Raw genomic sequence first — 57,671 nt, forward strand, 5'->3', positions numbered from 1 at the left:
CCTATTTAGGGGCGTAGTTCAATTGGTAGAGCACCGGTCTCCAAAACCGGGTGTTGGGGGTTCGAGTCCCTCCGCCCCTGCCAGAAAACAATCCTTTGCTTCGGCAAAGGATTTTTTTTGCCTGAAATTCAGGCTCCCTCTGCATCCATGCAAAAAATAAAGAGTCTGCGCCTGCTTTAATCGCTTCAGACCCTTCTCTGTCTTTTATCTCAATGCGCCAGAACCGGAAATTTAAGCAGCTGACGAATATGCGTTTGCTGATCGCTGTTCTGCAGCCAGACGGCATACAGCGGGCGCACCGCTACCGGTGTGTCAGGGATCAGTACAATATCGTCATATATTGCCTGCCAGGAATCGGGTAAAAAAGCACAGGCCCCGGTCGTATGTAACAGTTCTCGTGTGAGATGTGCTGATGTTGTTGTTAATACCGGAACGTCATCGCTGGACAAATAGCTTTCATGCTGATGAAAATCTGCCCCCCATTCCAGTTTTATATAATCATATTTCTCGCGCTTTTCTGTTTTACGCGCCCGGAACAGAGCAAGCGATATATGACCAATTTGCTGGCTGGTCAGCTCATCCATTTTTGGTGCTTCTGTCGTGATTAACAGATCAAGCTGCCGCTCGTGCAGCTGTTTAACCAGCAAATGACGCTGGGCAATACGGGCTTCCATATGCAGGCTCTCACGGTTCTCATAGAGCGTCTGGAGCCATGGCGTAAGATAAGCCTCCCACAGGGAAGCACTGGCCCCGATAGAGAGCTCATGGTGCTGCTGCGTATGCGAAACCTCTTTTTTTGCCATCAGCCAGGTACTCATCAGGCTTTCCGCATAAGGTAATAGTCGTTCACCTGCTGAAGTCAGGCGGATATTATTACGATGGCGGGTAAAAAGATTCACGCCCAGCTGGTTTTCCAATTGACGGATGCGAAAACTGACAGCAGATTGCGTAAGGTACAGCGCCTCCGCAGCGCGTCCAAAATGACGCGTTCTGCTCACCTCCAGAAAAGTTTTCAGTAATTCCGTATCCACACTATTCTCCCAAAATTTGTTTGTCGTACTGATTTAAATGTTTTGTTTTACACTCTGTCAAGCCTATCTAATACTCCGCGCCATAAATAGCACGGCCATATGAGAATCAGGAGCGTGTAAAATGGCGGAAAGCTTCGCAACAACAAATCGTTTCTTCGATAACAAACATTATCCACGTGGATTTTCACGTCATGGTGATTTCACCATTAAAGAGGCCCAGCTTCTGGAACGCCATGGATATGCCTTTAATGAGCTTGATCTGGCAAAACGCGAACCCGTAACAGAGGAAGAGCGCTCATTCCTTGAAGTGTGCCGCGGACAACGTGAGCCGCTGACCGAAGCAGAGCGCGTCTGGTCTAAGTATACCGCCCGCATCAAGCGTCCCAAACGCTTTCACACCCTCTCAGGTGGCAAGCCGCAGATGGATACGGTTGAAGATTTCAGCGACAGTGATGACTGATAAAACGGGGCTCTGAATGGCCCCGTTTTTATTCCAGCGTTTTATGCAGATAAATCATCAGACGATCGATGCTGCGATAGCTTACCGCTTCCTGCAGATGCGACCGTAATATCTGGGTTTCTCCGGCAAGATCGGTGATGGTTCTGGCCACTTTCAGGATGCGCTGCCACGCACGTACTGACAATCCCAGCGTATTCAGTATTTCTTCCAGCCACTCTGCATCAGCCTGGTTCAACACACAGTCTCGCGTAATCTCGGCATTAGTAAGATGGGCATTAATCTTGCCGGCGCGGGCCTGCTGACGTGCTCTGGCCGCCAGTACCCGTTCCCTGACCTGCGCAGTGCTCTCACCGGTAACAGTCTGCTGACTCAGCGTTCCGCCCGGCAGCAGCGGGATCTCAAGCGACAAATCAAAGCGATCCAGAAAAGGCCCTGATAACCGGCTGAGATAACGCAGTACCTGCTGTGGTGAACAGCGGTTGTGATTGCCCTGATAATGCCCGGTGGGGCTGGGGTTCATTGCGCCAATCAGCTGGAAGCGGGCAGGATAGGTCACTTTAGCCCGCGTACGGGAGAGGGCAATTTCACCTGACTCGATAGGTTCGCGCAGCGCATCAAGAACACGACGATCAAATTCCGGTAACTCATCCAGAAACAGTACGCCATTGTGCGCCAGGGAGATTTCACCCGGACGGGGTATTGAGCCTCCGCCAACCAGCGCGTAGAGAGAGGCGCTGTGATGAGGCGCCCTGAAAGGGCGCTTACGCCACTGAGCGCGCTGCCCGCCCGTAGTGACCAGGCTGGCAATGGCCGCACACTCCAGCGCTTCACTGTCGTCCAGCGGTGGCATAATGCCCGGCAGACGCGTCGCCAGCATTGTTTTACCTGTACCGGGCGGCCCGAGCAGCAGGAGATTATGTCCGCCTGCGGCGGCAATCTCCAGCGCACGCCGTCCCTGCTGCTGACCAATAACGTCACGCAGATCCTGCAGAGGCTCCGTGGCGTCTTCAGTAGCGGCCTGTGCCACCCTGAGCATGGTCTGATTATGCAGAAAAGCGCATATTTCACTCAGGTGCACGCCGGTCAGCGTTTCCCCCTGCTGAATTAACCCCACATCCTGTTGATTTTGCTCGGCAACAATCATCTGACGGCCGGCCCTGAGCGCTGCCATCGCGGCCGGAATCGCAGCCTGCACGCCACAGAGCGCGCCGTTAAGGGCAAGCTCACCCAGGAACTCATAACGCGCAAGTTTATCTCCTGGCAGCTGCTCTGAGGCTGCGAGAAGCGCAATAGCAATCGGCAGATCGTAGCGGCCTCCCTCTTTGGGCAGGTCGGCAGGTGCAAGATTAATAGTGATACGTTTAGCCGGAAAGCTGAACCCACTATTAATGATGGCGCTGCGTACCCGTTCGCGTGCCTCCTTAACCGTGGTTTCAGGCAGGCCGACCAGCGTCAGCGCGGGCAATCCGTTACTGATATGGACCTCAACAGTGACCAGCGGCGCTTCAATACCCAGTGCCGCACGGGTCAGAACTTTAGATAAAGACATCACTCCTCCTTGTTGCCTCTATCTTTGCCCGTTAGCACGCTATCTGCGATGCCTGGTATACCTTTTTGCCTGCTTTATTCCGCATTTTCCTGCGTTTTTCCACTGGTTTCACTAACAATGAGCGCTCGCTTCCGCTAAACGGCGTGCAGTTACGTGCCGGGCGTAATGAATATTTATCACAAATCTGAATAACCTAGTTTTTACAAGGTGATAACGATAATTACATCCCGACCACGGAAAATTGGCTGATGAAAATTATTGTAAATGACCTGCTAACTATGATAACTCTGTAGGCATTACTTCGAACAAGCGAATAAAAGACAACGTATGAAAGCCCTTCTATCCGTGATTAGCCTAGTCGTGATTAGCGTGGTGGTGATTATTAACCCACCGTGCGGGGCTGCGTCTGGAGAAAGAAAGGCTTAAAAATCAAGTCTGAAATCTCAAAAACCCCCGCACCGAAAGGTCCGGGGGTTTTTTTTTGACCAGACAAACTATCAGCTGATTAGCGAGGAGCAGATTATGAGCAGTAGCATAAAATTCTGTTGTTCTCACAGGATTACAGGAGAATAACCATGACAGGTGCACAATGGGTAGTTCAGGCATTACGCGCGCAGGGCGTTGATACCGTGTTCGGTTATCCTGGCGGCGCTATCATGCCCGTGTACGATGCGCTATATGATGGCGGCGTAGAACATCTGTTGTGCCGTCATGAGCAGGGTGCGGTGATAGCCGCTATCGGCTATGCCCGAGCCACGGGTAAAACCGGCGTCTGCATCGCAACCTCCGGTCCGGGCGCCACTAACCTGATCACCGGCCTGGCGGATGCGATGATGGATTCTGTGCCCGTAGTAGCCATTACCGGACAAGTCTCATCCGCTGTCATGGGCACCGACGCTTTTCAGGAGATTGACGTCCTCGGGCTGTCGCTGGCCTGCACCAAACACAGTTTTCTGGTGGAGTCGCTTGACGATCTGCCTTCAGTAATGGCCGAAGCCTTTGCTATCGCGCAGTCGGGACGTCCGGGGCCGGTGCTGGTTGATATTCCAAAAGATATCCAGATTGCCAGCGCGGAACTGACGCCCCATCTGCTGCCGGTTGAGGAGACGCTTTCCCATTCACCGCAACACATTGATGACGCTCGCGCCTTAATGGCACGTGCAGCAAAACCCGTGTTGTACGTTGGGGGCGGCGTGGGCATGGCGCAGGCGGTTCCGGCGCTGCGTGCCCTGGCTGCAGAAAGCGGGATCCCGGTGGTCTCGACCCTGAAAGGACTCGGCTGCGCAGAGAGCAGCAGCGAGCTCTATCTCGGTATGCTCGGCATGCACGGCACTAAAGCGGCTAACCTTGCCGTACAGTCGTGCGATTTACTGATTGCAGTAGGTGCCCGCTTTGATGACCGCGTGACCGGCAAGCTGGATACCTTTGCGCCGCATGCCAGCGTCATTCATATCGATATCGATCCGGCGGAGCTGAACAAACTGCGCCGTGCCCACGTTTCGCTGCCGGGCGATCTCCGGCAGATATTGCCCGCGCTGAGCATGCCACTGCAGATTGATGCATGGCGTAATGAAGTCCGTGCGATGAAAGCGGAATTTAGCTGGCGCTACGATCACCCAGGCGACGCGATTTATGCGCCGTTGCTGCTGAAGCAGGTTTCCGATCGCAAGCCGGACAGTACCATCGTGACCACCGATGTGGGTCAGCATCAGATGTGGACGGCGCAGCATATGGCGTTCAGCGCGCCGGAAAATTTCATCACCTCCAGCGGTCTCGGCACCATGGGGTTTGGCCTGCCAGCGGCCGTGGGTGCGCAGATTGCCCGTCCTGATGACACGGTGATCTGCGTTTCCGGTGACGGTTCCATCATGATGAACATTCAGGAGCTGGGTACCATTAAACGCAAACAGCTGCCGGTAAAAATTCTGCTGCTGGATAACCAGCGGCTGGGCATGGTGCGCCAGTGGCAGCAGCTGTTTTTCGATGGCCGCTATAGCGAGACCACCCTGACTGATAACCCCGATTTTCTGATGCTGGCCCGCGCATTTGATATTCCAGGCCAGCGTATCAGCCGTAAAGATGAAGTTGACGCCGCGATTGATGCTCTGCTGAACAGCGAAGGACCTTATTTCCTGCATGTTTCGATTGATGAGCATGAAAACGTCTGGCCACTGGTCCCGCCGGGTGCCAGCAACGCAAACATGATGGAGAAAACCGTATGAATCAGCATCAGTTATCAATTGAAGCCCGTTTTCGCCCGGAAGTGCTGGAGCGCATTTTGCGCGTTGTTCGCCACCGTGGCTTTCAGGTCTGCGCAATGAATATGGGCTCCGCCAGCAATGCAGACAACATTAATATCGAAATGACCGTTGCCAGCCAGCGCTCAGTCGATTTACTGTCTTCTCAGTTACGCAAACTTTTGGATGTCGCCTGTGTCGAGATCCAGCAGCAGACAACACAACAAATCCGCGCTTAGTCGCCAAAGGACATAACGATGAGTACGAAGAAAGCAGACTTTATTTGGTTCAACGGAGAAATGGTTAAGTGGGAAGACGCAAAAGTCAGCGTTATGTCTCACGCACTGCATTACGGTACTTCGGTGTTTGAAGGCGTACGCTGCTACGACTCGCACAAAGGCCCGGTAGTGTTCCGTCACCGTGAACATATGCAGCGTCTGCACGACTCCGCGAAAATTTATCGTTTTCCGATCAAGGCCAGCGTCGATGAGCTGATGGAAGCCTGCCGCGAAGTGATCCGCGTTAACAATCTGAAGAGCGCCTATATCCGTCCGCTGGCGTTTGTCGGCGATGTGGGCCTGGGTGTTAACCCGCCGGACGGTTTTACCACTGACGTTATCATTGCGGCTTTCCCGTGGGGAGCCTACCTCGGTCCGGAAGCGCTGGAGCAGGGTATCAATGCCATGGTCTCCTCGTGGAATCGCGTGGCCCCTAATACGCTGCCTACTGCGGCCAAAGCAGGCGGTAACTATCTCTCCTCTCTGCTGGTGGGCAGCGAAGCGCGCCGCCACGGCTATCAGGAAGGGATCGCGCTGGATACGCAGGGCTACATCTCCGAAGGCGCGGGCGAAAACCTGTTTGAAGTTAAAGATGGCATTCTGTTTACGCCGCCGTTTACCTCTTCCGCTCTGCCGGGCATCACCCGCGATGCAATCATCAAACTGGCACACGATCTCGGTATCGAAGTGCGCGAACAGGTACTGTCACGCGAGTCGCTCTATCTGGCCGATGAGATCTTCATGTCAGGCACCGCTGCGGAAATCACCCCGGTGCGCAGCGTTGACGGCATTCAGGTCGGTGAAGGCAAGCGTGGTCCGGTGACCACCCGAATTCAGAAAGCGTTCTTTGGCCTGTTTACCGGCGAAACCGAAGATAAGTATGGCTGGCTGGATCAGGTTAATCCGTAACAAGACAGCAACGCGGGGGCAGCAGCGCCCGCGTCATTTTTCAGACTGGAGTAAATAGAGCATGCCTAAGTACCGTTCAGCCACCACCACCCACGGCCGTAATATGGCGGGTGCCCGTGCCCTGTGGCGCGCCACCGGAATGACCGATGATGATTTCGGCAAGCCGATTATTGCGGTAGTGAACTCATTCACACAGTTTGTACCGGGGCACGTGCACCTGCGCGACCTCGGCAAGCTGGTTGCAGAGCAGATTGAAGCAGCGGGCGGCGTGGCAAAAGAGTTCAACACCATTGCGGTAGATGATGGTATCGCCATGGGGCATGGCGGCATGCTGTATTCACTTCCGTCACGTGAGCTGATCGCCGACTCCGTAGAGTACATGGTCAACGCCCATTGCGCGGATGCGATGGTCTGTATCTCCAACTGCGACAAAATCACCCCGGGAATGCTGATGGCGGCACTGCGCCTCAACATTCCAGTGATCTTTGTCTCCGGCGGCCCGATGGAAGCAGGCAAAACCAAACTCTCCGACCAGATCATCAAGCTGGACCTGGTGGATGCCATGATTCAGGGTGCGAACCCAAACGTCAGCGATGCCGACAGTGAACAGATTGAGCGCTCAGCCTGCCCAACCTGCGGCTCCTGTTCCGGAATGTTCACCGCTAACTCCATGAACTGTCTGACTGAAGCGCTGGGCCTGTCGCAGCCGGGCAACGGCTCGCTGCTGGCCACACACGCCGATCGTAAAGCGCTGTTCATCAATGCGGGTAAACGCATTGTGAGCCTGACCAAACGCTACTACGAGCAGGATGACGTTAACATGCTGCCGCGTAATATCGCGACCAAAGCAGCGTTTGAGAACGCCATGACGCTGGATATTGCCATGGGCGGCTCCACCAATACCGTACTGCATCTGCTGGCAGCGGCGCAGGAGGGCGAGATCGACTTCAATATCTCCGATATTGACCGCCTGTCACGTAAAGTCCCGCAGCTGTGTAAAGTGGCACCCAGCACCCCGAAATACCATATGGAAGATGTGCACCGCGCCGGCGGCGTAATCGGTATTCTTGGCGAACTGGATCGGGCTGGCCTGATCGACACCAGCGCGCGCAATATTCTGCAGCAGACAATGCGTGAGACGCTGGATCAGTACGACATCATGCTGACGCAGGACCAGGCCGTAAAAGATATGTTCCGCGCCGGCCCGGCGGGCATCCGCACCACGCAGGCGTTCTCGCAAAGCTGTCGCTGGGACACGCTGGATGACGATCGTGCTGAGGGCTGTATCCGTACGCGCGAACACGCCTACTCACAGGATGGCGGCCTGGCGGTGCTGTACGGCAACCTGGCAGAAGATGGCTGCATTGTTAAAACGGCGGGCGTCGATAAAGAGATCCTGACCTTTAAAGGGCCGGCGAAAGTCTACGAAAGCCAGGATGATGCCGTTGAAGCGATCCTGGGCGGTAAAGTGGTGGCAGGCGATGTCGTCGTCATTCGCTATGAAGGGCCAAAAGGCGGTCCGGGTATGCAGGAGATGCTCTATCCCACCACCTACCTGAAATCGATGGGCCTTGGCAAAAGCTGCGCGCTGATCACCGACGGACGCTTCTCTGGCGGCACATCCGGCCTCTCAATCGGCCATGCCTCGCCGGAAGCGGCGAGCGGCGGCACCATTGCGCTGGTGAAAGATGGTGACCTGATTGAGATCGATATCCCGAATCGCGGCATTAAATTAGCGGTACCGGATAACGAGCTGCACGCCCGCCGTGAAGAAGAAGCTGCGCGCGGGGAAGCTGCGTGGACGCCGCACAACCGCGAACGTCAGGTCTCTTTTGCGCTGCGTGCTTACGCCTCACTGGCGACCAGCGCAGATAAAGGCGCGGTACGCGACAAGTCGAAGCTGGGAGGCTGAGGGTATGGCTGAGTCTCAACCCCTTTCCGCGTCGCCCGACGGCGCGGAGTACCTGCGCGCCATTCTGCGTGCGCCGGTTTATGAAATTGCGCAGGTGACGCCCCTGCAGAAGATGGAGAAGCTCTCATCAAGGCTGGGCAATACTATTCTGGTGAAGCGTGAAGATCGGCAGCCGGTGCACAGCTTCAAGCTGCGCGGTGCCTATGCGATGATCGCCGGATTAAACGAAGAGCAGAAAGCGCGCGGCGTGGTGACTGCCTCTGCCGGTAACCATGCGCAGGGGGTTGCGCTCTCAGCCAGCACGCTGGGACTTAAATCGCTGATTGTCATGCCGGTCACGACGGCTGACATCAAAGTCGATGCAGTACGGGCGTTCGGTGGCGAAGCGTATCTGTTTGGTGCCAGTTTTGATGAAGCCAAAGCGAAGGCGATTGAGCTGGCGGAGCAGCAGGGTTACACCTTTGTGCCGCCGTTTGATCACCCGGCGGTGATTGCCGGACAGGGCACGCTGGCGATGGAGCTGCTGCAGCAGGATGCGCATCTCGATCGCGTCTTTGTCCCGGTTGGCGGAGGCGGGCTGGCAGCCGGAGTCGCGGTACTGATCAAGCAGCTGATGCCGCAGATCAAAGTCATTGCGGTTGAGTCTGAGGATTCTGCCTGCCTGAAAGCTGCGCTGACGGCAGGTGAGCCGGTGGATCTGCCGCGCGTCGGGCTGTTTGCCGAGGGCGTGGCGGTGAAACGCATCGGCAGCGAAACCTTCCGGCTCTGCCAGGCGTATCTCGACGACATCATCACCGTCGACAGCGATGCCATCTGTGCGGCGATGAAAGATCTGTTTGAGGATGTGCGCGCAGTGGCGGAGCCCTCAGGTGCGCTGGCGCTGGCGGGCATGAAAAAGTATATCCAGCAGCACGACATCAAAGGTGAGCGTCTGGCACACGTGCTGTCGGGCGCTAACGTCAACTTCCACGGTCTGCGCTATGTCTCTGAACGCTGCGAGCTGGGAGAGCAGCGGGAAGCGCTGCTGGCGGTGACCATTCCTGAACAGCAGGGCAGCTTTCTGACATTCTGCCAGACGCTGGGCGGCCGATCGGTTACGGAGTTCAACTACCGTTATGCGGATGCGGACAGCGCCTGCATCTTTGTCGGCGTGCGCCTGACGCGCGGTCTTGAGGAGCGCAGCGAGATCATCAGCCAGCTTACGGAAGGGGGCTACCAGGTGGTGGATCTCTCTGATGATGAGATGGCCAAACTGCACGTGCGTTATATGGTTGGCGGGCGTCCGTCAAAATCGCTGCGCGAGCGGCTTTTCAGTTTTGAGTTCCCGGAAGCGCCGGGCGCACTGCTGAAGTTTCTGCAGACGCTGGGTGCGCACTGGAATATCTCACTGTTTCACTACCGCAGTCACGGCACCGATTTTGGTCGCGTGCTGGCGGCCTTTGAAGTGAATGACAAAGAACCCGATTTCGAAACCCACCTTACGGCACTGGGTTACGAGTGGCACGATGAGGCGAATAACCCGGCTTTTCGTTTCTTCCTCGCCGGGCAGTAATCAGAGCAGGTGCCAGAACGCGTGAATCAGCGGCTCCCCGAGCCGCTTTTTTTGTACGCAAACGCCCAGCTTCAGCGGCGCTACTGACTCCACGCCCTCCAGCGTCATCACCCGGTTTCGCACCGGCTCAGGGCTGTTCTCCAGTACCACATCCGGCACCAGCGCAATTCCGCAGCCCAGCGCCACCATCGAGATAATCGCCTCATGACCCGCCACCGTGGCGTAGATCTGCGGATTAGCGAGACGATAGCGCCGGAACCAGAGATCGATACCGCGCCGCGCCGGCCCCTGATCCGGGATAATAAACGGGATCTGTGACCAGTCGGGCTGCGTCTGCGTGGCCTGACTGCGTACCGGGCAGGGCAGCGCCGGCGCAATCAGCACCAGCGGGATCAGTCCCAGCGGCGTAAAGCCGATGCTGGCGGGCAGCGATTCCGGCCGGCCGGCGATGGCCAGATCGGCCTCACCCGACTGCACCATCTCAATGGCGTCTGCTGCGTCGCCGGTCGTAAGCTTGATCTCCACCTGCGGATGTTCAGCACGAAAGCGATCGAGAATCGGCGGCAGATGGCTGTACGCGGCGGTCACCGAGCAGAACAGACGCAGCTCACCGCTTAGTGAGGGGCCGTTGAGATCCATGACGTGACGCAGCTGCTGATACTGCAGCAGCGTCTGCTGGGCAAACTGGCGCAGACGTTCACCCGCTTCCGTCAGCGTCACGGTGCGGTTATCCCGCAGAAACAACGCATGACCGACATCCTCTTCCAGCCGCTGGATCTGGCGCGACAGCGTAGAGGGGCTGACGTGCATGGCGCGTGCCGTGCGGCCAAAATGGCAGCTTTCCGCCAGATGCAGAAAGAGTTTTAAATCGCGTAAATCCATCCGGGATCTCCTGACATTCTGTATTGCAAAAATTGCAATGTAACGTTGTTAATATATCAATTTAAGCAATGGATTTCCTGTCATATGATGGGGTCATTCGCGGCGCTGAAGCAGGCGCCGTTACCAGACAATAATGCAAACACAACATCGATGCGGAGTACCCCATGGCTAACTACTTCAACACATTAAACCTGCGCAATCAGTTAGCGCAGCTGGGCAAATGTCGCTTTATGGCGCGCGATGAGTTCGCCGATGGCGCCAGCTTCCTGAAAGGTAAAAAAGTAGTGATAGTGGGTTGTGGCGCACAGGGCCTGAACCAGGGTCTGAATATGCGTGACTCCGGACTGGACGTGGCTTATGCGCTGCGTGCAGAAGCGATTGCGGAAAAGCGCGCCTCGTTCCGCAAAGCAACAGAAAACGGCTTTAAAGTGGGCACCTATGAAGAGCTGATCCCGCAGGCAGATCTGGTGGTTAACCTGACGCCAGACAAACAGCACTCCTCTGTTGTGAAAGCGGTTCAGCCCCTGATGAAAGATGGCGCTGCGCTGGGCTACTCGCACGGCTTTAATATTGTTGAAGTGGGCGAAACCATTCGCAAAGATATCACCGTGGTGATGGTGGCACCGAAGTGCCCGGGTACTGAAGTACGCGAAGAGTATAAGCGTGGCTTTGGCGTTCCGACGCTTATCGCTGTGCATCCGGAAAACGATCCGAAAGGTGAAGGTATGGCCATCGCGAAAGCCTGGGCAGCGGCTACCGGCGGTGACCGTGCGGGCGTGCTGGAATCCTCCTTTGTGGCGGAAGTAAAATCGGACCTGATGGGTGAGCAGACTATTCTGTGCGGCATGCTTCAGGCGGGTTCGCTGCTCTGCTTCGACAAGCTGGTGGCTGAAGGGCACGATGTCGCCTACACCGAAAAACTGATTCAGTTCGGCTGGGAAACCATCACCGAATCGCTGAAGTTTGGCGGCATTACTCTGATGATGGATCGTCTCTCTAACCCGGCAAAAATCCGTGCGTATGCGCTTTCTGAGCAGCTGAAAACCATTATGGCGCCGCTGTTCCAGAAGCATATGGATGACATCATCTCGGGTGAATTCTCGTCCGGCATGATGGCTGACTGGGCAAACGACGACAAAAACCTGCTGACCTGGCGCGAAGAGACCGGCAAAACGGCGTTTGAAAACGCGCCGCAGTTTGAAGGCAAAATCGAAGAGCAGGAGTACTACGATAAAGGTGTCGTCATGGTCGCAATGGTAAAAGCGGGCGTTGAGCTGGCGTTTGAAACCATGGTAGATGCCGGCATCATTGAAGAGTCTGCATACTATGAGTCGCTGCATGAGCTGCCGCTGATTGCCAATACCATCGCGCGTAAGCGCCTGTATGAGATGAACGTGGTGATCTCCGATACCGCCGAGTATGGCAACTATCTGTTCTCATTCGCGGCCGTGCCGCTGCTGCAGGAGTTCATGACCACGCTGCAGCCAGGCGATCTGGGTAAAGCGACGGAAGGCACTCAGGTTGATAACGCGCAGCTGCGTGACGTTAATGAAGCGATTCGTCAGCATCCGATTGAAACCGTTGGCCGCAAACTGCGTGGCTATATGACCGATATGAAACGTATCGCGGTAGCTGGTTAAATCTTCCGCCCGACAATTTTCAGCCTCATCAAACCCCGGCCTGCCGGGGTTTTTTATTGCGCAGAACAGCGCCCGGGCACAACGAGCCGCATAAATGCGGCCCCTACCGCGATACATACTGCAGAGGCGCCGCACCACCCGTAGGGGTGCCATTAATGGCGCCCTGGCTCAACGGGCCGCATAAATGCGGCCCCTAACCGCGATACATCCTGCAGAGGCGCTGCACCACCCGTAGGGGCGCCATTAATGGCGCCCTGGCTCAACGGGCCGCATAAATGCGGCCCCTACGCGATACACCCCGCAGGGGCGCCACACCACCCGTAGGGGCGCCATTAATGGCGCCCTGGCTCAACGGGCCGCATAAATGCGGCCCCTACCGCGATACATCCTGCAGAGGCGCCGCACCACCCGTAGGGGCGCCATTAATGGCGCCCTGGCTTAAGGGGCCGCATAAATGCGGCCCCTACGCGATACACCCCGCAGGAGCGCCGCACCATCCCGCCCCCGCGGCCTACGCAATAAAAAACCCGGACTGGCCGGGTTTTTGTACTGCATCAGAACGCGACGTTACGCCGCATCATACAGCGTCTGGTGCCGTGTCTCTTTACAGGCGATCAGGGCAATCAGCGTCAGTACTGCCATAGCGGCAAGGTAGAAACCTACTGCCTGCAGGCCATAATTTGCATTGAGCCAGGTAGCGATATAAGGCGCGACGGAAGCCCCGAGAATCGACGACAAGTTATAAGAGAAAGAAGCACCGGTATAGCGCACTTCGGTCGGGAACAGCTCCGGCAGCAGCGCACCCATCGGACCAAACGTCAGGCCCATAATGCTCAGACCCAGCAGCAGAAAGCCCATCACCAGAATCTGCGAGCCGGAGCCAAGCAGCAGCGGAAACATCAGTGCAAAAGCGATAATCATCAGCGTAATCGTGATCATGGTTCTGCGGCGGCCAAAACGATCGGCCAGCAGACCGGCAATCGGTACCATTACGCCAAATCCGATTACCGCCACCATCAGCATCCACAGAAAACTGTTGCGCGAGTAGCCGAGTCCGACCGGTGCCGGCGCGGTGCCGTAGCTCATTGAGTAGACGGTCATGATGTAGAACAGCGTATAGGTAGCCAGCATGATAAACGTACCGAGAATGGTCGCCGTCATATGCTTGCTCAGCAGCGTGCCGATAGGCATACGCACCTGCTTCTGCTCCTTCTGCACTTTGGCAAAAACCGGACTCTCATGCAGCGAGACGCGCACATAAAGGCCGATCAGCACCAGCACCGCCGAAAGGATAAACGGCACGCGCCAGCCCCACTGCATAAACTGCTCGTCGGTCAGCAGCCAGGAGAGCAGCAGGAACGTGCCGTTAGCAAAGAAAAAGCCAATCGGTGCGCCCAGCTGCGGGAACGAGCCGTAGAGCGCGCGCTTTTTCGCCGGCGCATTCTCCGTTGCCAGCAGCGCGGCACCTCCCCATTCACCGCCCAGCCCCAGTCCCTGGCCGAAGCGTGCCAGCGCCAGCAGCAGCGGCGCAGCAACGCCAATGGTTTCATAACCCGGCAGCAGACCAATCAGCACTGTTGAGACGCCCATTGTCAGCAGCGAAGCGACCAGCGTCGCCTTACGACCGACGCGATCGCCAAAGTGACCAAACACCGCTGAGCCGATTGGCCGCGCGACAAAGGCGATGGCAAAGGTTGCCAGCGACTGCAGGGTAGCAACGGTGGCATCCCCCTGCGGAAAGAAAATATGCGGAAAGACGATAACCGCTGCGGTGGCGTAAATGTAGAAATCGAAGAACTCGATAGCGGTACCGACCAGGGAAGCAACGACAACTTTACCGCGCGAATTGACCGGCGCATCGTCGTGCAGTGCGTCAGGTGTTTCTGTGATGGAGGCTTGCATAAATGTTTCTTAATTGTAAATGTAAACCAGAAATATTACGCACCTGGTATGCGGCATTCAATGAGCAAAAAGCGTGGCAAAACGGCGATTTTCGCCGAAAAAGAGGATAATGTCTGAGTTAACCGGATTGATGGCGGATGGCAGCGGCAGGGAGCATTTTTCTGGCGTGAATCGCTGCCAAACCGCTAAATAAAAGTGTCCTGCCGGGGTTTCCTGCTGGCGGATGCGCTGAAATTCGCCAGCAGGAAACAGATATTACTGTTTAGTCAGTTGCCCTGCACACGCTGTCAGGAGGGCTGACGCGGCTGTGGCATTTCCGTGTCCCCTTTATATTTCGCCGTGGCGATCCACGCGGCGCAGAACAGCGTCAGGCGGGCAAAGAAGTAGAAAAACGCCATCAGGCCAAGTACCGAACCAAAGGCGGCGCCTGAAGGAGAGGTTGCCAGCTTCGGCAGCGTCAGCGTCATGACGAATTTAATCACCTCAAAGCCGATGGCTGCCAGCAGCGTACCGCGCAGCAGCGCTCTTTTACGCGGCTTATGACGCGGCAGGATCCAGAAAATCCACAGAAAGAGCAGATAGTTCGCCAGCACGGAGATTGAGAGAGCAATGACCGTCATGACCGGACGCAGCCAGTCAATGCCGTCCAGCCCCAGCGCACTGACGATAGCCGCCTGAGCAGCACCGGCAATCGAGGTCAGCGAAAGGGTGATCACCAGAGCCAGCATCAGCCCCAGGAGTGAAAAGAGATCGCGCAGATATTTCTTCCAGAACACCTCTTTATCATCCGGCGTTCGTTCCCAGACATCGCGCGACTGCGCGCGGACCGCTTCGCGCAGGTTGCCCATCCAGTTGATACCGGAATAGAGCGCCAGCAGCAGACCGGTCAGACCCACGGTAGCGCGCTGCTGGATCGCGGTGTTCACGGTATTCTTCAGCGTGGTGGCGAGCGTGGGATCGCTGATGCTGCTGACAATTTTGTTAATCAGCTCTGACAGCAAATCCTGATTGGACGCCAGCACGAACCCCACGGCGGCAAACGACACCATCAGGATCGGGATCAGTGATAAAAAAGAGAAATAGGTGATCGCCGCGCCAAACTGGCTGCCCAGCCGGTCATTAAAGCGATCCAGCGCCCGGATAAAGTGGGCCACAGCCGGAATAGACTGAAACCACGTGGCGAAGCGCGACACGCGACGAATTGAGCCATCCACGGTTTTGTTACCGGTGTGGATATCGATCAGCGGCTTTGGATCGGCGGCTGACTCCTGGGTTGTTTTGTCTGTCATAGACGATAGGCATCCTGTTCACTGCGAAACTGAAATTATATACCCTAAATAACGGGCACGGCGGATGCGTCAGGTGACGTACTCCTGCAGCACCTGACTCAGCCACTCCATAAACACCCGCACGCGGCGCGCCACGTTACGGCGGTGCGGATAGAGCAGCGTAATCGGCATCGGTTTTGCCGGAAAGGCGTGCAGCACTTCCACCAGCTGACCCGACTCCAGCAGCGGCTGAACACCCATTGCCGGCACCTGAATAATGCCCAGTCCGGCCAGGCAGGCGGCCCGATAGGTTTCAGTGCTGTTTACCGTGACCACGCCGCCGGTCTGCACATAGTGGCACTGCCGGCCATCAAAATATTCAAATCCCGGCGCGGACTGACCCAGCTGCTGGGTATAGTGCACCATGGCGTGCTGCGACAGCTCCTCCAGCCGTATCGGGCGTCCGAAGCGGGAAAGGTAGTCGGGACTGGCGCAGTTGATCAAGGCATAGGTGCCAATTTTTCGCGCAATCAGCCCGGAATCTTTCAGCTCGCCCACGCGCACCACGCAGTCAAACCCTTCACGGATCACATCCACCTGGCGATCGCTGCTGCTCAGCTCAAGCTCAATACCAGGATAGTGCTGCAGAAATTCCGGCAGACGCGGCAGAATAAAGCGCGTGGCCATCGCCACCGACATATCGACCCGCAGTTTGCCGCTCAGCGTGGCCGGGTCATGCTGAAACAGACTGTCCATATCTTCCATCATCGACAGCAGATCGAGGCAGCGATCGTAATAGACCAGCCCGTCCTGGGTGAGATGCACGCGCCGGGTGGTACGGTGCAGCAGGCGCGTGCCCATCTGATTTTCCAGCGCCTGCAGCTGACGTGACACACTGCCCTTGGGTAAACCCAGACTTTCCGCTGCCCGGGTAAAACTGCCCATCTCCGCGACCCGTACAAAAACCTGCATTGCATGAATTTTATCCATGTTGTTCACCGATTGTTGTTGTTATTGAAACAGTGCTGCGCAGTTATCTGCGTTTATAGATCACTTTGGTTTGAATATCTTTATCAGACGTTCACTTTTGCAGCAGGAGAGAGTTATGAATCACAAAATTGCGCTGATTACCGGCGGAAACCGCGGTCTGGGACGGAATGCAGCCCTGAAACTGGCCGCGCGCGGCACACATATTGTATTTACCTACCGAAGTCACGCCGATGAAGCGCAGAGAGTGGTGGAGGAGATCGAAGCGCTGGGCGTGCAGGCAGCTGCGCTGCCGCTGGACGTGGGTGACAGCCGCCAGTTCGCTGCCTTTGCACAACAGCTCACGCAGACGCTACAGCGCCTCTGGCAGCGCGACCGGTTTGATTTTCTGGTAAATAATGCAGGTCATGGCCACTATCGGCTGCTGACCGAAACCACTGAGGCGGAATTTGATGCGCTGGTCAATGTGCACCTGAAAGGCCCGTTTTTTCTGACCCAGACGCTGCTGCCGCTGCTGAACGACGGCGGTAGCATCCTGAATATCTCCAGCGGCCTGACCCGCATCACGCAGCCCGGTTCCGGGACCTATGCCGCGATGAAAGGTGCCATGGAGGTGCTGACGCGCTATCAGGCGAAAGAGCTGGGCGCGCGGCGCATTCGCGTCAATATCCTGGCACCCGGCGCGATTGAGACTGACTTTGGCGGCGGACGGGTGCGCGATACGCGTGACCTCAATGCGCAGATTGCGTCCGTCACCGCGCTGGGGCGGGTCGGGCTGCCGGACGACATCGGTGACGCTATCTGCATGCTGCTGAGCGAGGAGAGCGGCTGGATCACCGCCCAGCGCATTGAAGCATCGGGCGGTCAGGCGTTGTGACTGCCTGCTGACGTAAGAGCGGCGCGTCAGAGCGTGATGGTACCGTCTATTACCGTTACCGTCTGACCCCCAATCCAGATTGCCTCCTCCGTATAGGTAACGTCAATACGGCCGGTGCGCTGGATCACGCTGCCCTGGCGTGCCCGGTAGCTGCGCGTCTGGCCCTGTGCCGCCAGGTAGCGTGCCAGACAGGCATTAGCGCTGCCGGTGACCGGATCTTCAGTGAGGCTGCCATTCTCCACCAGTAGCGCGCGCACCTCATACTGCTCCGGCTCCCCCGGCGGCAGTGTGCCAAAAATCAGCGTGCCGCTGACGCCAGCGCGCTGCTGCAGCTGCTGCAGATCGGCCGCGGAAGCCGTGACATCGCGTACCGCCTGCGCGCTGCTGAGCGGGATAAGCAGCCAGCGAATTCCCATATCCGCCACGGCAGGCGACTGCGTCAGATCAAAGGCCTCACTGTTAAGCGCGCGGCTTATCAGCGCATCGCTGAACGGCGTCAGGCTCGCCGCCGGGGCCGCGAACGCCAGCGCGCCATCGGCGGCGATACGCACTTCGACCAACCCGACGCCGCACTCCTGAATAATGCAGCCGGCGTTTTTCAGCGGCCAGCCCGCTTCCAGCAGCGCATGTGCCGTACCCAGCGTCGGGTGACCGGCAAACGGCAGCTCCCCTTCCGGGGTAAAAATGCGTACGCGGTAGTCCGCCGCACCGTGCTCTGGCGGCAGAACAAAGGTGGTCTCTGACAGATTGGTCCAGCGCGCAATGGCTGCCATCTGCCCGTCAGCTAACCCCTGTGCATCCATGATCACAGCCAGCGGATTTCCGCGGAATGCCGTTGCGGTAAAAACGTCCACTTGTTTAAACGCCACTCTCATATCGATCCCTTTTCTGTCAGTCAATATGGGGAATGATACCCTGCGCATGGTAAAAGCGTGCTAACAGGACTATGAATAGATTAATAATTCTGCAGGCGGAGTCCGCAATGTTAAAAATTTTAGGTCGTAATACATCCATCAACGTGCGCAAGGTGCTGTGGCTCTGCGCTGAGCTGAATATCACCTATAAACATGAGGCCTGGGGCGACGACGGGCTGTCGCTGCATGCACCGCAGTTTATGGCGCTGAATCCCAACGCGCTGGTGCCGGTCATCATCGACGACGGGCTGGTGATATGGGAATCCAACGCTATTCTGCGCTACCTGGCCAGCAACTACGGTGGCGCATGGCTCTATCCGGACGAACCGCGCGTACGCGCGCCGGTGGATCAGTGGATCGACTGGCAGGCCACTGAGCTGAATACCTCCTGGCGCTACGCCTTTATGTCTCTGGTGCGTAATTCGCCGGCGCATCAGGATCCCCGCCTGCTCGCGGCAGCGGTAAAAGGCTGGACGCACACCATGGGCATTCTCAACCAGCAGCTGGAAAAATCGGGCCGCTACGTGGCCGGACGTCACTTCAGCCTGGCGGATATTCCGGTCGGCCTGGCGGTGAACCGCTGGTTTGAGACGCCGCTGGATCACCCCGATTTTCCGGCGATACAGACTTATTATGAGCGGCTGACGGAGCGTCCCGGCTTTACCACCTGGGGACGCAACGGCACGCCTTAGGGCACAGCAGGGGCGATGCCGGTCATCTCACATGCCAGGGCGCCCGTGCGCGCTAAGGCACTGGTATAACGCGCGTCAAACGGATAGCAGCAGGAGAGGCGCAGCGCATGCCGGTAGCGTTCGCTCAGTGTATAAAGCGCACCTGGCGTGACGCAGATCTGCTCCTGCAGCAGCCGGGTAAACAGCATAACCGTGTCGATCTCACCCGGCAGCTCGACCCAGAAAACAAAACCGCCGCGCGGCAGCGTGGCGCGTGTCCCCTGCGGGAAATGGCGTGCCAGAATGCCCCGAGCCGCATCCAGGTTTGCCGCATAGCGCCGGCGCAGCGAGCGCAGATGATGATCATAGCCTCCGCTGGCGAGGAACTCTGCCAGCGTCTCGCTCAGCAGCCGCGATTCAGTCATTGATGAAACCGCCTTCAGCCGCGCGATGCTGGCGTGAAACCGGCCCGCGGCGGTCCAGCCAATGCGGAAATCAGGGGCCACGGTTTTGGTAAAGCTGGTGCAGTAAATCACCCAGCCATCGCGATCGAACGCCTTAACCGGCGGGGACAGCGGCCAGTCAAACTGCAGTTCATCATAGAGTCCGTCTTCAATCAGCGGGATGCGGTGGTGATTCATCAGCGCGGCCAGCCGTTTTTTGTTCTCCAGCGGCATCACGTACCCCAGCGGATTTTGCGCGCCCGGCATGGCGATCAGCGCCTGAATGCGCTGCTCCTGCAGCAGCATCTCCAGCGCATCCAGTGAGAGGCCGCGATGCGGATCGGTCGGGATCTCCAGCGCTTTCAGCCCCAGCGAGGCGAGCAGCGGAAACAGGAAAAAATAGGTGGGGGATTCCAGTCCGATACAGTCGCCGGGCTGCGTAACCGCACGCAGCGCCAGCTGCAGCGCCTCCATGCAGCCGTGGGTGAGGGTGATCGCCTGAGCGGTAAGGTTCAGTCCGGTATGCACGCTGCGTCGGGCGATCTCCTCGCGCAGCCGCTCGCTGCCGGGCGGCAGCGCATAGCGGCCGATAATGTCGCCCTGGCGCCGGATCAGCGCGGCGGTGATCCGGCCCAGCTTCGCTGAAGGAAAAAGTTCGCTGTCCTGCGGACAGGCCAGTGAAATATTGGTGTAGTCAGGATTATTCTGCGCGGCAAAAACCTGCTCAATCAGCGCCAGCTTCTGTGCATCCGGATCGCTGATTTCTGCAGCGGGCGTCTGCAGCGACGGCGTAACGGCCGGCAGCACACCGCGCACGTAATAACCTGACTGCGGCCGCGCCTCGATCAGTCCGCGATCTTCCAGCAGCTGCCAGGCGCTGAGCACGGTATTCACGCTGAGCTGATGCGACTGCGCCACCCGCCGGATAGCAGGCAGGCGTGCGCCGGGTCGCAGCGATCCCTGATGAATAGCGTCAGCAAATTTTGCTGCCAGCTGCTGATAGCGCGGTTGATCGTCAGAAAAAGCGAGGGACACAATAGCCTCCGGAAATCACAGGTACAAAGCAGGAAAAACGCGACTGTACCCATCACAATACTGAATTGCTGTCTCTGTTGCCATTACGGCTGGCGCATTACGATGGTGTCAGCTTATTCAGTCCGGAGAACGCCTGTGCTCGATCCCACCTTTTTCAGTTACGTCACCATCATGTCTATTACGCCCGGCCCGAACAATCTGCTGCTGGCTACCTCAGGCGTCAACTTCGGCTTTCGCCGCACGCTGCCAATGCTGGCCGGTATACTGCTCGGCTGCGCGCTGCAGATGCTGCTGGCCAGCGTGGCGCTGGAGCTGCTGCTGACGTGGATGGCGACCGTGCGTCTGCCGCTGACGCTGGCCGGCTGTGGCTATCTGCTCTGGCTGTCATGGAAAATATTTCGCGCCGGTGCGCCGCAGGTCAGCGCCCGTCCGCGTCCCATGACGCTGCTGGGCGGCGTGGCTTTTCAGGCCGTTAATCCGAAAGCCTGGCTGATGGTTACAAACGTGGCGCTGCTCTACGCCAGCAGCAGCAGCGTCTGGCTGGTTCTGGCCGCTTTTGCGGCGCTGAATCTGCCCTGTATTCTGCTCTGGGCGGCGCTGGGGGATCGGCTGCGTACGCACCTGCAAACGCACTGGAAACGGCGGCTGTTTAATGCGGTGATGGCATTATCGCTGGTCGCCACTACTGTCTGGATGGGGTATGACGCGCTGAGCGCGATATAGAGCAGGTGCGCCGGGCGGCGCACCTGAAAAGTCAGCTTACTTGCCGACCACGTGAGCGGTAATCCGCGCTTCGTCGTTTGCCGCATGCGAGGTGATCACCGGCTCATATTCCAGCTGCAGTATGCGGCTGGTATCGGCCAGTACTTTCTCGGTCAGCGCCACGTCACCATTAAGCTTGCGGCCCCAGGACGGTATAACAGCACGGATTTTAGTCTGCCACTCCGGTGAGCGCATCTGCTCAGGAAAGGCTTTTGCCATCAACTCCAGCATAATCGGTGGCGCGGTCGATGCGCCAGGCGAGGCGCCCAGCAGCGCAGAAATGGAGCCGTCGGCAGAGGTGACAACTTCAGTGCCGAGGCGCAGTACGCCGCCTTCCTGCTCATCGTTTTTAATAATCTGCACGCGCTGACCCGCCGTTACCAGGCGCCAGTCTTCCTGTTTCGCCTGCGGCACATAGGCACGCAGCGCCTCCATACGATCGGCGTCGCTCTGCAGCACCTGATCGACCAGATATTTCACCAGGTCAAAACTTTTCAGGCCGACCTGCATCATCGGCAGCAGGTTGCTGGTGTTCATCGCACCAAACATATCCAGCAGCGAACCCTGCTTCAGAAACTTGGTGGAGAAGGTGGCGAACGGGCCAAACAGCAGCACCTGTTTGCCATCCAGTACGCGGGTATCAACATGCGGCACTGACATCGGCGGGGCGCCGACGCTGGCTTTGCCATAGACCTTGGCCATATGCTGCGCGACCACGTCCGGATTTTCGGTCACGAGAAAAGAGCCGCCTACCGGGAAACCGGCGTAACCTTTAACTTCAGGAATGCCTGACTTCTGCAGCAGCGGCAGCGCGGCGCCGCCGGCACCGATAAACAGCTGGCGGGTAATCAGGGTACGCTGCTCGCTGGTATCCAGATTCAGCAGCGTGACCTGCCAGCGGCCATCGTTCAGGCGAACCAGATCGCGCACTTCCTGCCGCATACGCAGACGGAAATGCGGTTTTTTCTCCAGTGCGGCGATCAGCTGGCGCGTTACTTCACCAAAGTTGACGTCTGTACCCATATCGGTCCAGGTAGCAGCAACCTTCTGCTGCGGATCGCGTCCTTTCATTACCAGCGGGATCCACTGCGCAATCTGCTCGCGATCTTCGGAATAGTGCATACCGCGGAACAGCGTGCTTTTCTGCAGCGCCTGGAAACGCTTGCGCAGGAAGTCGACGTTAGCGTCACCCCAGACAAAACTCATGTGTGGCGTGGTATGGATAAAGCTTTTGGGATCCTGCAGGTTGCCTTTCTGCACGTGATACGCCCAGAACTGACGCGACATCTGAAAGGATTCGTTGATGGTCACCGCTTTAGCGATATCGATCGAGCCGTCCGCCTTTTGCGGCGTGTAGTTAAGCTCTGCCAGTGCGGCATGACCGGTACCGGCATTATTCCAGCCGTTGGAAGATTCCACTGCGACGTCATTCAGACGCTCAACCATTTCAATGGACCAGTCTGGTTCCAGCTCCTGTAACCAGGTGCCAAGCGTAGCACTCATGACGCCTGCGCCAATCAGCAGGACATCAACTTCTTTCCGTTCCTGACGTTTTGCACCATCCATTGCAGCGCTGCTCAGCGCCAGGTTTACCGCAGTGTTGCTCATGAGGCGACATCTCCTCTTCTGTTGACCTGAAGCTCAACAGGTTGGCAGGCAAAATAGCCGCGCGGCTTGTTCGCGCGCTGCGCTATCTCAAGGGGTTAAGACTCAGGTTAAGCCAATGGGGCGATAACGGTTAACTACACGTTATGCATATGCTTCTGAATATAACATTCTCGTATTGGAATTAAACGTTTGTTTATTTTTTAAATGCCGAAATGATTCAGCATAAGAATTAATCAGAGTAAGCGACGGCTTATAAGATATTTTTATCCGCTAATCAGCAGGTTATGATGATATTAATGTTATGCGATTGTGATGAGTTTCAGGTGAGTAAAAAGCGAACAGTGACAGGCGTCACAAAATAACATTCTGAATAATAAGAAATATTTATCGAGAGAAAGAATCAGGGATTTTTTGTTGCGCGATATGTCGCCCGTTTGTGTAAAAATAGTGTTACATTTCTGTGATTCTGATTTTAACGGGCGTTTCTCCTTAGAGCAGGTTCAGCGCATCTGAAACCAGCGACGCCAGACAAAACGAATAACAAAAAACTCCAGCGTGCCCAGCAGCAGAAACCACAGGCAGAATACCAGCGTATAAAGCTGATTAAGATCCTGCAGGTGTAAGCTTTGCTGCAAACGCTGCGCCCATATCAGACCAAAAGAGGGTGCCGGCAGCAGAAGCGCCGAAAGAAAGCCCAGCAGCAGGATCCCGCCTGGAATAATCAATGTTTCAAAAGGGTTTTTCATCGCGCTTTTCCTGTCAATATTGCGCGGGCATTAGCGCATAAAAGGGGCGGGCAGTGCAATCTGTGAATCAAATGGCGTCAGGAAATTTCTTCGATTCCATTAACTTAGCGGTAAAAATAGCGATCGTTAAGAGTTATAGCCTTTGCTATACTTAAACCCCTGATTTTGTTGTCTTTTTTTTGAGTGTTTTGCATGTTAGACTGCGCGCACTTTTTCATGACTGAATAATGAGCACGAACAAAGCAGAGAATTTCCGCATTTGTTCGTTAACTGGCTAAAAACCCATGACATTCATTGCAACCCTGATCCTGGCTTTTGGCATGTCAATGGACGCCTTTGCCGCTGCACTGGGGAAAGGTGCGTCGTTGCACCGTCCGGGAATAAAAGAAGCCTTACGCACTGGCCTGATTTTTGGTGCAATCGAAATGCTGACGCCGCTTATTGGCTGGGCTATCGGGCTGGCGGCCAGTCACTACATCATGGCGTGGGATCACTGGGTGGCCTTTGGTCTGCTTAGCGTACTGGGCGGCCGGATGATTATGGAAGGTTTCCGGCAGACGGCAGATGAGCCCTGCGAAGCGCCGCAGCAGCACGGTTTTATGGTGCTGGCGCTGACGGCGGTTGCCACCAGCCTCGATGCGCTGGCCGTGGGCGTGGGTCTCGCTTTCCTGCAGGTGAATATTCTGTTTACTGCGCTGACCATCGGTGCAGCCACTACGCTGATGGCGACGACCGGTGTGCTGGTCGGGCGCTTTATCGGCCCGGTTCTGGGAAAATGGGCAGAAGTTCTGGGCGGTGTCGTACTGATCTGTATCGGCAGCACCATTCTGATTGAGCACCTGGGATTGATGAGCTGAACGGCAATTTTGTGATCTGGCTCAAATAAAATTGCATGAAAAACGCGCTGCCGCTATAATTTGCGCGTAATTTTTCAACAATATTTGAGTCAGGTGTGTCATGAAAGCTTTTTTCCGTTATGTGTTTCGTGCCTATGTCGCAACGTTTAAACACGTACCGCCGGGCGCGCTGTCTTAAGCGTCCAGAGTTACCCTCGATAATCGCCTTCAGGGATCGAAGGATGATTATCACCCCCCTCTTTGTGCTTTCCCGTGCACAGACTGACACAAACCTTCACCACTTTCTTTGCAGGTCATACCGCATTTCCGGCTGGCTTTTGATACGCTGCGCGCCATTTCTTATTACAACGAGGCGGTTATGCAGCTTTGCAGTTTTTATATCATTGATTGTGCACGCAAAAGCTATGGCATTGTGCAGAAAGAGGGTGTTGTCGATCTGGGACTGCGCCTGGGTGCTGCCTGTCCCGACCTGAAAACCCTGCTGGCCCGCGGCGGTATCAGCGATCTGGCCGCATTTCAGCATCAGCCAGTGGATCATGCGTTTAGTGCCATTCGTTTTCTGCCGGTGATTGAGCAGCCCGGCAAAGTTTTTTGCGTCGGCATGAACTATGCGGACAAACGTAAAGAATTTGCGGAAACGCTGGATGCGCCCACGCTGTTTGTTCGTTTTGCTGACTCCCTGGCGGCGCATGAGCAGCCGCTGCTGAAGCCCGCGACCACGGCAGAATTTGATTATGAGGGCGAACTCGCCGTTATTATCGGCAAAACCGCCTCGCAGGTAACGGCGGGCGACGCGCTGTCGTATGTGGCGGGCTATAGCTGCTTTATGGATGCCACGGTTCGCGATATGCAGTTTACCTGGTTTACCGCCGGAAAAAACTGGCAGCAGACCGGCGGTTTTGGCCCGTGGATGACCACGGCTGATGAGATCCCCGATCCGCAGCAGCTGGCGATCAAAACCTGGCTCAATCAGCGTGAAGTGCAGAATGACACCACGGCCAGCATGGTGCATCCGGTGGCGAAGATTATTGAGTACATCTCTGCCTTTAGCCCGCTCTCTCCGGGAGACGTTATTATTACCGGCTCGCCGGGCGGCGTCGGCAAAAAGCGTACGCCACCGCTGTTTATGTTCCCGGGCGATGAGATTGAAGTGGAGATTGAAAAAATCGGTCGTCTGCGTCATCGGGTGGCCTGACCGGCACCCGGCACAGCGGTCTGAAGGGTGACCGTTTACCGGCGATAGCGTATTATCTCAGTACGGGTGATGGCGTACCACCTGATCCAACCGCCGCTGTTTTCAGACGGCTGATGACGCCTGACTATACGCTTATTCCTGTGCGGACAGGGCGGCGGGTCAGGCGTTTTTCTTTTCCTGCTGCCTTTACGCACGCTTCACTCCGGAGATCAAATTATGCTGAAGTCGCTGTGTGCTGTGATGGCTGGCGGAGCTGCTGGCTGCACCCTGCGCTGGCTTATCTCGCTGCGTTTTAACGCACTGTTTCCTGATTTGCCACCAGGCACGCTGATCGTCAACCTGGTGGGCGGGTTTATCATCGGTGCCGCCCTGGCGTGGTTTATGCGCTACCCGCAGCTTGATCCGGCATGGAAACTGCTGATCGTTACCGGACTGTGTGGCGGCCTGACCACGTTTTCTACCTTTTCAGCAGAAATTGTCAGCCTGCTACAATCAGGTAAATACCTGTGGGCAATGTCGAGCGTGATGGTGCATGTTGTGGGGTCGCTGCTGATGACTTTTGCAGGCTTTGCAGTGGTTAACCTGCTCGGCTGAGCGCCTGACCGTGGCCCGGCAGGGAGGATTTTATTCAACTGCAAAGGAGCGTAACCATGCCGGGTAATCCACTCTTCCTTAATCTGGTATTGCTGCAGGGCGAGCCTGCAGCAAAGCTGCACGCGGCACAGGATGCAGGTTTTGATCAGGCCGAGATCTGGCGCGAGGATGTGGAAAACATGGAGACGGCGCACTTAGCGCACTCTGCCATCCGTTTTACTAATCTGCAGGTGCTGCGCGATTTTACCGGCGCCCCGGACCATGAGCGCCGGCAAAAACGCGAGGAGCTGCAGCAGTTTATCCGGTTAGCGCACGCGATTGGCTGCGACACCATTCAGGCACCTGCCACCACGCGGCAGGACTGTATCCCGGAACGTATTGATGATGATTTGCGCTGGCTGGCGGCGGAAGCGGCGCGCCATGATATGCGTATCATGTATGAACCCATGGCGTGGAGCAGCGTGGATAATACGCTGCCGCTCGCCTGGCAGCGCCTGCAGCGTCTTGACCTGCCCAACGTCGGGCTGGTGGTGGATCTGTTTCATATCTGTGCGCTGGATGGCGACGCCTCACACCTTGAGGGCATCCCGGTTGATCGCATTTATGAAGTTCAGCTGTGCGATATGGCTGAACAGCCGCCGCAGAATAATCAGGCGCTGAGTGACTATGCGCGTCATCAGCGGCTGCTGCCGGGCGACGGCATTATCGATGTGGCCAGCTTTGTCAGCCGGCTGCAGCGTGCCGGTTATTGCGGTCCGGTCGGTATTGAAGTGTTCAATGACCAGCTGAAAGCGCAGCCAGCGACAGAGAGCGCGCGGCGTGCCTGGCAGGCACTGAATCGCTGCTGGCGCTAATCCTGCAGGCACTGCGCAATATACGTTACCGCCTCTCTTGCGCCCTGCGGCGAGATGGTGTGGCCGGTGGTGGCCTCAAACGCGGCCGTCACGTTAACGCCTGCCGCCTGTAAGCGGCTGATGGCAGATTCTGTTTCGCTGAAAGGGATCACATCATCCGCTTTGCCGTGGATTAGTAGCGCGGAGGCACAGGGCTGCGGGGTCAGCGTCTCATCAAAGGCCAGCCGGCCGGAAAATGCCACCACGCCGGCCAGCGGGTAGCGTCCTGAGGCCAGCGCATCCAGCGCCATGATCGATCCCTGTGAGAAACCGACCAGGATAACCTTATCCCAGGCATCCGGCATACCGTGCTGCGCCATCAGGCGCTGCAGCGTATCGTCGAACGCATCGCGTGCTGCGCGCACGCGGGCCGGACGATTCTCCGGCGTAATGCCGGTCAGGCTGAACCACTGATAGCCCATCGCATGCTCAAACGGCCAGGGGGCGTCAGGTGAGGCAAACGCCACGTCGGGCAGCAGCCCGGCCCAGTGCTCACCCAGCGCCGCGAGATCGTCGCCACTGCTGCCGACGCCATGCAGAAAAATAACCAGTGCGTTTGCCATGCCTGCTCCTTAAAAACCGTACGCTGCCATATCCGGCCCGGCGGGCACAATGCCGTTGGGGTTCAGTGCCTTAATGGAATAGTAGCCCTGTTTGATATGGTCCATATTCACCGTCTGCCGGATACCCGATACCGCCAGAACGCTTTTAAGATAGCGATCCAGCAGCGGATAGTCACACAGACGGCGCAGATTGCATTTGAACAGGCCATAGTAGGCGGCGTCAAAACGAATCAGCGTGACAAACAGCCGGATGTCGGTTTCTGTCAGGCGTTCGCCCAGCACAAAGGTACGGCCATCTTTCAGCAACGTTTCCAGCTCATCCAGCTGCGCAAAGACATCGCTGAAGGCCTGCTGATAGCTCACCTGGGTGGTGGCAAAGCCGGTGCGGTAGACACCGTTGTTTAACCGGGTGTAGATCGTTTCATTCAGCGCATCGATCTCCGTGCGCAGATCGGCAGGATAGAGATCCAGACGATCGTCTGCCAGATCGCCAAAGCCGCTGTTCAGCATGCGCAGAATATCGGCCGACTCATTATTCACAATCGTCTGCGTCTTTTTATCCCACAGAACCGGTACGGTAGCGCGCCCGGTAAAACCGGCATCGGCGCGGGTATAAAGCTCATGCAGATAGTCAGCTTGGTTCAGCGTGTCGCGCTGCGCCCCCGGGTAATCGCCAAAGCGCCAGCCTGCGCTGCCCAGCTGCGGTTCAACCACGGAAACCGTGATAACCTGCCCGAGACCTTTCAGGCTACGCGCAATCAGCGTGCGTGATGCCCATGGGCAGATCAGCGCTACGTAGAGATGGTAGCGATCCGGCTCTGCGGCAAATTCAGTTGTGCCATCGGCACTGATCCAGTGACGGAACTGTGAGGTCTGGCGTACAAATCCGCCCTGCCGATCGGTGGCCTGTACGGGATGCCAGGCTTCGCTCCATTTGCCATTCACTAACATAACGCTGCTCCTTTATCATCAGGGCGCAGAGAGTAGCGCGCCGCAGGCCTGGTGATAATCCAGGCAAAACGGCTTTCATTCTTTCCGAAATGGAAGTAATCACACAGGCGGTTGGTGGAGAAAATGTCTGGCCAGAAAATCGATCAGCAGCCGGGTTTTTTGCGCCAGAAAACGGGCAGAGGGATAAAGTGCAAAGAGTCCCATGGGCGGCGGTGCAAACTCCGCCAGCAGCGGAATAATCTCTTTGCGCTGCAGGGCTGGCGTGGCGATAAAGCCGGGCAGGCGGGCGATGCCGAGTCCGGCGATAGCGGCATGCAGGCACGCTTCGGTATTGGAAAAACAGAGGCGGCCGCGAATCGGTACCGTTGCGCTGTCGCCCGCTGCCGTTATAAAAGGCCAGTTCCACGGATCGCGAAAGTTGGTGTCGCTGATGCACTGGTGCCGGGCAAGATCGCGCCAGTGCTGTGGCGTGCCGTGCTGGTGCAGGTATGCAGGTGATGCGGCTATATGCACCGGCACGTCACCCAGTCGTCGGGCAATCAGGCTGCTGTCATCGAGATGGCCAATGCGCACCGCCAGATCGAATCCTTCATCCACGATATTCACGGCGCGATCGGAAAAGCTGACGTCCAGCTCAATAAGCGGATAGTGGCGGGCAAACGCGACCAGCACCGGTGCCAGCACCGCCGTCCCAAACGTGCCTGGCGCGCTGATGCGCAGCCGGCCAGAAGGCAGGCTGGCATTTTCGCGCATAGCGTCATCCAGCGCATCAAACGCATCCAGCAGCGTTTTTATGCGCTCATAGTAAGCGCGGCCCGCATCGGTCGGAGAGAGTGCCCGCGTAGTACGTTTGAGCAGCTGAACGCCCAGCAGCTGTTCAAGCCGCGACACCAGTTTTGACGCCTGCCCGCTGCTGGTGCCAAGGCGCATCGCCGCAGCGGCAAAGCTGCCCGCCTCCAGTACAGCAACAAACATCCGGTCACAATCGAGTCGATCCATCATCTCTCCAGGCAGGGCAAAGGCAGAGTATACGATCAACCCGCGCCCCTGTAAGGAGCACATTTATACGGGGATTCCATCGTAGGGGGCAGGATTCCATCGTAGGGGGCGCATTAATGCGCCCCTGGCCACAGCCTGCACGCGCATCAACCCAGGGCGCCATTAATGGCGCCCCTACGGGGATTACGTTGTAGGGGGTGGGATTCCATCGTAGGGGGCGCATTAATGCGCCCCTGGCCACAGCCCGCAAGCGCATTAACCCAGGACGTCATTAATGGCGTCATCACGTCCCGCACGCGCATTAACCCAGGGCGCCATTAATGGCGCCCCTACGGGGATCGCGTTGTAAGGGGCCGGGTTTCCATCGTAGGGGGCGCATTAATGCGCCCCTGGCCACAGTCCGCACGCGCATCAACCCAGGGCGCCATTAATGGCGCCCCTACGGGAATTCCATTGTAGGGGGCGCATTAATGCGCCCCTGGCTGCAGCACTGCATCCTGGCGAGAAAGGGCGCTGTGACGTATCGTATACGCATTAACCCGGGTGCCGTGACGGTGCCCCTGGCCGGGAGGGCTGCATGTCACTGCATTTTCTATCATCACTGACGGAGATCGCGGCCGCGGAATGGGACGCGCTGTTACCTGACGATCAGCCCTTTTTACGCCACGCCTTTCTGACTACCCTTGAGGAGAGCGGCAGCGTACGCGCTGAAACGGGCTGGCAGCCGGCACATCTGCTCTGGCGGGAACAGGGCAAAACCGGTGCCGCACTGCCGGGCTATGTTAAATCCCACTCGCGCGGCGAATATGTCTTCGATCAGGCCTGGGCCGAAGCGTGCCAGCGTGCCGGGATCCGCTACTACCCGAAATGGCTCGGGGCGGTTCCGTTCAGTCCGGTGACGGGGCAGCGTCTGCTGGGCGAAGCGCCTGCTATCAGCCAGCTGCTAGCTGCGCTACCGGAGGCGCTGCAGGCGCGACAGATAAGCGGGGCGCATATCAACTTCACTACGCCGCCCGCCAATGCCCTGATCGCAAAGCAGCCCGACTGGCTGATGCGCCTTGGCCTGCAGTATCACTGGCACAACCGTCACTACCGCGACTTTGCTGACTTCCTTGATACGCTGATGTCGCGTAAACGCAAGCAGCTGCGTAAAGAGCGGGAGCTGGTGCAGCAGAGCGGCTTTGTGTTTAGCTGGTATCGTGGTGATGAACTGCGGGAGGATCAGTGGGATTTTGTCTACACCTGCTACGTCAGCACCTACGCGGTACGCGGCCAGCGGCCTTACCTGACACGCGCATTTTTCAGTCTGCTGGCAGAGCGTATGCCGCAGGCGATCCGCGTGGTTATCGCCACGCTCGGTGAACAACCTGCCGCGATGGCCTTTTATCTGTGCGACAGCACCACGCTGTATGGCCGCTACTGGGGCTGTCTGGCGGAGTTTGACCGCCTGCACTTTGAAACCTGTTTTTATCAGGGTATGGAGTTTGCTATCGCGGAAGGGCTACAGCGTTTTGATGCCGGTGCGCAGGGTGAGCACAAGCTGGTGCGCGGTTTTGAACCGGTAATAACGCACTCCTGGCACTATCTGGCGCATCCGGGACTGCGCGCGGCGGTGGCTGATTTTCTGCAGCAGGAACGGGCAGGGGTGCACGACTGGGCGGATGAGGCGCGCGCCGCCCTGCCGTTCCGGCGCGGCGATTAATCGGTGCCGACGAAACCGCCGGTCTGATGCTGCCACAGGCGGGCGTAAAGGCCGTTCTGTGCCAGCAGCTCGTGGTGATTGCCCATCTCCACGATCTCACCCTGCTCCAGCACTACCAGCCGGTCCATCTTCGCGATGGTCGACAGGCGATGGGCGATGGCGATCACCGTTTTGCCCTGCATCAGATTTTCCAGACTCTCCTGTATGGCTGCTTCCACTTCGGAGTCCAGCGCTGAAGTGGCTTCATCCATAATCAGGATCGGCGCATCCTTGAGCAGCACGCGGGCGATAGCGATACGCTGCCGCTGGCCGCCGGAGAGCTTGACGCCGCGCTCGCCAACGTGCGCCTCCAGCCCGGTACGTCCCTGAGCATCAGAGAGCAGCGGAATAAACTCATCGGCACGCGCCTGCGTAATCGCCGCCTGCAGCTCCGCTTCCGTGGCGTCCGGGCGACCATAAAGGAGATTGTCGCGGATGGAACGGTGCAGCAGTGAAGTATCCTGCGTGATCATACCAATCTGCCCGCGCAGGCTCGTCTGGGTGACATCCGCAATATTCTGATCGTCAATCGCAATGCGTCCGCCGTTGAGGTCATACAGGCGCAGCAGCAGATTCACCAGCGTGGATTTACCGGCACCGGAAGGGCCAATCAGGCCGATTTTTTCGCCTGGCTTAATGGTCAGATTCAGCCGGTTAATCACCTGACGATGGCTGCCATAATCAAAGCGCACATCCTCAAAACGGATCTGGCCGCGCGTCACCCGCAGCGGTGGTGCCGCCGGCGCATCCTGGACGCTGAGCGGCTGCGCAATGGTGCCCAGCCCATCCTGTACCATACCGATATTTTCAAAAATACCGTTCACCACCCACATGATCCAGCCGGACATATTCACCAGCCGGATCACCAGCCCGGTCGCCAGCGCAATGGCACCGACGCTGATCAGCGACTGGCTCCAGAGCCACAGTGCCAGCCCGGAGGTGCTGACAATCAGCAGGCCATTCAGCGTGGAGAGCGTAATATCCATGCTGGTCACCATGCGACTGGCGTGACGGGTTTTGTCTGTCTGGTCCTGAATCGCCTCGCGCGCGTAGCGCTTCTCCAGATCGTTATGCGCAAACAGCTTGATGGTGGCGATGTTGGTATAGCCATCCACAATGGTGCCCATCAGGCGCGATCGCGCCTCTGAGGAGACCACTGAACGCTGCTTCACGCGCGGCACAAAAAAGCGCAGTGACAGGCTGTAAGCAATCAGCCAGATCACCAGCGGGATCATCAGCCGCCAGTCCGCCTCCGCAAACAGCACCAGCGAGGTACCGGCATAGATCACCACGTGCCAGATGGCATCCACCAGCTGTACCGCCGAATCGCGCAGCGCGTTGCCGGTCTGCATGATGCGCTGGGCAATGCGCCCGGCAAAATCGTTCTGAAAGAAGTTAAGGCTCTGACGCAGCACATAGTTATGATGCTGCCAGCGGATCATGCTGGTCATGCCGGGGTTAATGCTTTGATGCACCAGCAGATCGTGCAGGGCGATCACCACCGGCCGCAGGATCAGCGCTACCGCCGCCATCCAGAGCAGCGCCGGCCAGTGTTCACTGAACAGCGTCGCCGGCGTGGCATGGTTGACGAGATCGATAATGCGGCTGAGATAGCTGAACAGCGCGACTTCAATCAGCGCCTGTGCCAGACCCACCACCAGCAGCGCGGCGAAACCTGGCCATACCTGACGCAGATAGTAGCGATAGAACGCGCCGAGGCTGGCGGGGGGAGAATCCGTTGGTGCATCCTGGAAAATATTGATAAAACGTTCAAAACGGCGAAACAACATAGGGTCACTCTTTCCGGAAGGTCAGAGTTAACAGCTTAGTGCAATCAGACGGAGATCACGGATATGGAGATAAAGATTCGCGGCCGCGAACCGCGCGACGCCGCGGCTTATCAGCGCCTCTACAGTCAGCCAGAGGTCTATCGCTGGACCACGCAGCTACCCTTTCCCAGCGTAGCCACGTGGGAGAAAAAATTTGAGCGTATGGATGCCGAAGGCTATATCGCGTTTGTCGCTGAGCTGGAGGGGCAGATGGTGGGCGAACTGACGCTGTTTACCGAACAGCGGCTGCGCACCCGCCACAGCCTGAGCTTTGGCATCAGCGTTGATCCGGCGTTTGCCGGACGCGGTATCGGCGAGCAGCTGATCCGCACCGGGCTTGACTACGCCTTTAACTGGATGGGAATTATCCGCGTGGAGCTGGAGGCATTTCATGACAACGCGCGCGCGCTGCGTCTCTATACGCGTCTGGGCTTTGAGCATGAGGGCGTAAAGCGCCAGGCCTGCCTGCGCGATGGCGACTATCACGATATCGTGGTGATGGCGAAACTGCGCGACCGTCAGTGACGGTGCGCGCGCATGCTGAGGCGCGCGAAAACAAGACCTGACAGCAGAGCTGCCGCACCGGGCGGCTCTGCTGCGTTCTCAGGCGGGGCTACTGGCTCTTTTTAACGTAGTTCTGCATATTCTCTTTAGTGACCAGCTCAAACGGGATCCAGACGTGAGAGGCAACCTTTTCACCGCCGATCAGCTTTTGTGCGACCTCAACAGACGTTTTGCCCTGGCCGATGGCGTCCTGAAATACGGTGACCTGAATTTTATCCTGCGCCAGCGCCTGCAGTCCGTCCGGCGTGGCGTCAATGCCGCCAATCAGCAGCTTTTTGTTGCTTTTTGCCAGCGCCATTGCCGCGCCGATTGCCATCTCATCGTTGTTCGCTGCGACGATATCAATCGACTCGCCGTTGCCAAGCCAGTTGAGCATTAAATCCATGCCTTCGTTGCGTGCATAGTTAGCGGGCTGTTTCTGCACCACCTTCATACCGGGATATTTCGCGACGACCTGCTCCACATCCTTCGTACGCTGCAGAGCGCCGGCATCAGTAAGATTGCCGATCATAATCGCCACATTTCCTTTGTAATTAGCCATCTTAGCCAGCGCTTCCATCTGCAGCGTGCCGGATTCGCGTTCATCTGAGCCAACAAACACTACGCCCGGCGGCAGCGCTTTATCGCCCGGCGTACGGTTCACATACACCAGCGGAATCTTTGCCTGCTGCGCCAGACGGGTAAGCTGTGGCGTGCTGGCCGAGTCGACCGGATCGACAATAATGGCGTCCACGCCCGCGCCGATAAAACTCTGTACCTGATCGGTCTGACGACCGACATCGCCGCGCGCATCCTCAAACTGTACCTCCAGCCCGCGCGCTTTCGCCTCTTTATCGATCGACTGGCGGATAATGGTTAAAAAATTCTGATCAAAGTAGGCCATCGACACGCCGATTTTATCCGCCAGTGACGACGCAGAGGCCGAAAGTAATCCCACCAGCAGCACCGCTTTTACTATTTTCATTGCGTACTCCAGAGCATGAGAGAAAAGGGTTTGGAACAAATATTTCAGTAGAGTTAAAAATGACCTGTTGAAACCATTTGAGACTACGATCGGCGTACAAACCTGACAATCTGCCGGTGCGCGTTTTGCTGCCGGGAGCACATATCAGCCCGTACATAGTCAGCAGTAACCCGCTTTTCTTTCGCCTGGCGCACACTCTGCAGCGCTCGCCGGAGAAAGATCGGCAATCTGTGCGGCACAGCACGCTGCATTGTGCCAAACGCTAAAAGCGGGGACGTTTTTAACCTGCCGATCCCTGCAACCGCACAATGACCGCCCCCCAGACCGCTTTCTATAGTTGCTGAACAGTAAAGATTGCGCGGTATTGCTGACCCCTGTCGCATCGCGGCAGGACGCTTCCCTTTCAAGGAACTGAGCCTATGTTGCAACGTCAAACCCGCAGTGAAACCAGCCGTGTGCGCCTCTGGATCCTCTGTCTGATCCTGTTTCTGTCGGTAGTGGCCTATGCTGACCGGTCGATCCTGTCGATCTCCGGTTCCGCGATCAAAGAGGAGTTCGGGCTTTCGGCGATCCAGCTTGGCCTGATCCTCTCCGCCTTCAGCTGGGCCTACGTGATTGGTCAGATCCCCGGCGGCCTGCTGCTCGACCGTTTCGGCACGAAAAAAGTCTACGGCGTGACGCTGGGGCTCTGGTCGATCTCCACGCTGCTGATGGGCTTTGTCGGTGAGTTCTCAGCCGGCGTGACCATGACGCTGACGCTGATGTTTGCGCTGCGTTTTGCTCTGGGCCTGATAGAAGCACCCAGCTTTCCCGCCAACGCCCGTGCGGTCATTATGTGGTTTCCCGGTGCCGAGCGCGGGCGCGCTTCATCGCTGTTTGCCTCTGCCCAGTATTTCGCCGTCGCCATTTTTTCGCCGATCTCAGGCTGGCTGGTCATGCGGTTTGGCTGGGAATGGCCGTTCTTTGTGCTGGGCACCCTCGGCATTCTGGCCGTGTTTGTCTGGATGGCGTGGATGCACACGCCGCGCCAGCATCCGCGCGTGTCAAAAAGCGAGCTGAACTACATCGAGCAGGGCGGTGCGCTGGTGGATATCGATGCCGCAGAGACGCTGAAAGCCCGTCCTCCGGTTGATAAACGCATGTTTAAACTGCTGCTCAGCAGCCGCATGCTGTGGTGTGTTTACCTCGGACAGTACTGCACTATCGCGCTCAGCTATTTCTTTATTACCTGGTTTCCCATCTACCTGGTCCAGGCGCGCGGTATGAATATTATGGATGCCGGGTTTGCCACGATTGCGCCCGCGCTGTTTGGCTTCCTGGGCGGGATCAGCGGCGGTTTTCTCTCTGACAAGCTGCTGGCACGCGGCTGGAGCCTCTCCTGGGCGCGCAAGGGGCCGTTTATCGCCGGTATGCTGATGGCGGCTTCGCTGACGCTGGCCGCGGTGATCCCGACCAACGCCGGCATTATCGCTATCATGTCTTTCGCCTTCTTTGGCAAGGGAGTGGCAGCCGGTGCCGGCACCTGGACCATTGTCAGTGACACCGCGCCAAAAGAGGCGGTGGGGCTGGCGGGCGCCATCTTCAACGGTATCGGGAATATGGCTGGCTTTATCACGCCGCTGCTGTTTGGCATTATTGTCGGGCTGACCGGCAGCTACAGCGTCGGCCTGCTGTTTGTCGGCGCGCACTGCGTTATTGCAGCCCTGCTGTTTCTGCTGGTGATGGGGCCGATTCAGCGCGCAGACAGCCAGACGCCAGCAGGCCAGACGCGCACGTCGCACCGTGAGCAGGGAGATGAAGCAAAAGCGCTCTGAGCCGGTAGTTTGTTCGCCGCCACCGGTAAAGGGCACCACCGGAAAAAATGTGCGCTTTACCGGCGGGCTCACAGTCGCACAAAACGCCTCTGAAGATTTTTTGATCAGCTGCCGATACCCCTCCTGACCATCCACAGCGAGTCAGGAGAGTATGTGTGATAAAGCTGATTTCCGTGGACGAACTGCAAGAGGGCATGTTTATCCACAAACTTGAGGTCTGGTGGCTGAAAGATCTGCGCATCCGCAACCTCATGCTGATTACTGACCAGCGCCAGATCGCCATGATCCGCAGTGAAGGGATCCGCAATGTCTGGATCGATCTCGATAAGTCGGTACCGATCCCGCGCAGCCTGCCTGTCAGAACGCCGGTAGCGGAAAGTGCCTTTTTCCGCGAGCTGGATCAGGCGCAGCAGATTTTCGCCCAGGGCAAGCCGCGCGTGCTGGCGATGTTTAATGAAGCCCGTATGGGCCAGCGGCTTGACCTCAGCTTTACGCTCGATCTGGTTGAGCAGATAGCCGGATCGATTGCGCGTGAACCTTCGGCGCTGCTCAGCGTGGCGCGCCTGAAAAATCATGATGATTACACCTATCTGCACTCCATGGCGGTGTGCGGGCTGATGATCTCACTCGGTAAAAAACTGGGGCTGGAAGCCGATCAGCTGCGTCGCGTGGGCATGGCTGGCCTGCTGCACGATGTCGGCAAGGCGGCGGTGCCGCTGGCTATCCTCAATAAGCCCGGCAAACTGAGCGACGATGAGTTCGCGGTAATGCGTGAACACCCGATTGTTGGCGCACAGATGCTGATGGACGCGGATGCCGGCTACGATCTGCTGGATGTGGCGCTGCATCACCACGAAAAATTTGACGGCAGCGGCTATCCGCACGGCCTGCGCGGCGAGGAGATCACACTCTATGCCCGCATGTCCTCCGTCTGTGATGTTTATGACGCGCTCACCTCGCATCGTCCCTATCGTAAAGGCTGGACGCCCGCAGAAGCGATGCACAACATGCTGAGCTGGCGTGGCCATTTCGACCCGGCAGTGCTGCACAGTTTTGTGCGGGCGATTGGCATTTATCCGGTAGGATCGCTGGTACGGCTGGCGTCGGGACGGGTCGCGCTGGTGGTGCAGGCGGGCGAAAAATCGCTGCTGAAGCCTAAGCTGCACGTCTTCTGGTCGCTGCATGCCCGGCGCGAAGTCAAACCGGAAATTGTCGATTTAGGCGACAGCTTCTGCACCGACAGCATCACCGGCGCTGAAGAGGGGTCGCTGTGGCAGAACATTGACCTTAATCGCGTCTGGGCGCTGGAAAGCGCTTAATTTTCCGCTGTTTTTATACTTTCTTTACGCCTGCCTTCCGCCTTTTTATCTCTTCTTTATACCGCGCCGCGCATGCTTGTCGCTCTACTGATGACTCCGGAGGTTGCTGTGAGCATGGGCGTAATAGCGGGCATTGTGCTGCTGATTTTGTTGCTGGGCTATCTGGTATATGCCCTGCTTAATGCGGAGGCATTCTGATGGCGGCGAATGCCTTTTTACTGATCGCGCTGTTTCTGCTGGTGCTGATGGCGCTGGCGCAGCCGCTGGGGCGCTTTCTGGCGCGGCTGGTCGCGGATAAACCGCTGCTGCCGCGCACCGAGCGCCTGCTGTGGCAGCTGACGGGCGCCGGGGAGGCGGCGATGCGCTGGCAGCACTATCTGCTGGCGCTGCTGCTGTTTAATGCCGTCGGCTTTGTGGTGCTGCTGGCGATACTGATGCTGCAGGGGACGCTGCCGCTTAATCCGCAGCAGATGCCGGGCCTGAGCTGGGATCTGGCGTTTAACACCGCCGTAAGCTTTGTCACCAATACTAACTGGCAGGCGTATGGCGGTGAGAGCAGCCTGAGCTACTTCAGCCAGATGGCGGGGCTGACGGTACAAAACGTTCTCTCTGCGGCAACCGGTATCGCCGTGGCGTTTGCATTGATGCGCGGCTTTGCTAACCGCTCGCTGGCCACGCTCGGCAACGCCTGGCGTGATCTGACGCGCATCACGCTCTATGTCCTGCTGCCGCTCAGCCTGGTGCTTGCGCTGTTTTATGTCAGCCAGGGCACGATCCAGAGCTTTGCGCCTTATCACACCCTGACCACGCTGGAAGGCGCACAGCAGACGCTGCCGTTCGGTCCGGTGGCGTCACAGGAAGCCATCAAGATGCTCGGCACCAACGGCGGCGGGTTCTTTAACGCGAACTCTGCACACCCGTTTGAGAATCCAACCGCGCTGACCAACGTTGTTCAGATGCTGAGCATTTTTCTGATCCCGGCGGCGCTCTGCTTTACGTTCGGGCAACACCTGGGCGATCGTCGTCAGGGTCATATGCTGCTGTGGACCATGAGCATTCTGTTTGTCCTCGCCGCATCGGCGGTGATGTGGGCAGAGGTGCGGGGCAACCCGCATTTCCTGGCGCTGGGCGCTGACAGTGCGCTCAACATGGAGGGCAAGGAGACGCGCTTCGGCATACTCAACTCTGGCCTGTTCGCGGTGGTCACCACGGCCGCCTCCTGCGGCGCGGTCAATGCGATGCACGACTCCTTTACCGCGCTGGGCGGCATGGTACCGATGTGGCTGATGCAGCTGGGCGAAGTGGTGTTCGGCGGCGTGGGTGCAGGGCTGTACGGCATGCTGCTGTTTGTCCTGCTGGCGGTGTTTATCGCCGGGCTGATGATCGGGCGCACCCCGGAGTATCGCGGTAAAAAAATCGACGTGTGGGAGATGAAAATGACCGCGCTGGCGATCCTGGTCACGCCCGCGCTGGTGCTGTCGGGCACTGCCCTGGCGCTGATGACCGATGCCGGCCGCGCAGCGATGGCCAACCCCGGCATTCACGGTTTCAGCGAGGTGCTTTATGCGGTGTCGTCTGCGGCAAATAACAACGGCAGTGCCTTTGCCGGACTCAGCGCCAGCACGCCGTTCTGGAACCTGCTGCTCGGGGTCTGCATGCTGGCGGGCCGCTTCGGCATCATCATTCCGGTCCTGGCGATTGCCGGATCGCTGGCGGCGAAAAACGTGCAGCCCGCGGGCAACGGGACGCTGCCGACGCACGGCCCGCTGTTTATCGGCCTGCTGATCGGCACCGTACTGCTGGTGGGTGCGCTGACCTTCATTCCCGCGCTGGCGCTTGGGCCGGTCGCGGAACATCTGCAACTGATTCAGGAATAACGCAATCATGAGTCGTCAACATCTGGCGCTGTTTGATGCACAGCTGACCCGCACCGCGCTGCTGGATGCGGTCAAAAAACTCGATCCGCGCGTGCAGTTCCGCAATCCGGTGATGTTTCTGGTGTGGCTGGGCAGCGTGCTGACGTCGCTGCTCGCCGCCGGCATGCTGGCCGGCTGGCTGAGCGGCAGCGCCGGCTTCACCGCCGCAATTGCCTTCTGGCTCTGGATCACCGTGCTGTTCGCCAGCTTTGCGGAAGCGCTGGCGGAAGGGCGCAGCAAAGCGCAGGCCAACAGCCTGAAAGGCATAAAGAAAACCAGCGAGGCGAAGAAGCTGGCGGCGCCGCACTATGGGGCAGCATGGCAGCCAGCCTCTGCTGATACGCTGCGCAAAGGTGATGTGGTACTGGCTGAAGCGGGAGATGTGATCCCCTGCGACGGCGAGGTTCTGGAAGGCGGCGCGTCGGTGGATGAGAGCGCCATTACCGGTGAGTCAGCGCCGGTGATACGCGAGTCCGGCGGTGATTTTGCTTCCGTGACCGGCGGCACGCGTATTCTGTCTGACTGGCTGGTGATCCGGTGCAGCGTGAATCCGGGTGAAACCTTTCTCGATCGCATGATCGCTATGGTGGAGGGTGCAAAACGTCGCAAAACCCCGAATGAGATCGCGCTGACCATTCTGCTGGTTTCACTGACCATCGTATTTCTGCTGGCAACCGCCACGCTGTGGCCGTTTTCCGCGTATGGCGGGACGCCGGTCAGCGTAACGGTGCTGGTGGCGCTGCTGGTCTGCCTTATCCCTACCACGATTGGTGGCCTGCTGTCGGCCATTGGTGTCGCGGGCATGAGCCGCATGCTGGGGGCAAACGTGATTGCCACCAGCGGACGCGCCGTAGAGGCGGCGGGGGATGTCGACGTCCTGCTGCTGGATAAAACCGGCACCATCACGCTCGGTAATCGCCAGGCGACGCAGTTTCTGCCCGCGCCGGGCGTCAGCGAAGAGCAGCTGGCGGATGCGGCACAGCTCGCCTCGCTGGCCGATGAAACGCCGGAAGGACGCAGTATTGTGGTGCTGGCAAAGCAGCGGTTTAACCTGCGCGAACGCGATCTCAGCGCCATGGGTGCCAGCTTTATCCCTTTTTCCGCCCAGACCCGCATGAGCGGCGTGAACGTGCAGAATCGGCTGATCCGCAAAGGCGCGGTGGATGCCGTGCGCCGTTATATTGATGCCGGCAATGGACGTTTTCCGGCGGAGGTCAACGCCCGGGTTGAGGAGGTGGCACGCGCCGGCGGTACGCCGCTGGTGGTGGCCGAAGGTGCGCAGGTTCTGGGCGTGGTGGCGCTGAAAGATATTGTCAAAGGCGGCATTAAAGAACGGTTTGCTGAACTGCGCCGGATGGGGATCAAAACCGTGATGATCACCGGCGACAACCCGCTGACCGCAGCGGCTATCGCGGCGGAAGCAGGCGTGGATGATTTTCTGTCAGAGGCGACGCCGGAAGCCAAGCTGGCGCTGATCCGTCAGTATCAGTCAGAAGGCCGGCTGGTGGCAATGACCGGCGACGGCACCAACGATGCGCCTGCGCTGGCGCAGGCGGACGTCGCGGTGGCGATGAATTCCGGCACCCAGGCGGCGAAAGAGGCAGGGAACATGGTCGATCTCGACTCTAATCCGACCAAACTGCTGGAGGTGGTGCATATCGGTAAACAGATGCTGATGACGCGGGGCTCGCTGACCACCTTCAGCATCGCCAACGACGTGGCAAAATATTTTGCCATTATTCCGGCGGCGTTTGCCGTGACCTACCCGCAGCTCAACATGCTCAACGTCATGGCGCTGCACTCTCCCGCCTCGGCGATTTTGTCGGCGGTGATGTTTAACGCCCTGGTGATTGTGTTTCTTATTCCGCTGGCGCTGAAAGGGGTGAGCTACCGGCCGATGAGCGCGGCGGCGCTGCTGCGACGCAATCTGTGGATTTACGGTGCGGGCGGGCTGGTGGTGCCTTTTATCGGTATCAAAGCGATTGACCTGCTGCTCACGCTGTCAGGCCTGGTATAAGGAGAAGAGAGATGAGTCAGTTACGTCCGGCTGTTGTATTGTTTATGGTGCTGATGCTGTTCACCGGTGCACTCTATCCGCTGCTGACCACCGGGCTGGCACAGTGGTGGTTTCCGCAGCAGGCGAGCGGTTCGCTGCTGGAGCAGGCGGGCAGCGTGCGCGGCTCGGCGCTGATTGGGCAGCTGTTCACTCAGCCCGGCTATTTCCAGGGACGGCCATCGGCCACGGCAGAGCATCCTTATAACGCCCGGGCCTCCGGCGGCAGCAACCTGGCCGGGAGTAACCCGGCGCTGGACAGTGCCGTCGCGGCGCGCGTGGCCGCACTGCGGGCAGCAAACCCGCAGGCGGCGGCTGCCGTGCCGGTTGAGCTGGTCACCGCGTCCGCCAGCGGGCTGGATCCCGATATTTCACCTGCGGCCGCGCGCTGGCAGGCGCCGCGCATTGCGGCGGCACGCGGTATCACACCGGCCCAGGTGACCGCGCTGATTGCGCAGCTTACCGTGCGTCCGCTGCTGCCGTTTATCGGTGAAGAGACCGTTAACGTACTGCGGCTCAATCTGGCGCTGGATAATTTGAATCCGGTGCGCATTCATGCGCACCCGACACTGTAGGGTCACCCTTCATGGCGACCGTTTCAATGATGGTACGGAACTCACTCTTTGAACGACATGAATGATGAACTGTCCCGGCCCGATCCCGACGCGCTGCTGCTGATGCAGCAGGACGGGCATCGCGGCAAGCTGAAAATTTATTTTGGTGCCTGTGCCGGCGTAGGTAAAACCTTTGCGATGCTGCAGGAGGCGCAGCGGCTGCGTGCGCAGGGGCTGGATGTGCTGGCCGGTATTGTGGAGACCCATAATCGCGCAGAAACGGCGGCGCTGCTTGATGGCCTGACGCTGCTGCCGCGCCGCGCCGCCGGTCGCTCACACCATACGGAGTTCGATCTGGACGCGGCACTGGCGCGTCACCCGGCGGTGATCCTGATGGATGAGCTGGCGCATACCAACGTGCAGGGCGCGCGCCATCCTAAACGCTGGCAGGATATTGACGAGCTGCTTGATGCCGGCATCGATGTCATTACCACGGTTAACGTACAGCATCTCGAAAGCCTGAATGACGTGGTGGCCGGAATTACCGGGATCCAGGTGCGCGAAACCGTGCCCGATCCCTTTTTCGACAGCGCGGATGAGGTCGTGCTGGTGGACCTGCCGCCGGACGATCTGCGTCAGCGGCTGAAAGAGGGCAAGGTCTACATCGGCGACCGGGCCGAACGCGCGATTGAAAACTTTTTCCGCAAGGGCAACCTGTTTGCGCTGCGTGAACTGGCGCTGCGCCGTACTGCCGATCGCGTGGACGATCAGATGCGCGCCTGGCGTGATCAGCAGGGACGCGATCGGGTCTGGCATACCCGGGATGCGATTTTACTCTGTATTGGTGATGACACCGGCAGCGAAAAGCTGGTGCGCACCGCTGCGCGTCTGGCGGCGCGGCTCGGCAGCGTCTGGCACGCCATTTATGTGGAAACCCCGCGCCTGCATCGCCTGCCGGAGACGCAGCGGCGCGCGATCCTGCGTACGCTGCAGCTGGCGCAGGAGCTGGGCGCAGAAACCGCCACGCTCGCCGATCCGGATGAAGTGCGCGCGGTGCTGCGCTACGCGCGCGAGCATAATCTGGGCAAAATTGTTGCCGGACGCCAGCCGCACCGGCGCTTCCGGCGCGACAGCTTCGCCCAGCGTCTCGGCGAGCTGGGGCCGGATCTCGATCTGCTGGTTGTGGCGCTGGATGAGCCGCTGCGTCCGGCGCTGCATGCGGCCAGCAGCAAACCGGCCAGCAGCGATAAGTGGCGGCTGCGGCTGCGCGGCTGCGTCATGGCGCTGCTGCTCTGCCTTGCGGTAACGTTTATCGGGCGCGGCCTGCTTGCGGAGTTCGACAGCGCCAATGCCGTCATGATCTATCTGCTGTCGGTGGTGCTGGTGGCGCTGCGCTACGGGCGCTGGCCCTCGGTGTTTGCCACCGTAATTAATGTTCTCGCGTTTGATCTGATGTTTGTCGCGCCCACCGGCACCGTCGCCGTTTCTGACCTGCAGTATCTGGTCACCTTTGGCGTGATGCTGGCGGTCGGCGTGATCGTCGGAAATCTCACCGCCGGGGTGCGCTATCAGGCCAGGGTGGCGCGCTATCGCGAGCAGCGCGCCCGCTACCTTTATGAGATGGCAAAATCGCTCGGCAGCGCGCTGACGCCGCAGGATATTGCCGCTACCGCACAGCGGGTCATTGAGGTGACGCTGCAGGCGCGCAGTCAGCTGCTGCTGCCCGATGAGCAGGGGGAGCTGCAGGCGACCGGACCAGATTTACGCGGCACGCCGCCCGATGCCGGGATCGCAAAATGGAGCTACAGCAAAGGCCAGCCCGCCGGTGCCGGCACCGATACGCTGCCGGCTGTGCCCTATCAGATTGTGCCGCTGAAGAGCGGTCAGCAGTGCCGGGGTCTGCTGGTGGTCGAGCCGGAGAACCTGCGCCAGCTGATGATCCCGGAGCAGCAGCGGCTGGTGGAGACGTTTACCGTGCTGATCGCCAACGCGCTGGAGCGCATGGCGCTGACGCAGAGCGAAGCGGCGTCGCGCCTCGCAGCAGAGCGGGAGCAGCTGCGCAATGCGCTGCTGTCAGCGCTGTCACACGATCTGCGCACGCCGCTGACGGTGCTGTTTGGTCAGGCAGAGATGCTGATGCTCGACCTTGCGCATGCGCAGTCGCCGTTTGTCGCGCAGGCCGGCCAGATCCGTGAGCAGACGCTGAGCACGATTCGCCTGGTCAGCAATATGCTGGATATGGCGCGCATTCAGTCCGGCGGCCTGCAGCTGCGCGAAGAGTGGGTGGCGCTGGATGAGGTGATCGATGGCGCGCTGCGCAGCATGGGGCCGATGCTGAAAGGCCACGCGTTTGAGCTGGCGCTGCCGTCGGAGCTGGTCCTGATTAAAGGCGACAGCGCGATGCTGGAGCGGGTATTTTCCAATCTGATTGAGAACAGCCTGAAGTATGCCGGTAACGCGGCGCAGCACGGTATTCGCGCCTGGCGCGACGGCAGCCGGCTCGAAATCGGCGTCTGGGACAGCGGGCCGGGCATCGCGGGCGACAGCCTGACGCAGATTTTTGATAAGTTTGCCCGGGGCGATAAAGAGTCTGCCGTACCAGGGGTCGGGCTGGGGCTGGCAATCAGCAAGACCATCACCGAAGCGCATCGCGGACGCATCTGGGCGGAAAACCGTGCCAGCGGCGGGGCTGAATTTCGCCTGTCGCTGCCGCTCCCGGCGCCGCCGGAAATTTCCGAGGCCGCGCTTAAATAACTTCACGCAAGTTCGGGTATACTCGGCAGCTTCGCTGCTAACTTATGGAAACTTATGGAACGTTTTACCGAAAACCTGATGTATTCATCACGCTGGCTGCTGGCACCGGTTTACATTGGACTTTCGCTGGGCCTGCTGGCGCTGACCGTTAAATTTTTTCAGGAAATTTTCCATCTGCTGCCGAACATCCTCAGCATTGCGGAAAACGATCTGATCCTGCTGCTGCTGTCGCTGGTTGACATGACGCTGGTCGGGGGGCTGCTGGTGATGGTGATGCTCTCCGGCTATGAAAACTTTGTCTCGAAGCTCGATATCGCCGAACACAAAGAGAAGCTGAGCTGGCTGGGCAAGATGGACTCCGGCTCGCTTAAAAATAAAGTCGCCGCCTCCATTGTCGCGATCTCCTCTATCCATCTGCTGCGCATCTTTATGGATGCGCGCAACGTCGCCAACGACAAACTGATGTGGTACGTGATCATCCATCTGACCTTTGTGCTCTCCGCGTTTGTTATGGGCTGGCTGGATAACATGTCAAAGATGGAGAAAAAGAAGGCTGACTGACCGGCTCAGCGTGCCGGCGGCCGGGTACCCAGCAGCTGCGGCATCACCGCTTTGATCAGCGTAAAAAAATGGCGCAGCCTTGCCGGATAGTAGCTGGCCCACGGATAGGTCAGCCAGACCGGCAGCGGCGGTGCCTGCCACGCCGGCAGCAGCTGCACCAGCGCGCCGGATGCCAGATCGTCCTGCACGACCCACGATGACACCACCGCAGCGCCCATTCCGGCCAGCGCGGCCTTGCGCACGGCATAGAGGCTGTCGCTGGCGAGCCGCGGCGCGATAGCCAGACTTACCATTGCGCTATCGCTGACGCGTTGCAGCGCAATCTCATTGCGATAAAAGCTGGTCAGCGCCAGCCACGGCAGCTGTGCCAGTTCATCGGTCTGCGTCACCGGGGGATGGGCGGCCAGCAGCGCCGGCGCCGCCACCACAATACGCGGCACCTCGGCCAGCAGCACGGCCACAATGCCCGGATCGTCGGGCGCGCCAACCTGAATCGCACAATCAATATTTTCACGGATAAAGTCCGGCGTGCGATCGTTGAGCATCCACTCCACATTCAGACGCGGGTAGCGCTGCAGCCAGGTCACCAGTGGCGTAATCAGCTGATCCTGTCCGAAGGCGTGCGGCGCGCGTACCCGCAGCGTGCCCGCCGGTTCATCATGCGACCCGGTCAGCTCATCTTCCAGCGCATACCACGTGGCCATTAACTGTCGCGCCTGCGTATAGCAGCGCTCCCCGTCATCCGTCAGTTTAAGCGCATGTGTGGTGCGCAGTATCAGCTTCAGGCCGAGATAGTGCTCCAGCGCCTGCAGACGGCGGCTGATGGTGGGCTGTGTGATGCTGAGCTGCCGCGCGGCGGCAGAGAGAGAGCCACTCTCAACGATACGGATAAAGGTCTGCATCAGGGCGATACGATCGGTACTGGTCAGGTTGTTCATACGTGTCATGCATAACAGTTGTGTGTTACCGCACTCTACCGCGTATGGCTGCCGTGCGCTTTACTGGATGCAACTTTTCAGGAGAACTGCCCATGTCTGTTTTATCCTCATCTGCCCGTCGCGCAGAAACGCTTCCCGCTCCGCTGCTGTTTACGCTTGCCGCCGGTGCCGGGCTGAGCGTCGCTTCTATTTATTACAGCCAGCCCATGCTGGATATCATCAGTAAAACATTTAACACCGGCATCAGCAGCACCGGTATGGTGCCGATGCTGACGCAGGCGGGCTATGCGCTGGGGATCCTGCTGCTGGCCCCGCTGGGCGATCGCCATGACCGGCGCACCATTATTCTGATTAAGGGATTACTGCTGGTGGCCTCGCTGCTGCTGTGCGGGTTTGCCGGCGGGATCGGCGCGCTGCTGATCGCCAGCTTTGTGACCGGACTGACCGCCACCGTGGCACAGGATATTGTGCCCGCTTCTGCCGCGCTGGCACCTGAGCATCGCCGCGGCAGGGCGGTTGGCGTGGTAATGACCGGGTTGCTGGCGGGTATTCTGCTGTCGCGGGTGATCAGCGGTCTGGTGGCGGAGTATGCCGGCTGGCGTACGCTCTATTTTATCGCCGCGGGCGCTATGCTGCTGATGACGCTGGCACTCTGGCGCGTGCTGCCGCGCTTCACACCTGGTACCGCCGTCAGCTATCCGCGCCTGCTGCTGTCGCTGGCGCAGCTGTGGCGTCAGCATCAGACGCTGCGCCGCGCCGCGCTGGCACAGGGACTGTTATCCGTGGGGTTCAGCGCCTTCTGGTCCACGCTGGCGCTGATGCTGAGCGAGCGCTTTCATTTCGACAGTGCCGTTGCGGGCGCGTTTGGCCTGGCGGGTGCGGCAGGGGCGCTGGCAGCCCCGCTGGCCGGTAGCGTGGCCGATCGCATCGGTCCGGCGCGGGTGACACAGTACGGCTCTGCGCTGGTGATGGGGTCGTTCGCGCTGATGTTCCTGCTGCCGCTGCTGCCGCTGCCGGCGCAGCCGGGCGTGATTATCCTGAGTACGGTGGGATTTGATCTGGGGGTGCAGGCGACGCTGGTCGCGCATCAGACGCTGGTCTACAGTCTGGCACCCGAGGCGCGCAGTCGCCTGAATGCCCTGATGTTTACCGTAATATTTGTCGGTATGGCCGCCGGTGCGGCACTGGGCAGCCTGGCCCTGGCGCATTTTGGCTGGAGCGGCGTGGTCACGCTGGCAACGGCGGCGGCACTGCTGGCCCTGCTGGTACGTCTGCGCAGCGCACACCTCAAAAACTAATTTTCAATCATGTGCCAGGCTTAAGAGAGTTATGTTTTTGAAAAGCGGAGCGTTATGAATTTCCTTGCCTGGACCGCCGTTGTCGGCGGTCTGTTACTGATCATGTCACTGGCCTCCGGCTGGATCCATCGCGGACCGGTGACCTCATTCGGCCTCTATCTTATCGCCGGGATTATCTGCGGTCCTTGGGTGCTGGATCTGCTGCGTATCGATATTGTGGGTCACTCTGAGCTGGTGGCGCATATCACCGAAATCACGATGGCCGCGTCGCTGTTTATCACCGGGCTGAAGCTGCGTCTGCCGCTGAAAGCGCACGCGTGGCGGGTCGGACTGCGGCTGGCATTTCCGGCGATGCTGCTGACGGTGGGCGGTATGGCGTGCCTGGTGCACTGGATCACCGGTTTTAACTGGCCGCTGTCGCTGGCGTTTGGCGCCATTGTTGCGCCAACCGATCCGGTGCTGGCCAGCCTGATTTCAGTCAACGATGCGCGCGATGATGATGCACTGCGCGTTGCGCTCTCCAGCGAAGCGGGGATGAACGATGGTTCGGCGCTGCCGCTGCTGATCCTGGCGCTGCTGCTGATGCGCCCGGAAGGGTTTGATCTCGCCAGCCTGGGGGAGTGGGCGACGCTGGATGTGCTCTGGTCTATTGGCGGTGGTATTGCGATTGGCTATCTGCTGGGGCGCATTATCGGCCAGCTGGCGGCGCGGCTGCGCAGCGCGCACGATGACGTAGCGCCAAACGATTTTCTTGCGCTGGCGCTTATTGCGTTCAGCTATGCTGCCTCGCAGGCGCTGGATGCCTCTGGCTTTCTGGCGACCTTCGCCGCAGGCGTCGGCCTGCGTCGCGCTGAACTGCGCGTAACGCGCTGTTTTCCGCTGGAAGATCTGCCGGAAGAGAAACAACATCTGCCGGCCGAGGTTATGGTGAACCCCAATCAGCGCGTACGGCAGAGCGGTGGCGGAATGGTTAAATCCGTGGGCCTGGTGATTGGCGATGCGCTCTCATTTGGCGATACGGTGGAACGCCTGCTGGCCGCCGCGCTGATGGTTGTGCTGGGCATTACGCTGGCGCACCACTGGAACCCGATGGGCATTGGCCTGGCGCTGCTGCTGTTTATCGTGGTGCGACCGCTGGCAGTCTGGCTTACTACCTGGCGCTGTGAAATGCCGCGCGCGCGCCGGCTGCTGATTGGCTGGCTCGGCATTCGCGGAATTGGCAGTATCAACTATATCGCTTTTGCCTGGGTGCACGGCCTGCAGGGCACTGAAGCGCAGCAGATGGTGGATATGGCCCTGACCATTGTAGTATGCAGCGTGGTGCTGCACGGTATCACAGTGACACCGCTCTTAAACTGGCGTGCTGCCCGTCAGGCGGCACGCGCGCAACAGGATGAAACCTGAGTTTCCGGAAACAACAGGAGCCTTTATGAAACGCTTATTGATTGCCCTGATGGGCTTAACCCTTTCTGCCGGTGCGCTGGCGGAAGAGGCGGATGCACAAGAGAATATCTACGCTGGTCAGCTCTGCCATCTGGTCAGCAGCGAGCAGAAAACTGGTGACATGGAGAGCTATACCGCGAAGCTGAAAGCGCAAATGGCCGCCAGCCAGTCGCCTTCTGCAATGAACAAGCCTGAGTTCGATGAAGAGATCGCACAGGAAGTGATCAACGGCTGGCTGGAACTGGGTGAAGAAGAGCGCGGTAAGCTGCGTCACGATCAGCAGCAGTGCGAGCAGACCGTCATGACGCAGTTTCAGCAGCAGGATTAAGCCGCGTCTTTGGTCTGCAGGCCGCCGCAGCTGTAACAATCACATTATACGCGCCTTTTACGGCGCGTTTTTTTATGGCTTTTTGGTGCGGAATGCGTACATTATCGCCGGATAGAAATCAGACTTTCGTCACACCAATAATCTGACCCGGAGCCGGGTGTTTCCTGAGAGTGGCTGGCACGCAACATGATGACACGTCGTCGTTTTTTACAGGCGAGCGGAGCAACCGTTCTCGCGATGACCACCGGCAAGCTGTTTGCCCGTGATGACATCATTCCGCTCTGGCCGGATGAGCCGCCGGGCGGTGGCGGTCCGTCTGGCTTGTTGAGGGTCAACACCAAAGGCTCATGGACCAACATCGTTTCACCCGCTATTCAGCGCTTTCGTCCGGAGAATCCCAACGGCGAGGCGGTGCTGATTGCCGCAGGCGGCGGTTATCGCTTTATCGGTATGGGCCGGGAGGCGTGGCCGGTTGCGCGCTGGCTGAATGCCAATGGCTATACCGCCTATGTGCTGAGCTATCGCCTGCCCGGTGAGAAGTGGCAGGCGGGCAATCTGGCACCGCTGCAGGATGCGCAGCGCGCCATTCGCATGGTGCGCGCAATGGAGTCGAACGTGCACCTGCTCGGCTTTTCGGCCGGAGGTCATCTGATGGGCATGGCCGCCGCGCGGCCTGATTTTCGCACCTATCCGCAGCAGGACGCGCTGGATGAGATCGTGCCGTCGGCCAGCAGCGTAGGGCTTATCTATCCGGTGATCACGCTGGAAGCGCCGTTTCAGCATACGCAGACCCGCCTGATGATGGTGGGGGCACATGCCACCGCGACTCAGGCGGCAAACTGGTCAGTGCAAAACTATGTCACCCGCGCCTATCCACCGACGTTTCTCGCCCAGGCGGAGGACGATCGCACCTCTAATCCCTACAACACCGAACTGATGCGCGACGTCTGCCGGCGCATGCGCGTACCGGTTGAGCTGATTGAGCTTAGCAGCGGCGGGCACGGCTTTGGTCTGGGTAAAGCGGGCACGCCTGCTGCGCTCTGGGACCAGGCGTATGTGCGCTGGCTTGATAAACTGAGCTGATCGCTGCGGCGTGTCTGCCGCACACCTTACCAGGCACGAATGCTGTTGCACTGCCACACTCAGTAACCGGTAGCGCGTTATTGTGTGTTCTGACAGGAGAAAAGCGAATGAAAGCGATGATTCTTAACCAGCCCGGCGGCCTGGATAATCTGCAGCAGGTGGATCTGCCCGATCCTGGCAAGCCCGCTGCTGATGAGATCCGCGTCCGTATCCACGCCACCTCACTTAACTATCACGATCTGCTGGTCGCAGACGGCTCGATCCCGACTGAAGCAGGGCGCATCATGATGGCGGACGGCGCCGGCGTTGTGGAAGAGGTGGGCAGCAGCGTCAGCGAATTCCGGCCCGGCGACCATGTGGTCTCCTGCTTTTTCCCGCAGTGGCAGGATGGCCTGCCTTACGCCCGCGTGGGTGACTTTACCCGTACGCCAGGGGATGGTGCCCACGGCTTTGCCGCTGAAATCGTGGTGCGTCCGGCGCATCACTTTACGCTGGCACCGCGCGGCTGGAGCCATGCCGAAGCGGCGACTATCACCACCTCCGGGCTGACGGCGTGGCGGGCGCTGGTGGGGGATGCACAGATCAAAGCGGGTGATACCATCGTTACGCTCGGCACCGGCGGTGTCTCTATCACCGCACTGCAGATTGCTAAGGCGATGGGTGCACGGGTGATTGTCACGTCCTCTTCTGATGAAAAGCTGGCGCGTGCGCGCGAGCTGGGCGCCGATGCCGGTATCAACTATCGCACCACGCCCGGCTGGGGCAGCGAAGTACAGCAGCTGACGGAGGGTGTCGGTGCGGACGTGGTGATTGAACTGGGCGGACCCGGCACCATGGCAGAGTCGATCAAAGCAGTGCGCATCGGCGGACATATCGCGCTGATTGGCGTACTGACCGGCCATGAGGGTGTGATCCCGACCTCGCTGTTAATGGCGAAGCAGGCGCGGATCCAGGGGCTGATTGTGGGTCATCGTCGTCAGCAGCAGGAGTTTGTACGTGCGCTGGAGCAGATTGCGGTCCGGCCGGTGATTGGTGAACATTTTGCGGCGCTTGACGAGCTGCCGGCGGCGTTCCGTCATCAGCAGGGTGCCAGCCACTTTGGCAAAATTACCGTCTCCTGGTAATAGGCCATTGTGATCAAAAAAGGCGCCCGTCCGGGCGCCTTTTTGTTAACGCATCGTCACAAACTCTTCCGCTGCGGTAGGGTGAATCGCCACGGTATTGTCGAAATCTTTTTTCGTGGCACCCATCTTCAGCGCCACGGCAAAGCCCTGCAGCATCTCATCCATGCCGCTACCGATGCCGTGAATACCAACAATCTTCTCTTCCGGGCCGACGCAGACCAGCTTCATGCGGCACGGCTGGCGATGCTGCGTGACCGCGGTATACATGGCGGTAAATGAGGATTTATAGACCTTCACCTGATCGTCGCCATACTGCTCACGCGCCTGCGGTTCGGTCAGGCCCACCGTGCCGATAGGCGGATGGCTGAATACCACGGTCGGGACATTGCTGTAGTCGAGATGCTCATCCGGCTTGTTGTTAAACAGACGCTCAGAGAGGCGGCGGCCTGCCGCTACTGCCACCGGCGTCAGCTCGACGGCACCGGTGTTATCGCCCACCGCATAAATGCCGGTAACGCTGGTATTCTGAAACTTATCGACCCGAATATAGCCTTTCTCATCAAGCGCAACGCCGGTCACGTCAAGGTTGAGATTATCGGTCGCCGGTTCGCGGCCCACGGCCCAGACCAGGCAATCCACCGTCTGTTCGCTGCCATTTTCCAGCTGCAGCGTCAGGCTGCCGTCGGCATTTTTCACCACGGCTTTTGGCGTCGCTTCGGTGTGCAGCTGCGGGCCTTCCGCCTGCATCACCTCCACCAGCGTTTCACTCAATAGCGGATCAAAACTGCGCAGCGGAGCGTGTTTACGCACAAACAGATGCGTTTCCGCGCCCAGCGCATTGACCACGCCTGCCAGCTCAACGGCAATATAGCCTGCACCCACGACGGCCACGCGCCGCGGCAAAGATTCCAGCTCAAAGAAACCGTCAGAATCGATGCCATATTCTGCACCCGGCACAGCAGGGCGCACCGGGCGTCCGCCGGTGGCGATCAGGATATGATCGGCGGTGATCGTTTCACCATTCACTTCCACCGTGTGCGCATCCACAAAGCGGGCAAAGCCTTTGATGACCTCGACCTTGTTTTTGCCCAGTACGTTGTCATAGGAGCTGTGAATGCGATCGATATAGGCGCTGCGGTTTTTTACCAGCGTGGCCCAGTCAAAGCGATTCACCGTGGTGTCAAAGCCATAATCCGGTCCGTACAGGTGAATAGCTTCGGCGATCTGCGCCGCATGCCACATGACCTTTTTCGGCACGCAACCGACGTTAACGCAGGTGCCACCCAGCTCTTTCGCTTCGATCAGCGCACACGTCTGGCCGTGCATGGCTGCACGATTAATGGAGGCGATGCCGCCGCTGCCGCCGCCGATAGCGAGGTAGTCAAAATGTCTGGTCATCCGTTGTTTCCGTCTGTTGAGAAAATATGGCGTAAAGTTTACCGCTACCTGACGGAGCGGCGCAAAGGTTCCGCCTATGATTATCAATTTGCGCGTAAGACCTCGCCCAATCGGGCGGGGATATAAGCGCGGTAACTGCGTAACATTCCTTGACCTTCTTACATAATGCGCCATAATATGTAAAGCATGAAACGCGCATATAAATACAGATTCTATCCAACACCCGATCAGATTGAGTTACTGGCTCAAACGTTCGGTTGTGTGCGTTTTGTCTATAACAGCATCTTGCGCTGGCGCACCGATGCTTATTACGAACGGCAAGAGAAGATCGGCTATACACAAGCCAGCGCACGATTAACCGCACTGAAAAAAGAGCCAGATTTTGCCTGGCTCAATGACGTTTCCAGCGTGCCACTACAGCAAGCCTTGCGCCACCAACAAGCCGCCTTTTCTAACTTCTTTGCAGGTCGGGCAAAGTATCCGACATTCAAAAGCAAGCGCCATAAACAGGCCGCTACGCTGACGGATGCCGCGTTTAAATACCGCGACGGCAAGTTGTACATGGCAAAGAGCAAAGCGCCTTTAGACGTGCGCTGGAGTCGCTCTTTGCCGTCCGTGCCGTCTACCGTCACCGTGTCCAAAGATTCAGCGGGGCGCTACTTTGTTTCGTGCCTCTGCGAGTTTGAACCTGTATCACTTCCGATCACCGCGTCCACGGTCGGCATTGATGTTGGTTTAAAAGATTTGTTCGTCACCGATACCGGATTCAAAACCGGCAATCCCCGCCATACTGCTAAATATGCGAAGCGATTAGCCCTGCTACAGCGACGTTTGAGCAAGAAACAAAAAGGCTCAAAGAACCGCGCCAAAGCCCGCGCCAAAGTCGCCCGCATTCACGTGAAAATTGCTGATTGCCGCCTGGATAACTTGCACAAGCTATCCCGCAAGCTCATTAACGAAAACCAAGTTGTTTGCGTCGAATCCCTGAAAGTGAAGAACATGATCCGTAACCCGAAGTTATCCAAAGCGATAGCAGACGCAAGCTGGGGTGAATTCGTGCGCCAGCTTGAATATAAGGGCGAATGGTCGGGGCGATCCGTGGTCGCCATTGACCAGTTTTTCCCGTCCTCAAAACGCTGTAGCGGTTGCGGCTATACCATGCCAAAGATGGCGCTTAACGTTCGTTCGTGGATCTGCCCTGAGTGCGGGGCTAACCATGATCGTGACGTAAACGCTGCGAAGAATATAAAAGCGGTCGGGCTGACCGCGTTAGCCCACGGAGCGACTGTAAACCCTAAAGCCGCGTAATGCGGCTTAGGTAGGTTGCGTTGAAGTAGGAATCCTCGCCCTTTAGGGCGGGGAGCAGTCAAGATAGAGTGAAATTTAGGTTTCGCTTACAGGTAAGGCTATTATGCATCTGACTTTTCTAGGCACCGGCGCGGGTGCGCCCAGTTTACAGCGCAACGTTACCGCGATCGCCCTGACGCTTTCAAAGCGTGGCGACACCTGGCTGTTTGACTGCGGTGAGGCGACGCAGCATCAGTTTATGCGCTCGGCGCTTCGCCCCGGCAAACTGGAGAAAATTTTCATTACGCACCTGCACGGCGATCACATCTTTGGCCTGCCGGGTCTGCTCACCAGCCGTTCAATGGCAGGCATGCCCGATCCGCTGACGATCTATGGACCTAAGGGACTGAAGGCGTTCGTTGAAAATGCGCTGAGCCTGAGCAGCTCCTGGACCACTTATCCGCTGGAAATTATAGAGATCGAGGCAGGTCTGGTGCTGGATAACGGCGAGTTCCGGGTGATCGCTTATCCGATGAACCACGTCGTGGAGTGCTATGGCTACCGCATTGAACAGCATGATAAGCCCGGATTTCTGGATGCTGCACGGCTGAAAGCCGAAGGCGTTCCGCGCGGTCCCTGGTATCAGGATTTAAAGCAGGGGAAAGTTATCCGTCTGGAGGACGGGCGCGAAATTAACGGCGCAGACTATCTGGGGCCCGCTACGTTAGGTAAAGTGCTGGCAATATTTGGCGATACCGCGCCGACCGACACCGCGCTGGCGCTGGCGGCCAATGCCGATGTAATGGTGCATGAAACCACGCTTGAAGCCGCAATGGCGGAAAAGGCCAACGAGCGGGGGCATTCAACAACGGTTCAGGCGGCAGCCGTGGCGCAGCAGGCGGGCGCCAGGCGTATGATCGCGACGCACTTCAGTTCGCGCTATCTCTCTGCGGATCGGGAAAAGCTGCTGGCAGAGTGCCAGTCGGTGTTTGCGGCAACCGAGCTGGCACACGATTTTGCTGTTATAGAGATTTAACGCGCCGGGCCGTTACTCTGGTACCACCTGCGTGACGCTATAGTGCCCGGTGCCGGCGGGCACCAGCGTTTTGTGCAGCCACGGCAGCAGCTCTTCCATCTGCGCTTTGAGTTTCCACGGCGGATTGATCACAATCATGCCGGAGGCGGTCATGCCGCGCTGGTCGCTGTCCGGACGCACTGCCAGCTCAATCTGCAGAATATTGCGGATACCGGTGGCTTCCAGATCGCGAAGCATATGTTTGATCTGCTGACGCATCACAACCGGATACCAGAGTGCATAAATACCGGTGGCAAAGCGCTTATAGCCTTCCTGAATCCCTTTCACCACCTCCTGGTAGTCGCTTTTCATCTCATAAGGGGGATCGATCAGGATCAGGCCGCGCCGCGCCGGCGGTGGCAGTTTCGCCTTCAGTTGCTGATAGCCATCGCCGCGTTCCACGCGCGCGCGCGCATCTTTGCTGAACTCATTGCGTAACAGCGGATAGTCGCTGGGATGCAGTTCGGTCAGCTGCAGCTTATCCTCTTCGCGCAGCAGATAACGGGCGATCAGCGGTGAACCTGGGTAGTAGCGCAGGGTGCCACCGGGATTCAGGTTACGCACCGCGTTCAGATAGGGTTTCAGCAGCGCGGGCGCGTCAGGCTGCTGCCAGATGCGGGCGATGCCTTCCAGATATTCACCCGTGCGCTCGGCGTGTGCGCTGCTCAGCTGATAGCGTCCGGCACCGGCGTGCGTATCCAGATAGAGAAAGGGCTTATCCTTCTCCATGAGTGCGGTCAGGATCAGGCTTTCAACGGTGTGTTTCAGCACGTCGGCATGGTTGCCGGCGTGAAAACTGTGGCGATAACTCAGCATAAAAAATGGGGGTCCGCAGTTGGATCAAAGGAGTTGACGATGGAATATGGCGCGATTATAGCCGGATCACAGAGAAATTGCTGCGCTTTCGCGGCACCCGACCCGGTGCTGCGGCTGCGCTGCGCAAACCGGAGCGGCTGCAGAAAAGCGCGACGGGCCGGCAAAATAGTAACGGGTCGATTTAGGCGAATGCTTAATTTGCTGTCAGATCGCGCCTGGAAATGCAATTTTGAGCGTTTTTTCCTACTTCTATTCCATTATACGGCATTGATTTTAATGTCCGGCGCCCGCATTTTAGTAAAATTGCGTAGCGCGAGTATTCGCGCCCATAATTCCATGATGAAAGGATCGCGCTTATGACTAACCCATTACTTACCCCTTTTACCCTGCCCCCTTTTTCTGCCATCAAACCTGAACATGTCGTGCCTGCCGTGACCGAGGTTCTTGAAGAGTGCCGCGATACGGTAGACCGTGTGGTGACGCGGGGAGCGCCTTACACCTGGGAGAGTCTGGTTCAGCCAATTGCAGAAGCAGACGATCGCCTGAGCCGTGTATTTTCACCGGTCAGCCATCTGAATGCGGTAAAAAATAATCCCGATCTGCGCGACGCTTTCGACAAAGCGCTGCCGCTGCTTTCTGAATATTCTACCTGGGTTGGCCAGCACGAGGGACTCTACAAGGCATACCGCAGCCTGAAGCAAAGCGAAAGCTTTGCTGCACTCAGCCCGGAGCAGCAGCGCGCTATTGATAACAGCCTGCGTGATTTCGAGCTGTCAGGCATCGGGCTGGAAAGAGACAAACAGCGGCGCTATGGCAAAATTATGGCGCGCTTGTCGGAGCTGGGCTCAGCCTACAGCAACAATGTGCTGGACGCGACCATGGGCTGGAGCAAGCTGGTCACCGATGAAGCTGAGCTGGCGGGCGTACCGGAAGATGCGCTTTCTGCCGCCCGTGAGCAGGCCAAACTTCGCAAGCAGGAAGGCTGGCTGCTGACGCTGGATATCCCGAGCTATCTGCCGGTTATCACCTATTGCGACAACGCCGCGCTGCGTGAAGAGCTGTACCGTGCATACGCCACGCGCGCTTCCGATCAGGGA

51 protein-coding genes, 1 tRNA gene and 1 riboswitch (1 of these 53 running past the window's edge) are annotated in these 57,671 nt (G+C 58.3%); of the genes, 34 read left to right on the forward strand and 18 right to left on the reverse strand.

The annotated features are described in order from the left end of the window. Positions 1-7: 7 nt before the first annotated feature. Positions 8-83 (forward strand) — tRNA-Trp (locus BBA90_RS06880). 126 nt (positions 84-209) lie between these two features. Here BBA90_RS06880 and hdfR read toward each other — a convergent pair. Next, on the reverse strand, positions 210-1,031 hold the full coding sequence (gene hdfR, locus BBA90_RS06885) for an HTH-type transcriptional regulator HdfR (RefSeq protein ID WP_065648482.1): 822 nt from the start codon (positions 1,029-1,031) through the stop codon (positions 210-212). A 121-nt stretch (positions 1,032-1,152) separates the two neighbouring features. Here hdfR and BBA90_RS06890 point away from each other — a divergent pair, with 121 nt between their 5' ends. Then, positions 1,153-1,491: a DUF413 domain-containing protein gene (locus BBA90_RS06890; protein WP_065648483.1), complete on the forward strand. Its 339-nt coding sequence runs from the start codon at positions 1,153-1,155 to the stop codon at positions 1,489-1,491. Between the two features lie 28 nt (positions 1,492-1,519). Here BBA90_RS06890 and BBA90_RS06895 read toward each other — a convergent pair whose 3' ends face one another. Continuing rightward, on the reverse strand, positions 1,520-3,040 hold the full coding sequence (locus BBA90_RS06895) for a YifB family Mg chelatase-like AAA ATPase (protein WP_065648484.1): 1,521 nt from the start codon (positions 3,038-3,040) through the stop codon (positions 1,520-1,522). A 327-nt stretch (positions 3,041-3,367) separates the two neighbouring features. Here BBA90_RS06895 and ilvL point away from each other — a divergent pair, with 327 nt between their 5' ends. The 6 genes from ilvL (at position 3,368) to ilvA (ending at position 9,928) form a co-directional block, all read left to right on the forward strand. Beyond that, positions 3,368-3,466 (forward strand): ilv operon leader peptide, encoded by a 99-nt coding sequence (gene ilvL, locus BBA90_RS18725; protein ID WP_071669254.1) that lies wholly within the window; start codon positions 3,368-3,370, stop codon positions 3,464-3,466. Positions 3,467-3,615: 149 nt separating this feature from the next. Continuing rightward, positions 3,616-5,262, forward strand: a complete 1,647-nt coding sequence (gene ilvG, locus BBA90_RS06900) for an acetolactate synthase 2 catalytic subunit (protein ID WP_065648485.1) — start codon at positions 3,616-3,618, stop codon at positions 5,260-5,262. Beyond that, positions 5,259-5,516, forward strand: a complete 258-nt coding sequence (gene ilvM, locus BBA90_RS06905; RefSeq protein ID WP_039381130.1) for an acetolactate synthase 2 small subunit — start codon at positions 5,259-5,261, stop codon at positions 5,514-5,516. The genes ilvG and ilvM overlap by 4 nt, the downstream gene beginning before the upstream one ends. A gap of 18 nt (positions 5,517-5,534) precedes the next feature. Further along, a complete protein-coding gene (locus BBA90_RS06910; protein ID WP_039381127.1) occupies positions 5,535-6,464 on the forward strand; it encodes a branched-chain amino acid transaminase in 930 nt (309 codons plus the stop codon). A 61-nt stretch (positions 6,465-6,525) separates the two neighbouring features. Next, positions 6,526-8,376 (forward strand): dihydroxy-acid dehydratase, encoded by a 1,851-nt coding sequence (ilvD, locus tag BBA90_RS06915; RefSeq protein ID WP_065648486.1) that lies wholly within the window; start codon positions 6,526-6,528, stop codon positions 8,374-8,376. 4 nt (positions 8,377-8,380) lie between these two features. Beyond that, positions 8,381-9,928 carry a threonine ammonia-lyase, biosynthetic gene (gene ilvA / locus BBA90_RS06920; RefSeq protein WP_065648487.1) on the forward strand — a complete coding sequence of 516 codons (1,548 nt, stop codon included), beginning with the start codon at positions 8,381-8,383 and terminating at the stop codon, positions 9,926-9,928. Here the strand turns inward: ilvA and ilvY are convergent, their stop codons facing one another. Beyond that, a complete protein-coding gene (ilvY, locus tag BBA90_RS06925) occupies positions 9,929-10,810 on the reverse strand; it encodes an HTH-type transcriptional activator IlvY (RefSeq protein ID WP_065648488.1) in 882 nt (293 codons plus the stop codon). Between the two features lie 164 nt (positions 10,811-10,974). Here ilvY and ilvC point away from each other — a divergent pair, with 164 nt between their 5' ends. Next, entirely contained in the window at positions 10,975-12,450 is a 1,476-nt protein-coding gene (ilvC, locus tag BBA90_RS06930; protein WP_065648489.1) for a ketol-acid reductoisomerase, read from the forward strand. Positions 12,451-13,017: 567 nt separating this feature from the next. Here ilvC and BBA90_RS06935 read toward each other — a convergent pair. From BBA90_RS06935 to BBA90_RS06945, 3 genes are all read right to left on the reverse strand, one after another. Next, a complete protein-coding gene (locus tag BBA90_RS06935; RefSeq protein WP_065648490.1) occupies positions 13,018-14,352 on the reverse strand; it encodes an MFS transporter in 1,335 nt (444 codons plus the stop codon). A gap of 287 nt (positions 14,353-14,639) precedes the next feature. Continuing rightward, a complete protein-coding gene (gene yhjD, locus BBA90_RS06940; RefSeq protein ID WP_065648491.1) occupies positions 14,640-15,641 on the reverse strand; it encodes an inner membrane protein YhjD in 1,002 nt (333 codons plus the stop codon). 69 nt (positions 15,642-15,710) lie between these two features. Further along, complete coding sequence (locus BBA90_RS06945; protein WP_065648492.1) at positions 15,711-16,610, reverse strand: LysR family transcriptional regulator; 900 nt, start codon at positions 16,608-16,610, stop codon at positions 15,711-15,713. 115 nt (positions 16,611-16,725) lie between these two features. Here BBA90_RS06945 and BBA90_RS06950 point away from each other — a divergent pair, with 115 nt between their 5' ends. Then, positions 16,726-17,484: an SDR family NAD(P)-dependent oxidoreductase gene (locus tag BBA90_RS06950; protein ID WP_065648493.1), complete on the forward strand. Its 759-nt coding sequence runs from the start codon at positions 16,726-16,728 to the stop codon at positions 17,482-17,484. A gap of 26 nt (positions 17,485-17,510) precedes the next feature. Here BBA90_RS06950 and BBA90_RS06955 read toward each other — a convergent pair whose 3' ends face one another. Beyond that, positions 17,511-18,359 (reverse strand): PhzF family phenazine biosynthesis protein, encoded by an 849-nt coding sequence (locus BBA90_RS06955; RefSeq protein WP_065648494.1) that lies wholly within the window; start codon positions 18,357-18,359, stop codon positions 17,511-17,513. 107 nt (positions 18,360-18,466) lie between these two features. On the opposite strand from BBA90_RS06955, the gene BBA90_RS06960 reads away from it, so the two are divergent. Continuing rightward, positions 18,467-19,090: a glutathione S-transferase family protein gene (locus tag BBA90_RS06960; RefSeq protein WP_065648495.1), complete on the forward strand. Its 624-nt coding sequence runs from the start codon at positions 18,467-18,469 to the stop codon at positions 19,088-19,090. On the opposite strand, the gene BBA90_RS06965 is transcribed toward BBA90_RS06960, so the two are convergent. After that, positions 19,087-20,547, reverse strand: a complete 1,461-nt coding sequence (locus BBA90_RS06965; protein WP_065648496.1) for a PLP-dependent aminotransferase family protein — start codon at positions 20,545-20,547, stop codon at positions 19,087-19,089. The genes BBA90_RS06960 and BBA90_RS06965 overlap by 4 nt on opposite strands. A 135-nt stretch (positions 20,548-20,682) precedes the next feature. Between BBA90_RS06965 and BBA90_RS06970 the strand changes: the two genes are divergently transcribed. Continuing rightward, complete coding sequence (locus tag BBA90_RS06970; RefSeq protein WP_065648497.1) at positions 20,683-21,270, forward strand: LysE family translocator; 588 nt, start codon at positions 20,683-20,685, stop codon at positions 21,268-21,270. Positions 21,271-21,306: 36 nt separating this feature from the next. Here BBA90_RS06970 and mqo read toward each other — a convergent pair whose 3' ends face one another. Together mqo and BBA90_RS06980 are read right to left on the reverse strand one after the other, a co-directional pair. Continuing rightward, positions 21,307-22,917, reverse strand: coding sequence for a malate dehydrogenase (quinone) (gene mqo, locus BBA90_RS06975; RefSeq protein ID WP_065648498.1), 1,611 nt, complete (start codon positions 22,915-22,917; stop codon positions 21,307-21,309). A 500-nt stretch (positions 22,918-23,417) separates the two neighbouring features. Further along, positions 23,418-23,663 carry a DUF1158 domain-containing protein gene (locus BBA90_RS06980; protein ID WP_065648499.1) on the reverse strand — a complete coding sequence of 82 codons (246 nt, stop codon included), beginning with the start codon at positions 23,661-23,663 and terminating at the stop codon, positions 23,418-23,420. A 284-nt stretch (positions 23,664-23,947) separates the two neighbouring features. Here BBA90_RS06980 and mntP point away from each other — a divergent pair, with 284 nt between their 5' ends. From mntP to BBA90_RS07000, 4 genes are all read left to right on the forward strand, one after another. Then, positions 23,948-24,520, forward strand: coding sequence for a manganese efflux pump MntP (mntP, locus tag BBA90_RS06985; protein ID WP_039381085.1), 573 nt, complete (start codon positions 23,948-23,950; stop codon positions 24,518-24,520). Between the two features lie 358 nt (positions 24,521-24,878). Next, positions 24,879-25,715 carry a fumarylacetoacetate hydrolase family protein gene (locus tag BBA90_RS06990; protein ID WP_065650421.1) on the forward strand — a complete coding sequence of 279 codons (837 nt, stop codon included), beginning with the start codon at positions 24,879-24,881 and terminating at the stop codon, positions 25,713-25,715. A gap of 56 nt (positions 25,716-25,771) precedes the next feature. Further along, positions 25,772-25,845: riboswitch (Fluoride riboswitch) on the forward strand. An 86-nt stretch (positions 25,846-25,931) separates the two neighbouring features. Further along, complete coding sequence (crcB, locus tag BBA90_RS06995) at positions 25,932-26,309, forward strand: fluoride efflux transporter CrcB (protein ID WP_065648500.1); 378 nt, start codon at positions 25,932-25,934, stop codon at positions 26,307-26,309. Between the two features lie 56 nt (positions 26,310-26,365). After that, on the forward strand, positions 26,366-27,163 hold the full coding sequence (locus BBA90_RS07000) for a sugar phosphate isomerase/epimerase family protein (RefSeq protein ID WP_065648501.1): 798 nt from the start codon (positions 26,366-26,368) through the stop codon (positions 27,161-27,163). On the opposite strand, the gene BBA90_RS07005 is transcribed toward BBA90_RS07000, so the two are convergent. The 3 genes from BBA90_RS07005 to BBA90_RS07015 form a co-directional block, all read right to left on the reverse strand. Further along, positions 27,160-27,765, reverse strand: coding sequence for an alpha/beta hydrolase (locus tag BBA90_RS07005; protein ID WP_065648502.1), 606 nt, complete (start codon positions 27,763-27,765; stop codon positions 27,160-27,162). The genes BBA90_RS07000 and BBA90_RS07005 overlap by 4 nt on opposite strands. A gap of 9 nt (positions 27,766-27,774) precedes the next feature. Continuing rightward, on the reverse strand, positions 27,775-28,716 hold the full coding sequence (locus tag BBA90_RS07010) for a glutathione S-transferase family protein (protein ID WP_065648503.1): 942 nt from the start codon (positions 28,714-28,716) through the stop codon (positions 27,775-27,777). 99 nt (positions 28,717-28,815) lie between these two features. Further along, positions 28,816-29,715, reverse strand: coding sequence for a LysR family transcriptional regulator (locus BBA90_RS07015; protein WP_065648504.1), 900 nt, complete (start codon positions 29,713-29,715; stop codon positions 28,816-28,818). A gap of 577 nt (positions 29,716-30,292) precedes the next feature. On the opposite strand from BBA90_RS07015, the gene BBA90_RS07020 reads away from it, so the two are divergent. After that, positions 30,293-31,417, forward strand: coding sequence for a GNAT family N-acetyltransferase (locus BBA90_RS07020; protein ID WP_065648505.1), 1,125 nt, complete (start codon positions 30,293-30,295; stop codon positions 31,415-31,417). Here the strand turns inward: BBA90_RS07020 and BBA90_RS07025 are convergent. Further along, positions 31,414-33,246: an ABC transporter ATP-binding protein gene (locus BBA90_RS07025; protein WP_065648506.1), complete on the reverse strand. Its 1,833-nt coding sequence runs from the start codon at positions 33,244-33,246 to the stop codon at positions 31,414-31,416. The genes BBA90_RS07020 and BBA90_RS07025 overlap by 4 nt on opposite strands. 63 nt (positions 33,247-33,309) lie before the next feature. Between BBA90_RS07025 and BBA90_RS07030 the strand changes: the two genes are divergently transcribed. Further along, positions 33,310-33,810, forward strand: coding sequence for a GNAT family N-acetyltransferase (locus BBA90_RS07030; RefSeq protein ID WP_065648507.1), 501 nt, complete (start codon positions 33,310-33,312; stop codon positions 33,808-33,810). 88 nt (positions 33,811-33,898) lie between these two features. Here the strand turns inward: BBA90_RS07030 and BBA90_RS07035 are convergent, their stop codons facing one another. Beyond that, positions 33,899-34,813 (reverse strand): sugar ABC transporter substrate-binding protein, encoded by a 915-nt coding sequence (locus tag BBA90_RS07035; RefSeq protein WP_065648508.1) that lies wholly within the window; start codon positions 34,811-34,813, stop codon positions 33,899-33,901. 419 nt (positions 34,814-35,232) lie between these two features. On the opposite strand from BBA90_RS07035, the gene BBA90_RS07040 reads away from it, so the two are divergent. From BBA90_RS07040 to BBA90_RS07075, 8 genes are all read left to right on the forward strand, one after another. Beyond that, positions 35,233-36,627, forward strand: a complete 1,395-nt coding sequence (locus BBA90_RS07040; protein ID WP_065648509.1) for an MFS transporter — start codon at positions 35,233-35,235, stop codon at positions 36,625-36,627. Between the two features lie 155 nt (positions 36,628-36,782). After that, entirely contained in the window at positions 36,783-37,946 is a 1,164-nt protein-coding gene (locus tag BBA90_RS07045) for an HD-GYP domain-containing protein (RefSeq protein WP_065648510.1), read from the forward strand. A gap of 108 nt (positions 37,947-38,054) precedes the next feature. After that, complete coding sequence (kdpF, locus tag BBA90_RS18945) at positions 38,055-38,144, forward strand: K(+)-transporting ATPase subunit F (protein WP_139074177.1); 90 nt, start codon at positions 38,055-38,057, stop codon at positions 38,142-38,144. Next, entirely contained in the window at positions 38,144-39,823 is a 1,680-nt protein-coding gene (gene kdpA / locus BBA90_RS07055) for a potassium-transporting ATPase subunit KdpA (protein ID WP_065648512.1), read from the forward strand. The genes kdpF and kdpA overlap by 1 nt, the downstream gene beginning before the upstream one ends. Positions 39,824-39,830: 7 nt before the next feature. Further along, a complete protein-coding gene (gene kdpB, locus BBA90_RS07060; protein WP_065648513.1) occupies positions 39,831-41,879 on the forward strand; it encodes a potassium-transporting ATPase subunit KdpB in 2,049 nt (682 codons plus the stop codon). An 11-nt stretch (positions 41,880-41,890) separates the two neighbouring features. Then, positions 41,891-42,490, forward strand: coding sequence for a potassium-transporting ATPase subunit KdpC (kdpC, locus tag BBA90_RS07065; protein WP_065648514.1), 600 nt, complete (start codon positions 41,891-41,893; stop codon positions 42,488-42,490). Between the two features lie 57 nt (positions 42,491-42,547). Continuing rightward, the gene (kdpD, locus tag BBA90_RS07070; protein ID WP_065648515.1) at positions 42,548-45,223 is read left to right on the forward strand and encodes a two-component system sensor histidine kinase KdpD; all 2,676 of its coding nucleotides are present in this window, start codon (positions 42,548-42,550) and stop codon (positions 45,221-45,223) included. 54 nt (positions 45,224-45,277) lie between these two features. Beyond that, entirely contained in the window at positions 45,278-45,784 is a 507-nt protein-coding gene (locus BBA90_RS07075; RefSeq protein WP_065648516.1) for a TIGR00645 family protein, read from the forward strand. Positions 45,785-45,789: 5 nt separating this feature from the next. Here the strand turns inward: BBA90_RS07075 and BBA90_RS07080 are convergent, their stop codons facing one another. Continuing rightward, on the reverse strand, positions 45,790-46,722 hold the full coding sequence (locus BBA90_RS07080) for a LysR family transcriptional regulator (protein ID WP_065648517.1): 933 nt from the start codon (positions 46,720-46,722) through the stop codon (positions 45,790-45,792). A gap of 92 nt (positions 46,723-46,814) precedes the next feature. Here BBA90_RS07080 and BBA90_RS07085 point away from each other — a divergent pair, with 92 nt between their 5' ends. The 5 genes from BBA90_RS07085 to BBA90_RS07105 all read left to right on the forward strand — a co-directional run bounded on the left by BBA90_RS07085 (position 46,815) and on the right by BBA90_RS07105 (position 51,998). Further along, positions 46,815-48,020 (forward strand): MFS transporter, encoded by a 1,206-nt coding sequence (locus BBA90_RS07085; protein WP_065648518.1) that lies wholly within the window; start codon positions 46,815-46,817, stop codon positions 48,018-48,020. Positions 48,021-48,074: 54 nt separating this feature from the next. Next, entirely contained in the window at positions 48,075-49,424 is a 1,350-nt protein-coding gene (locus tag BBA90_RS07090; RefSeq protein ID WP_065648519.1) for a cation:proton antiporter, read from the forward strand. Between the two features lie 25 nt (positions 49,425-49,449). Further along, positions 49,450-49,791: a hypothetical protein gene (locus tag BBA90_RS07095; protein WP_065648520.1), complete on the forward strand. Its 342-nt coding sequence runs from the start codon at positions 49,450-49,452 to the stop codon at positions 49,789-49,791. 186 nt (positions 49,792-49,977) lie between these two features. Beyond that, positions 49,978-50,874 (forward strand): alpha/beta hydrolase, encoded by an 897-nt coding sequence (locus tag BBA90_RS07100; protein WP_065648521.1) that lies wholly within the window; start codon positions 49,978-49,980, stop codon positions 50,872-50,874. Between the two features lie 107 nt (positions 50,875-50,981). Then, complete coding sequence (locus tag BBA90_RS07105) at positions 50,982-51,998, forward strand: zinc-dependent alcohol dehydrogenase family protein (RefSeq protein ID WP_065648522.1); 1,017 nt, start codon at positions 50,982-50,984, stop codon at positions 51,996-51,998. A gap of 45 nt (positions 51,999-52,043) precedes the next feature. Here BBA90_RS07105 and gorA read toward each other — a convergent pair whose 3' ends face one another. Further along, positions 52,044-53,396 (reverse strand): glutathione-disulfide reductase, encoded by a 1,353-nt coding sequence (gene gorA / locus BBA90_RS07110; RefSeq protein ID WP_065648523.1) that lies wholly within the window; start codon positions 53,394-53,396, stop codon positions 52,044-52,046. 186 nt (positions 53,397-53,582) lie between these two features. On the opposite strand from gorA, the gene BBA90_RS07115 reads away from it, so the two are divergent. Together BBA90_RS07115 and rnz are read left to right on the forward strand one after the other, a co-directional pair. Next, positions 53,583-54,704 (forward strand): RNA-guided endonuclease InsQ/TnpB family protein, encoded by a 1,122-nt coding sequence (locus tag BBA90_RS07115; RefSeq protein ID WP_065648524.1) that lies wholly within the window; start codon positions 53,583-53,585, stop codon positions 54,702-54,704. 103 nt (positions 54,705-54,807) lie between these two features. Beyond that, positions 54,808-55,719 (forward strand): ribonuclease Z, encoded by a 912-nt coding sequence (gene rnz / locus BBA90_RS07120; protein ID WP_065648525.1) that lies wholly within the window; start codon positions 54,808-54,810, stop codon positions 55,717-55,719. Between the two features lie 12 nt (positions 55,720-55,731). Here the strand turns inward: rnz and BBA90_RS07125 are convergent, their stop codons facing one another. Beyond that, on the reverse strand, positions 55,732-56,574 hold the full coding sequence (locus BBA90_RS07125) for a 23S rRNA (adenine(2030)-N(6))-methyltransferase RlmJ (protein WP_065648526.1): 843 nt from the start codon (positions 56,572-56,574) through the stop codon (positions 55,732-55,734). A 356-nt stretch (positions 56,575-56,930) separates the two neighbouring features. Between BBA90_RS07125 and prlC the strand changes: the two genes are divergently transcribed. Beyond that, positions 56,931-57,671: the start of an oligopeptidase A gene (gene prlC, locus BBA90_RS07130; protein ID WP_065648527.1), read on the forward strand. Its footprint extends 1,302 nt past the window's final position; 741 of the gene's 2,043 nt are visible here — the first part of the coding sequence; the start codon lies at positions 56,931-56,933; its stop codon lies beyond the right edge, outside the window.

It is taken from the genome of Pantoea eucrina (genome assembly GCF_001691555.1).
In the GTDB taxonomy this organism is placed as follows: domain Bacteria; phylum Pseudomonadota; class Gammaproteobacteria; order Enterobacterales; family Enterobacteriaceae; genus Pantoea; species Pantoea borealis.

Bases quoted from the DNA above. Each gene is read 5' to 3' on its own strand.
- BBA90_RS06890 (WP_065648483.1), top strand. From the start codon at position 1,153: ATGGCGGAAAGCTTCGCAACAACAAATCGTTTCTTCGATAACAAACAT.
- BBA90_RS06895 (WP_065648484.1), bottom strand. From the start codon at position 3,040: ATGTCTTTATCTAAAGTTCTGACCCGTGCGGCACTGGGTATTGAAGCG.
- ilvL (WP_071669254.1), top strand. From the start codon at position 3,368: ATGAAAGCCCTTCTATCCGTGATTAGCCTAGTCGTGATTAGCGTGGTG.
- ilvG (WP_065648485.1), top strand. From the start codon at position 3,616: ATGACAGGTGCACAATGGGTAGTTCAGGCATTACGCGCGCAGGGCGTT.
- ilvM (WP_039381130.1), top strand. From the start codon at position 5,259: ATGAATCAGCATCAGTTATCAATTGAAGCCCGTTTTCGCCCGGAAGTG.
- BBA90_RS06910 (WP_039381127.1), top strand. From the start codon at position 5,535: ATGAGTACGAAGAAAGCAGACTTTATTTGGTTCAACGGAGAAATGGTT.
- ilvD (WP_065648486.1), top strand. From the start codon at position 6,526: ATGCCTAAGTACCGTTCAGCCACCACCACCCACGGCCGTAATATGGCG.
- ilvA (WP_065648487.1), top strand. From the start codon at position 8,381: ATGGCTGAGTCTCAACCCCTTTCCGCGTCGCCCGACGGCGCGGAGTAC.
- ilvY (WP_065648488.1), bottom strand. From the start codon at position 10,810: ATGGATTTACGCGATTTAAAACTCTTTCTGCATCTGGCGGAAAGCTGC.
- ilvC (WP_065648489.1), top strand. From the start codon at position 10,975: ATGGCTAACTACTTCAACACATTAAACCTGCGCAATCAGTTAGCGCAG.
- BBA90_RS06935 (WP_065648490.1), bottom strand. From the start codon at position 14,352: ATGCAAGCCTCCATCACAGAAACACCTGACGCACTGCACGACGATGCG.
- yhjD (WP_065648491.1), bottom strand. From the start codon at position 15,641: ATGACAGACAAAACAACCCAGGAGTCAGCCGCCGATCCAAAGCCGCTG.
- BBA90_RS06945 (WP_065648492.1), bottom strand. From the start codon at position 16,610: ATGGATAAAATTCATGCAATGCAGGTTTTTGTACGGGTCGCGGAGATG.
- BBA90_RS06950 (WP_065648493.1), top strand. From the start codon at position 16,726: ATGAATCACAAAATTGCGCTGATTACCGGCGGAAACCGCGGTCTGGGA.
- BBA90_RS06955 (WP_065648494.1), bottom strand. From the start codon at position 18,359: ATGAGAGTGGCGTTTAAACAAGTGGACGTTTTTACCGCAACGGCATTC.
- BBA90_RS06960 (WP_065648495.1), top strand. From the start codon at position 18,467: ATGTTAAAAATTTTAGGTCGTAATACATCCATCAACGTGCGCAAGGTG.
- mqo (WP_065648498.1), bottom strand. From the start codon at position 22,917: ATGAGCAACACTGCGGTAAACCTGGCGCTGAGCAGCGCTGCAATGGAT.
- BBA90_RS06980 (WP_065648499.1), bottom strand. From the start codon at position 23,663: ATGAAAAACCCTTTTGAAACATTGATTATTCCAGGCGGGATCCTGCTG.
- mntP (WP_039381085.1), top strand. From the start codon at position 23,948: ATGACATTCATTGCAACCCTGATCCTGGCTTTTGGCATGTCAATGGAC.
- BBA90_RS06990 (WP_065650421.1), top strand. From the start codon at position 24,879: ATGCAGCTTTGCAGTTTTTATATCATTGATTGTGCACGCAAAAGCTAT.
- crcB (WP_065648500.1), top strand. From the start codon at position 25,932: ATGCTGAAGTCGCTGTGTGCTGTGATGGCTGGCGGAGCTGCTGGCTGC.
- BBA90_RS07000 (WP_065648501.1), top strand. From the start codon at position 26,366: ATGCCGGGTAATCCACTCTTCCTTAATCTGGTATTGCTGCAGGGCGAG.
- BBA90_RS07005 (WP_065648502.1), bottom strand. From the start codon at position 27,765: ATGGCAAACGCACTGGTTATTTTTCTGCATGGCGTCGGCAGCAGTGGC.
- BBA90_RS07010 (WP_065648503.1), bottom strand. From the start codon at position 28,716: ATGTTAGTGAATGGCAAATGGAGCGAAGCCTGGCATCCCGTACAGGCC.
- BBA90_RS07015 (WP_065648504.1), bottom strand. From the start codon at position 29,715: ATGGATCGACTCGATTGTGACCGGATGTTTGTTGCTGTACTGGAGGCG.
- BBA90_RS07020 (WP_065648505.1), top strand. From the start codon at position 30,293: ATGTCACTGCATTTTCTATCATCACTGACGGAGATCGCGGCCGCGGAA.
- BBA90_RS07025 (WP_065648506.1), bottom strand. From the start codon at position 33,246: ATGTTGTTTCGCCGTTTTGAACGTTTTATCAATATTTTCCAGGATGCA.
- BBA90_RS07030 (WP_065648507.1), top strand. From the start codon at position 33,310: ATGGAGATAAAGATTCGCGGCCGCGAACCGCGCGACGCCGCGGCTTAT.
- BBA90_RS07035 (WP_065648508.1), bottom strand. From the start codon at position 34,813: ATGAAAATAGTAAAAGCGGTGCTGCTGGTGGGATTACTTTCGGCCTCT.
- BBA90_RS07040 (WP_065648509.1), top strand. From the start codon at position 35,233: ATGTTGCAACGTCAAACCCGCAGTGAAACCAGCCGTGTGCGCCTCTGG.
- kdpA (WP_065648512.1), top strand. From the start codon at position 38,144: ATGGCGGCGAATGCCTTTTTACTGATCGCGCTGTTTCTGCTGGTGCTG.
- kdpB (WP_065648513.1), top strand. From the start codon at position 39,831: ATGAGTCGTCAACATCTGGCGCTGTTTGATGCACAGCTGACCCGCACC.
- kdpC (WP_065648514.1), top strand. From the start codon at position 41,891: ATGAGTCAGTTACGTCCGGCTGTTGTATTGTTTATGGTGCTGATGCTG.
- kdpD (WP_065648515.1), top strand. From the start codon at position 42,548: ATGAATGATGAACTGTCCCGGCCCGATCCCGACGCGCTGCTGCTGATG.
- BBA90_RS07075 (WP_065648516.1), top strand. From the start codon at position 45,278: ATGGAACGTTTTACCGAAAACCTGATGTATTCATCACGCTGGCTGCTG.
- BBA90_RS07080 (WP_065648517.1), bottom strand. From the start codon at position 46,722: ATGAACAACCTGACCAGTACCGATCGTATCGCCCTGATGCAGACCTTT.
- BBA90_RS07085 (WP_065648518.1), top strand. From the start codon at position 46,815: ATGTCTGTTTTATCCTCATCTGCCCGTCGCGCAGAAACGCTTCCCGCT.
- BBA90_RS07090 (WP_065648519.1), top strand. From the start codon at position 48,075: ATGAATTTCCTTGCCTGGACCGCCGTTGTCGGCGGTCTGTTACTGATC.
- BBA90_RS07095 (WP_065648520.1), top strand. From the start codon at position 49,450: ATGAAACGCTTATTGATTGCCCTGATGGGCTTAACCCTTTCTGCCGGT.
- BBA90_RS07100 (WP_065648521.1), top strand. From the start codon at position 49,978: ATGATGACACGTCGTCGTTTTTTACAGGCGAGCGGAGCAACCGTTCTC.
- BBA90_RS07105 (WP_065648522.1), top strand. From the start codon at position 50,982: ATGAAAGCGATGATTCTTAACCAGCCCGGCGGCCTGGATAATCTGCAG.
- gorA (WP_065648523.1), bottom strand. From the start codon at position 53,396: ATGACCAGACATTTTGACTACCTCGCTATCGGCGGCGGCAGCGGCGGC.
- BBA90_RS07115 (WP_065648524.1), top strand. From the start codon at position 53,583: ATGAAACGCGCATATAAATACAGATTCTATCCAACACCCGATCAGATT.
- rnz (WP_065648525.1), top strand. From the start codon at position 54,808: ATGCATCTGACTTTTCTAGGCACCGGCGCGGGTGCGCCCAGTTTACAG.
- BBA90_RS07125 (WP_065648526.1), bottom strand. From the start codon at position 56,574: ATGCTGAGTTATCGCCACAGTTTTCACGCCGGCAACCATGCCGACGTG.